At 46.5% G+C, this 57,074-nt stretch carries 61 protein-coding genes and 1 pseudogene (1 of these 62 running past the window's edge); 29 read left to right on the top strand and 33 right to left on the bottom strand.

All coding sequences use genetic code 11. The features are described from left to right. On the top strand, positions 1-543 hold the final stretch of the coding sequence (locus tag IQE94_RS06765; RefSeq protein WP_223342960.1) for an AZOBR_p60025 family cell surface glycopolymer formation protein. The gene continues 678 nt to the left of window position 1, outside the view; the window shows 543 of its 1,221 coding nt (coding positions 679-1,221); its start codon lies beyond the left edge, outside the window; it ends in the stop codon at positions 541-543. Positions 544-573: 30 nt separating this feature from the next. Here IQE94_RS06765 and rsfS read toward each other — a convergent pair whose 3' ends face one another. From rsfS to trpS, 4 genes are all read right to left on the bottom strand, one after another. Then, a complete protein-coding gene (gene rsfS, locus IQE94_RS06770; RefSeq protein ID WP_223342961.1) occupies positions 574-1,038 on the bottom strand; it encodes a ribosome silencing factor in 465 nt (154 codons plus the stop codon). An 84-nt stretch (positions 1,039-1,122) separates the two neighbouring features. Next, a complete protein-coding gene (gene yqeK / locus IQE94_RS06775; protein ID WP_212717005.1) occupies positions 1,123-1,701 on the bottom strand; it encodes a bis(5'-nucleosyl)-tetraphosphatase (symmetrical) YqeK in 579 nt (192 codons plus the stop codon). Between the two features lie 319 nt (positions 1,702-2,020). Further along, complete coding sequence (locus IQE94_RS06780; protein WP_190599368.1) at positions 2,021-2,188, bottom strand: hypothetical protein; 168 nt, start codon at positions 2,186-2,188, stop codon at positions 2,021-2,023. Positions 2,189-2,332: 144 nt separating this feature from the next. Next, entirely contained in the window at positions 2,333-3,352 is a 1,020-nt protein-coding gene (trpS, locus tag IQE94_RS06785) for a tryptophan--tRNA ligase (protein WP_212717006.1), read from the bottom strand. Positions 3,353-3,629: 277 nt separating this feature from the next. Between trpS and IQE94_RS06790 the strand changes: the two genes are divergently transcribed. Beyond that, positions 3,630-3,854 (top strand): Calvin cycle protein CP12, encoded by a 225-nt coding sequence (locus tag IQE94_RS06790; RefSeq protein ID WP_194013498.1) that lies wholly within the window; start codon positions 3,630-3,632, stop codon positions 3,852-3,854. Between the two features lie 161 nt (positions 3,855-4,015). Here IQE94_RS06790 and IQE94_RS06795 read toward each other — a convergent pair whose 3' ends face one another. Continuing rightward, complete coding sequence (locus tag IQE94_RS06795; protein ID WP_212717007.1) at positions 4,016-4,285, bottom strand: DUF3143 domain-containing protein; 270 nt, start codon at positions 4,283-4,285, stop codon at positions 4,016-4,018. Between the two features lie 196 nt (positions 4,286-4,481). On the opposite strand from IQE94_RS06795, the gene IQE94_RS06800 reads away from it, so the two are divergent. Further along, entirely contained in the window at positions 4,482-5,300 is an 819-nt protein-coding gene (locus IQE94_RS06800) for an HpsJ family protein (RefSeq protein WP_212717008.1), read from the top strand. A 10-nt stretch (positions 5,301-5,310) separates the two neighbouring features. Here the strand turns inward: IQE94_RS06800 and IQE94_RS06805 are convergent, their stop codons facing one another. The 3 genes from IQE94_RS06805 to IQE94_RS06815 all read right to left on the bottom strand — a co-directional run bounded on the left by IQE94_RS06805 (position 5,311) and on the right by IQE94_RS06815 (position 7,465). After that, complete coding sequence (locus IQE94_RS06805) at positions 5,311-6,252, bottom strand: bifunctional riboflavin kinase/FAD synthetase (protein ID WP_212717009.1); 942 nt, start codon at positions 6,250-6,252, stop codon at positions 5,311-5,313. Positions 6,253-6,408: 156 nt separating this feature from the next. Further along, a complete protein-coding gene (locus IQE94_RS06810) occupies positions 6,409-7,131 on the bottom strand; it encodes an ABC transporter ATP-binding protein (RefSeq protein ID WP_212717010.1) in 723 nt (240 codons plus the stop codon). Between the two features lie 106 nt (positions 7,132-7,237). Further along, the gene (locus IQE94_RS06815) at positions 7,238-7,465 is read right to left on the bottom strand and encodes a ferredoxin family protein (protein WP_194013490.1); all 228 of its coding nucleotides are present in this window, start codon (positions 7,463-7,465) and stop codon (positions 7,238-7,240) included. A gap of 167 nt (positions 7,466-7,632) precedes the next feature. Here IQE94_RS06815 and glmM point away from each other — a divergent pair, with 167 nt between their 5' ends. After that, on the top strand, positions 7,633-9,078 hold the full coding sequence (gene glmM / locus IQE94_RS06820) for a phosphoglucosamine mutase (RefSeq protein ID WP_212717011.1): 1,446 nt from the start codon (positions 7,633-7,635) through the stop codon (positions 9,076-9,078). A 115-nt stretch (positions 9,079-9,193) separates the two neighbouring features. Here glmM and IQE94_RS06825 read toward each other — a convergent pair whose 3' ends face one another. After that, entirely contained in the window at positions 9,194-10,327 is a 1,134-nt protein-coding gene (locus IQE94_RS06825; protein ID WP_212717012.1) for a phosphotransferase enzyme family protein, read from the bottom strand. Positions 10,328-10,593: 266 nt separating this feature from the next. Here IQE94_RS06825 and thrB point away from each other — a divergent pair, with 266 nt between their 5' ends. Both thrB and IQE94_RS06835 read left to right on the top strand, forming a co-directional pair. Beyond that, on the top strand, positions 10,594-11,514 hold the full coding sequence (thrB, locus tag IQE94_RS06830) for a homoserine kinase (protein WP_212717013.1): 921 nt from the start codon (positions 10,594-10,596) through the stop codon (positions 11,512-11,514). A gap of 66 nt (positions 11,515-11,580) precedes the next feature. Then, the gene (locus IQE94_RS06835) at positions 11,581-12,141 is read left to right on the top strand and encodes a DUF922 domain-containing Zn-dependent protease (RefSeq protein ID WP_223342962.1); all 561 of its coding nucleotides are present in this window, start codon (positions 11,581-11,583) and stop codon (positions 12,139-12,141) included. Here the strand turns inward: IQE94_RS06835 and IQE94_RS06840 are convergent. Then, complete coding sequence (locus IQE94_RS06840; protein WP_212717016.1) at positions 12,138-12,866, bottom strand: precorrin-2 C(20)-methyltransferase; 729 nt, start codon at positions 12,864-12,866, stop codon at positions 12,138-12,140. The two genes, IQE94_RS06835 and IQE94_RS06840, sit on opposite strands and share 4 nt — an antisense overlap. Before the next feature lie 120 nt (positions 12,867-12,986). On the opposite strand from IQE94_RS06840, the gene grrP reads away from it, so the two are divergent. From grrP to grrM, 6 genes are all read left to right on the top strand, one after another. Then, complete coding sequence (grrP, locus tag IQE94_RS06845) at positions 12,987-13,886, top strand: extracellular substrate binding-like orphan protein GrrP (RefSeq protein ID WP_212717017.1); 900 nt, start codon at positions 12,987-12,989, stop codon at positions 13,884-13,886. Positions 13,887-14,001: 115 nt separating this feature from the next. After that, on the top strand, positions 14,002-14,268 hold the full coding sequence (locus IQE94_RS06850; protein WP_223342963.1) for a hypothetical protein: 267 nt from the start codon (positions 14,002-14,004) through the stop codon (positions 14,266-14,268). Beyond that, the gene (locus IQE94_RS06855; RefSeq protein WP_223342964.1) at positions 14,217-14,405 is read left to right on the top strand and encodes a hypothetical protein; all 189 of its coding nucleotides are present in this window, start codon (positions 14,217-14,219) and stop codon (positions 14,403-14,405) included. Before IQE94_RS06850 ends, IQE94_RS06855 begins: the two co-directional genes overlap by 52 nt. A 65-nt stretch (positions 14,406-14,470) precedes the next feature. Further along, positions 14,471-14,908 carry a GrrA/OscA1 family cyclophane-containing rSAM-modified RiPP gene (gene grrA, locus IQE94_RS06860; RefSeq protein WP_212717019.1) on the top strand — a complete coding sequence of 146 codons (438 nt, stop codon included), beginning with the start codon at positions 14,471-14,473 and terminating at the stop codon, positions 14,906-14,908. A 74-nt stretch (positions 14,909-14,982) separates the two neighbouring features. After that, positions 14,983-15,468, top strand: coding sequence for a hypothetical protein (locus tag IQE94_RS06865; protein ID WP_223342965.1), 486 nt, complete (start codon positions 14,983-14,985; stop codon positions 15,466-15,468). 39 nt (positions 15,469-15,507) lie between these two features. Beyond that, positions 15,508-16,695 (top strand): cyclophane-forming radical SAM/SPASM peptide maturase GrrM/OscB, encoded by a 1,188-nt coding sequence (grrM, locus tag IQE94_RS06870; protein ID WP_212717020.1) that lies wholly within the window; start codon positions 15,508-15,510, stop codon positions 16,693-16,695. Positions 16,696-16,718: 23 nt separating this feature from the next. On the opposite strand, the gene IQE94_RS06875 is transcribed toward grrM, so the two are convergent. Further along, positions 16,719-17,537, bottom strand: coding sequence for a HEAT repeat domain-containing protein (locus tag IQE94_RS06875; RefSeq protein WP_212722308.1), 819 nt, complete (start codon positions 17,535-17,537; stop codon positions 16,719-16,721). 53 nt (positions 17,538-17,590) lie between these two features. Continuing rightward, positions 17,591-18,415, bottom strand: a complete 825-nt coding sequence (locus IQE94_RS06880; protein WP_212717021.1) for a fumarylacetoacetate hydrolase family protein — start codon at positions 18,413-18,415, stop codon at positions 17,591-17,593. 305 nt (positions 18,416-18,720) lie between these two features. Here IQE94_RS06880 and rpsF point away from each other — a divergent pair, with 305 nt between their 5' ends. Next, a complete protein-coding gene (gene rpsF / locus IQE94_RS06885) occupies positions 18,721-19,062 on the top strand; it encodes a 30S ribosomal protein S6 (RefSeq protein ID WP_212717022.1) in 342 nt (113 codons plus the stop codon). A 33-nt stretch (positions 19,063-19,095) separates the two neighbouring features. Here the strand turns inward: rpsF and IQE94_RS06890 are convergent, their stop codons facing one another. Next, positions 19,096-19,563, bottom strand: a complete 468-nt coding sequence (locus IQE94_RS06890) for a hydrogenase maturation protease (protein WP_212717023.1) — start codon at positions 19,561-19,563, stop codon at positions 19,096-19,098. 220 nt (positions 19,564-19,783) lie between these two features. Here IQE94_RS06890 and clpS point away from each other — a divergent pair, with 220 nt between their 5' ends. Continuing rightward, complete coding sequence (gene clpS, locus IQE94_RS06895; protein WP_190599762.1) at positions 19,784-20,080, top strand: ATP-dependent Clp protease adapter ClpS; 297 nt, start codon at positions 19,784-19,786, stop codon at positions 20,078-20,080. 298 nt (positions 20,081-20,378) lie between these two features. Here clpS and IQE94_RS06900 read toward each other — a convergent pair whose 3' ends face one another. Next, a complete protein-coding gene (locus IQE94_RS06900; RefSeq protein WP_212717024.1) occupies positions 20,379-21,017 on the bottom strand; it encodes an exopolysaccharide biosynthesis protein in 639 nt (212 codons plus the stop codon). Between the two features lie 41 nt (positions 21,018-21,058). Then, positions 21,059-22,120: a D-alanine--D-alanine ligase family protein gene (locus IQE94_RS06905; RefSeq protein WP_212717025.1), complete on the bottom strand. Its 1,062-nt coding sequence runs from the start codon at positions 22,118-22,120 to the stop codon at positions 21,059-21,061. 136 nt (positions 22,121-22,256) lie between these two features. Here IQE94_RS06905 and IQE94_RS06910 point away from each other — a divergent pair, with 136 nt between their 5' ends. The 9 genes from IQE94_RS06910 (at position 22,257) to IQE94_RS06950 (ending at position 29,912) form a co-directional block, all read left to right on the top strand. Then, positions 22,257-23,231: an ABC transporter permease gene (locus IQE94_RS06910; protein WP_249213897.1), complete on the top strand. Its 975-nt coding sequence runs from the start codon at positions 22,257-22,259 to the stop codon at positions 23,229-23,231. Between the two features lie 78 nt (positions 23,232-23,309). After that, positions 23,310-23,486, top strand: a complete 177-nt coding sequence (locus tag IQE94_RS06915) for a hypothetical protein (RefSeq protein WP_194013460.1) — start codon at positions 23,310-23,312, stop codon at positions 23,484-23,486. 42 nt (positions 23,487-23,528) lie between these two features. Then, positions 23,529-23,801, top strand: a complete 273-nt coding sequence (locus tag IQE94_RS06920) for a hypothetical protein (RefSeq protein WP_212717029.1) — start codon at positions 23,529-23,531, stop codon at positions 23,799-23,801. Between the two features lie 9 nt (positions 23,802-23,810). Beyond that, positions 23,811-24,128, top strand: a complete 318-nt coding sequence (locus IQE94_RS06925; RefSeq protein ID WP_194013456.1) for a DUF6825 family protein — start codon at positions 23,811-23,813, stop codon at positions 24,126-24,128. Positions 24,129-24,296: 168 nt separating this feature from the next. After that, positions 24,297-24,599 carry a hypothetical protein gene (locus tag IQE94_RS06930; protein ID WP_370630527.1) on the top strand — a complete coding sequence of 101 codons (303 nt, stop codon included), beginning with the start codon at positions 24,297-24,299 and terminating at the stop codon, positions 24,597-24,599. Positions 24,600-24,601: 2 nt separating this feature from the next. Further along, positions 24,602-24,790 carry a hypothetical protein gene (locus IQE94_RS06935; RefSeq protein ID WP_212717030.1) on the top strand — a complete coding sequence of 63 codons (189 nt, stop codon included), beginning with the start codon at positions 24,602-24,604 and terminating at the stop codon, positions 24,788-24,790. Positions 24,791-24,838: 48 nt separating this feature from the next. Next, positions 24,839-26,596, top strand: coding sequence for an AarF/ABC1/UbiB kinase family protein (locus IQE94_RS06940; protein ID WP_223342966.1), 1,758 nt, complete (start codon positions 24,839-24,841; stop codon positions 26,594-26,596). A gap of 54 nt (positions 26,597-26,650) precedes the next feature. Further along, positions 26,651-27,415, top strand: coding sequence for a PP2C family serine/threonine-protein phosphatase (locus IQE94_RS06945; RefSeq protein ID WP_212717034.1), 765 nt, complete (start codon positions 26,651-26,653; stop codon positions 27,413-27,415). A gap of 28 nt (positions 27,416-27,443) precedes the next feature. Further along, positions 27,444-29,912, top strand: a complete 2,469-nt coding sequence (locus IQE94_RS06950; RefSeq protein WP_212717036.1) for an endonuclease MutS2 — start codon at positions 27,444-27,446, stop codon at positions 29,910-29,912. Here the strand turns inward: IQE94_RS06950 and IQE94_RS06955 are convergent. Further along, the gene (locus tag IQE94_RS06955; RefSeq protein ID WP_212717038.1) at positions 29,900-30,784 is read right to left on the bottom strand and encodes a LysR family transcriptional regulator; all 885 of its coding nucleotides are present in this window, start codon (positions 30,782-30,784) and stop codon (positions 29,900-29,902) included. The two genes, IQE94_RS06950 and IQE94_RS06955, sit on opposite strands and share 13 nt — an antisense overlap. A 129-nt stretch (positions 30,785-30,913) precedes the next feature. On the opposite strand from IQE94_RS06955, the gene IQE94_RS06960 reads away from it, so the two are divergent. Both IQE94_RS06960 and IQE94_RS06965 read left to right on the top strand, forming a co-directional pair. Then, complete coding sequence (locus tag IQE94_RS06960; protein ID WP_212717040.1) at positions 30,914-31,612, top strand: pirin family protein; 699 nt, start codon at positions 30,914-30,916, stop codon at positions 31,610-31,612. A 49-nt stretch (positions 31,613-31,661) separates the two neighbouring features. Then, positions 31,662-31,898 (top strand): CDGSH iron-sulfur domain-containing protein, encoded by a 237-nt coding sequence (locus IQE94_RS06965; protein WP_212717042.1) that lies wholly within the window; start codon positions 31,662-31,664, stop codon positions 31,896-31,898. A 221-nt stretch (positions 31,899-32,119) separates the two neighbouring features. Here the strand turns inward: IQE94_RS06965 and IQE94_RS06970 are convergent, their stop codons facing one another. Together IQE94_RS06970 and IQE94_RS06975 are read right to left on the bottom strand one after the other, a co-directional pair. Beyond that, a complete protein-coding gene (locus IQE94_RS06970) occupies positions 32,120-32,869 on the bottom strand; it encodes an NYN domain-containing protein (protein ID WP_010872297.1) in 750 nt (249 codons plus the stop codon). A 324-nt stretch (positions 32,870-33,193) separates the two neighbouring features. Further along, positions 33,194-37,138: an AAA domain-containing protein gene (locus IQE94_RS06975; RefSeq protein ID WP_212717044.1), complete on the bottom strand. Its 3,945-nt coding sequence runs from the start codon at positions 37,136-37,138 to the stop codon at positions 33,194-33,196. A gap of 102 nt (positions 37,139-37,240) precedes the next feature. On the opposite strand from IQE94_RS06975, the pseudogene IQE94_RS06980 reads away from it, so the two are divergent. Next, positions 37,241-37,774: pseudogene (locus IQE94_RS06980) on the top strand (Rpn family recombination-promoting nuclease/putative transposase); the annotation flags it as partial. 106 nt (positions 37,775-37,880) lie between these two features. Here IQE94_RS06980 and IQE94_RS18595 read toward each other — a convergent pair. Beyond that, complete coding sequence (locus IQE94_RS18595; RefSeq protein ID WP_249213900.1) at positions 37,881-37,994, bottom strand: UPF0175 family protein; 114 nt, start codon at positions 37,992-37,994, stop codon at positions 37,881-37,883. Further along, positions 37,987-38,127: a UPF0175 family protein gene (locus IQE94_RS18600; protein WP_249213901.1), complete on the bottom strand. Its 141-nt coding sequence runs from the start codon at positions 38,125-38,127 to the stop codon at positions 37,987-37,989. The genes IQE94_RS18595 and IQE94_RS18600 overlap by 8 nt, the downstream gene beginning before the upstream one ends. Positions 38,128-38,318: 191 nt before the next feature. Here IQE94_RS18600 and IQE94_RS06990 point away from each other — a divergent pair, with 191 nt between their 5' ends. Together IQE94_RS06990 and deoC are read left to right on the top strand one after the other, a co-directional pair. Continuing rightward, positions 38,319-40,772 (top strand): GH116 family glycosyl hydrolase, encoded by a 2,454-nt coding sequence (locus IQE94_RS06990; protein ID WP_223342967.1) that lies wholly within the window; start codon positions 38,319-38,321, stop codon positions 40,770-40,772. A gap of 51 nt (positions 40,773-40,823) precedes the next feature. Continuing rightward, the gene (gene deoC / locus IQE94_RS06995; protein WP_212717048.1) at positions 40,824-41,501 is read left to right on the top strand and encodes a deoxyribose-phosphate aldolase; all 678 of its coding nucleotides are present in this window, start codon (positions 40,824-40,826) and stop codon (positions 41,499-41,501) included. A 6-nt stretch (positions 41,502-41,507) separates the two neighbouring features. On the opposite strand, the gene trpD is transcribed toward deoC, so the two are convergent. Continuing rightward, complete coding sequence (gene trpD, locus IQE94_RS07000; protein WP_223342968.1) at positions 41,508-42,554, bottom strand: anthranilate phosphoribosyltransferase; 1,047 nt, start codon at positions 42,552-42,554, stop codon at positions 41,508-41,510. 243 nt (positions 42,555-42,797) lie between these two features. On the opposite strand from trpD, the gene IQE94_RS07005 reads away from it, so the two are divergent. Next, complete coding sequence (locus IQE94_RS07005; RefSeq protein ID WP_212717052.1) at positions 42,798-43,214, top strand: DUF6717 family protein; 417 nt, start codon at positions 42,798-42,800, stop codon at positions 43,212-43,214. A gap of 168 nt (positions 43,215-43,382) precedes the next feature. On the opposite strand, the gene IQE94_RS07010 is transcribed toward IQE94_RS07005, so the two are convergent. The 12 genes from IQE94_RS07010 to IQE94_RS07065 form a co-directional block, all read right to left on the bottom strand. Next, a complete protein-coding gene (locus IQE94_RS07010; RefSeq protein WP_212717054.1) occupies positions 43,383-44,393 on the bottom strand; it encodes a cache domain-containing protein in 1,011 nt (336 codons plus the stop codon). Between the two features lie 7 nt (positions 44,394-44,400). Then, positions 44,401-45,726, bottom strand: a complete 1,326-nt coding sequence (locus tag IQE94_RS07015) for an ABC transporter substrate-binding protein (protein WP_223342969.1) — start codon at positions 45,724-45,726, stop codon at positions 44,401-44,403. 114 nt (positions 45,727-45,840) lie between these two features. Continuing rightward, positions 45,841-46,911: an AEC family transporter gene (locus IQE94_RS07020; RefSeq protein ID WP_223342970.1), complete on the bottom strand. Its 1,071-nt coding sequence runs from the start codon at positions 46,909-46,911 to the stop codon at positions 45,841-45,843. A gap of 13 nt (positions 46,912-46,924) precedes the next feature. Next, positions 46,925-49,060 (bottom strand): lactate racemase domain-containing protein, encoded by a 2,136-nt coding sequence (locus IQE94_RS07025; protein WP_223342971.1) that lies wholly within the window; start codon positions 49,058-49,060, stop codon positions 46,925-46,927. Between the two features lie 104 nt (positions 49,061-49,164). Then, positions 49,165-49,596, bottom strand: coding sequence for an anti-sigma regulatory factor (locus IQE94_RS07030; RefSeq protein ID WP_212717062.1), 432 nt, complete (start codon positions 49,594-49,596; stop codon positions 49,165-49,167). A 5-nt stretch (positions 49,597-49,601) separates the two neighbouring features. Further along, positions 49,602-51,491, bottom strand: a complete 1,890-nt coding sequence (locus tag IQE94_RS07035) for a PP2C family protein-serine/threonine phosphatase (RefSeq protein ID WP_212717063.1) — start codon at positions 51,489-51,491, stop codon at positions 49,602-49,604. A 112-nt stretch (positions 51,492-51,603) separates the two neighbouring features. After that, the gene (locus IQE94_RS07040; protein WP_212717064.1) at positions 51,604-51,930 is read right to left on the bottom strand and encodes an anti-sigma factor antagonist; all 327 of its coding nucleotides are present in this window, start codon (positions 51,928-51,930) and stop codon (positions 51,604-51,606) included. A gap of 47 nt (positions 51,931-51,977) precedes the next feature. Then, positions 51,978-54,101 carry a glycogen debranching protein GlgX gene (gene glgX, locus IQE94_RS07045; protein ID WP_223342972.1) on the bottom strand — a complete coding sequence of 708 codons (2,124 nt, stop codon included), beginning with the start codon at positions 54,099-54,101 and terminating at the stop codon, positions 51,978-51,980. A gap of 6 nt (positions 54,102-54,107) precedes the next feature. Further along, positions 54,108-54,440, bottom strand: a complete 333-nt coding sequence (locus tag IQE94_RS07050) for an anti-sigma factor antagonist (protein WP_212717066.1) — start codon at positions 54,438-54,440, stop codon at positions 54,108-54,110. Positions 54,441-54,449: 9 nt separating this feature from the next. Beyond that, a complete protein-coding gene (locus IQE94_RS07055) occupies positions 54,450-54,944 on the bottom strand; it encodes a hypothetical protein (RefSeq protein WP_223342973.1) in 495 nt (164 codons plus the stop codon). After that, positions 54,893-56,272 carry an N-acyl-D-glucosamine 2-epimerase gene (locus IQE94_RS07060; RefSeq protein ID WP_223342974.1) on the bottom strand — a complete coding sequence of 460 codons (1,380 nt, stop codon included), beginning with the start codon at positions 56,270-56,272 and terminating at the stop codon, positions 54,893-54,895. Before IQE94_RS07060 ends, IQE94_RS07055 begins: the two co-directional genes overlap by 52 nt. A gap of 24 nt (positions 56,273-56,296) precedes the next feature. Then, the gene (locus IQE94_RS07065) at positions 56,297-56,893 is read right to left on the bottom strand and encodes a DJ-1/PfpI family protein (RefSeq protein ID WP_223342975.1); all 597 of its coding nucleotides are present in this window, start codon (positions 56,891-56,893) and stop codon (positions 56,297-56,299) included. Positions 56,894-57,074: the final 181 nt, after the last annotated feature.

The following is a 57,074-nucleotide window of genomic DNA, read 5'->3' on the forward strand; positions in this document are numbered from 1 at the left end:
GGATTATTAACGAGGGAAACGACCCTAATTATCTGGCTGGCCATTGCTTTGACCCTGGTGAAAAAACGGCAATGGCGATCAATTGGGGCCTTATTTCTCAGCTTAGTGCCGATGATCCTCTGGTTGGGCTATATCCAGGGGCGACAGTTACCCGGCGGCAGTGGTACCGGCAACTTTGGCTGGCCGTTGGTGGGCATTTGTGAAAAATTTCATAGTTTAATGCAAGGGGGACTCAACGGTAACAACGTCTACGAAGGCTATTTATGGTGTCTGCTTTGGTTAACTTTTGCTCTATTAGTATGGTTTACCCGGCCACCCAGACAGTCCCCTAAGACCCTCACCTACGCCGGTGGTCTCTATGGGGGATTGTTACTGGTGGCCAGCTTTTACATTTTGAATTATTACCTCAACTACAGCCGGGTGTTTCTGGACGTGTTCCTACTCACCATCCTGGCGATGGCTCCCACATCAAGGTTGATCCGCTGGACTTATCTGGCGATCGCCGGTTTGGGAAGCATCACTTTTTTACTGCTGAAATCCTAACCAGGACATCAATCACAGCCCAGGCAACTGTTAGGGGGAAGGGGGCGGATTGTAGGCAACACCGATCGCAGTGGCAATATCCGCCAAAGTCTGTTCCTGGGCATGGCCCCAAAAAGCTTCCAATTTATAAAATTCCCGTTCCTCCGGCATGAAGGTATGGACGAGAACATCACCAAAATCCTGTAACACCCAAATGCTTTCATTATTCCCCTCCGTGTGGGTGGGGAGTTGACCATGGATAAGTTCCACTTGCTTTTCAATATTGTCGGCGATCGCCCGGACTTGGGTGCGGGAAAATCCAGTGGAGATGACAAAATAATCCGCCAGATAGGACACATCCGTAACCTTGAGAATGACCAAATCCCCGGCTTTGCGTTCTTCGGCGGCTTGGGCAATGGTCCACACCAAATGTTCGGTGGCGGGGGCATCAGCGGGAACGGTGGGATTAACGGTCAAAGTGGGGGGAGATGCATCAAAGCGGGAAATTTCAGTCATGTAGAATTTTGTCAACTCCAAAAAACGATGGATAGGTTAGGAGGTATTTTTCTAGTGTAGCCAGAACCCCCGGCAATATTGTGCCTACTTTGTCATTTGTAACGACCAATTGCGGGTCAAAATCACCTGGGGATGGATAACTTTGTGATGTTTGATTAAATAGGTCAAGGTTTGCTCACAGGTAAGACGCACTGCTTGGTGGAGATTGTGTTGAGCCACTTGACGTAGTTTTTCTAGCTCCAAGCTATTGCCCCTAGTGGGCTCCAGGGCATCAGCCACAAAAATCAGGCAGGCCAAAGGATCCATGGGCACCGCCCCCAAAGTATGACAACGAATTGCAGTCAAAACATCTGGGTCACCAACCCCAAATTCCTCTGCGGCGACAATTGCACTGACATCAGCATGGATGAGATGGGGACTGGCCTGCAAAATTGGATCGAGAGGTAAATTATGCTCCTCGGCGATCGCCAATAGTTTGGCCGGCGGGAAAAACTTAGCTAAATCGTGCAGTAGTCCTGCTTGTCCAGCCTTGATCCGGTCTACCCCATGGAGGGGAGCCCATTGCACTGCAGTCTGTTCAACCCCCAAAATATGGTCTAACCGTTGGGGGGAAACATTGCGCTTTAGCCATTGAATTACCCCACCCCGGTCTAACTCAGCCATGGCCAAAAAATAAATGTTCTCCGAAATAAAAAGTAATGGTTTAGGACGAAAACTTCGTCTTAGGGCTCGTTTGTAAAGTCTTATTTTGCCCCCTAAATCTCTTCACTAAAGCTCTGGCAATACTAGGGGACTTTGACTGTGTTTCCCCCCAAGCTTGGGGGGCAGGAGGGCTTTTCAAACACGTTCTTAGGGAAAACAAGTCGCTCCCCAATTAGAGTTGATTCGCCAAATTTACAGACAACAAACGGCGGGCCGAAACCCACCGATCGCCGTTATTTTATGGAGAGTTTCAGCCACCATTAGGGGCGCTAAAAATAGGTTAAACGTCGCTGGCGGCACCGTTATTGCTGGAGCCATTGGAGTCACTTTGTTGCCTTTGACCACCGGAATAGCGGCGGTTTTGGGTGCGACTGGCGGAGCGAAACTGACGGGCATAAGCACGATTACGTTCAGCTTTTTCCTTCTTTAAATTACGACGTTTTGCCATTGTTTGTTCCTCATGAAATATAGTTTACAGACCACTTCTGAGTCCGATTGCGGTCGTCGTGCTACGGGAAGTTTGCACAGAAAATGTTCGGCCGTGAAGGCGCATCCCAAACCCGATCTTAACACGGCCCCCGGTGCCCCGATGCTAAGCACTAGTGGGGGGCGCTAAAAACCCCAGGGCATCCCGCACCCTAGTCAAGGTTTGGTGGGCTGTGTGACTAGCTTTAGTGTTACCAGCTTGGATGATGCGGTCTAATTCCCCCCGATCAGCCAAAATTTCCGCATATTTTGCTTGGATTGGTTCCAGGGCGGCGATCGCCGTTTCGGTCAGTAGGGGCTTGAATTGACCCCAACCCATCTCGGCACATTCCTTAGCCACCGCTGCCTTGGTTTGATTACTCAACAGAGTGTACAAAGTCAGCAAGTTGTGACATTCGGGGCGTTCCGGATCGTCAAACCATAAACCCCGCTGGGGATCGGTCTTACATTTTTTAATTTTCTTTTGAATTACCTCCGGCGGATCCAACAGATTAATGCGACTCAGTTCCGACTCATCGGATTTAGACATTTTTTTGGTGCCATCGGCCAAGCTCATCACTCTAGCACCTTCTTTACGAATCAGGGGTTCCGGTAATTTCAACACCGGTGCATCTTCCCGGCCAAATTTGTCGTTAATGCGAATGACAATATCCCGAGTCAGTTCCAAATGTTGCTTTTGGTCTTCCCCCACTGGCACCTTATCGGCGTCATAAAGCAAAATATCCGCAGCCATAAGCACGGGATAGTCCAGTAGACCCACGCTAACGTTTTCCCCCTGTTTAACCGCCTTTTCTTTAAATTGAATCATGCGTTCTAGCCAATTGAGGGGAGTGATGCAGTTGAGCAACCAGGCTAATTCACTGTGGGCCGCCACATGGGACTGGACAAAAATGGTGGAATGCTGCAAATCAATGCCACAGGCGAGGTATAGGGCCGCAATGATGAGGGTATCCTGGGCTAAGGTTTGGTGGTTATGGGGCACCGTGATGGCATGGAGGTCCACCACACAAAAAAAGTTATCGTAATGTTGCTGTTGCTCGACCCAGCTACGGATAGCTCCTAGATAGTTACCCAGGTGCAGATTTCCTGTGGGCTGAACTCCAGAAAGGATACGTGGCTTGTCCATGGTGGTGGTTGACCTATGAGCGAAAGTAAACTTAATTAAACTTGGGGATTGGTTTAGTTGACCCAATGCTTTCCCCTAGGAAACTGTTGTGATTATTTTCACAATTCTTAATACTATCCCCGGCGGTGGCCCCCCAGGCCCCCATGGGATAAGTTGGGGTTGGCAAAGTGAGGAAAACCGCATATTCCCGTTGTGGTTTCTTCTACCCAAAGCCAACCAAATTCGCTAACATGAATGAGCCTTACTCTCTGTAGATAATCGTAGGCGGTTAAACTTTATGAGCAATATTCAAGAAAAAATCGAACAGGAGCTAGCCAACGCTAGACAAGTTTGCGGTGCCGATGAAGCTTCTCCGGCGGAGTGTGCTGCAGCCTGGGATGCGGTGGAAGAGCTAGAAGCGGAAGCCTCCCACCAACGTCAACAACATCCGGCCCAAACCCCTCTAGAAAAATTCTGTGACGAAAACCCCGACGCTGCCGAGTGCCGTATTTATGACGACTAGGGGAAAGTAGCCCCAACCCACTAGCCATAACTGGCGATCGCCAGGATTCCCGAAACGATGTTTTTGGTTGAAGCAGTGACAATTTCCTGGGGGTTGTTACTGCTTTTTGATGTTTGTGCTGAAGGGATGGGGGAAAACCATATCTCCCTGCGGTAAAATACCTAAGGCCCTTCCAGTACCGCGGCCTCTACATCTTGGCGACTGAGGGAGTATTTAAAGCTTCGTACCACTTTGCGCTGGGGTTGCTGGGGGAAGTAGCAGATGACTATTTCCTCCGTGTCCAAACTCAGTTCCGCATCCCAATCCCCCTGCTTAAGCATCCAACAATGGCGATCGCCCCGATCTTGCTGACAACCCAGGGCCATGAGCCAGCGTTCTAGTTGCGGTAGGGGATGGTTGTAAAGGGGGGTTTCCGGTGCGGGGAGACTCATGGGCAATGGCAAAATGGAAAATAATTTGGTGGACGTTGGCTTAATTCGCCTAATCTAATCTAGACCATCTGACTTTGATCTTGGATCTTGTTTGAACCTCCAATGGGAGGCGGCTCCAACGCTAAAATTGCCCCCCATGCTAGGAAAGTGCTTAGCTAAGATGGCGTATAGTATATTGCGTTACTCTCTGGAATCTATGAACATCCCTGCCTTTACCGCCCTGACGTTGAAGTTGTTTGGCGTTATTTTTGTCCTCATTGCCCTACTGGATTTTATTAGCCTCATTTTCCCTCTGCAAATGGCTGATCCCCAGTGGCAGTTGACGACGATAACGGGCATTGTCGACCGGGGCATAGTGCCCATGTTGGGTGTGGGGTTGATTTCCCTTGGTTACTTGGTGGATACCATGGCGCAAACCGCTGGTGTGGCCCCCAAAGGTGGTTTTGATTTGCGGATGCCTGTTTATATTTTGGCGATCGCCCTGGGATTGGTCTTTTTATTGTTGATCCCCATACATTTGACCAATGTGAACCAAATTAAGACAGCGGAGTTGGCCCAACTAGAAACCCAGATTGGCCAGGGTCAACAGCAGGTTGAAGGGGCCCTCAGACAATTTGATGCCCTTTCCCAAAATCCAGAGGCATTGGAACAACAAATCAAAGAAGGGGAACAACTGTTAGCCGCCGGTCAGGTGAATGGCAACCCCCTCAACCAAGAGCAGTTAGCTAATATTGAGCGCCAGGTCAACGAACTCAAAGGTCTCCAGGAAATGTCCAAAGACCCGGCCGCCCTGAAGGCAAAAATGGAAGAAATCAAAACTAATTTAGAAACCCAGGTGGCGGAGCAACGACAAAAAGTGGAAAGCCAAGCCTCTAACCAAGCTCTCAAACAAGGTTTACGGGTGGGACTGAGCAGTTTAATGCTCTCCATCGGTTTTGCCGCCTTTGGCGCTTTGGGTCTGAGGAATTTACTTTCCGCTCCCCCGAATCCCCCCAGTGCCGATCCCCTTGCCTAGATTAGGGCCGTTAGGGCATAGCCCCATCCAGATTAAGTAACTTTTCTGCCTGACGACAATCCCGACCGATCTGATTTTTTAATTGGTCCAGGCCGGAGAATTTTGTTTGGGCTCGGAGATAGTGCGTCAAACCCACCTCCAAGCCTTGGCCATATAAATCCCCCGACCATTGCAGTAGATGCACTTCCGCTGAAGCTTCCTGGCCGTTGACCGTGGGGCGATCGCCAAGGTTAATCACCGCTGGTATGGGCACTTCCAAGGCATCTAGACGAACCCAACCCGCATAAACTCCATACTTGGGCCAGAGCTTATCCTCCGGCAAACAAAGATTAGCGGTGGGAAAGCCCAATTTACGACCCAATTGTTGTCCCTGCACCACCGTCCCCCGCAGGGCATAGGGCCTTCCCAACAAATGATTAGCCATGGCCAACTTGCCTTCTTTTAGGGCCCGGCGAATGCGAGAACTACTAACTCTTTCCGTATCTGTTTGCTCCAACTGGGCGATCGCCACTGTGATGCCAAATTCTTGACCGAGGTTTTGTAAATCCTGGACATTGCCCTGCCGTTGGTGGCCAAAGCAAAAATCCTGGCCGACGCTGATAAATTGGGCTTGCAACTGCTCCACTAAGATAGATTGGACGAATTGTCTGGGGCTAAGGTTGGCTAGGTTTTCCGTAAAGGGTAACAACACCAATTGTTCAATGCCGATCGCCGTCAATTGTTCCAATTTCTCTGGCAAAGGAGTCAATAAAGGTTGGGTGCGCCCACTGAAAAAACTGCGGGGATGGGGATTAAAACTAACCACCGCTGAATGTAAGGCATATTCCAGTCCTTGGGCAAAATCCATCACTTGGCGCAACACCGCCCCATGCCCCCGATGGACCCCATCAAAGTTTCCCAAGGCGATCGCCGTGGGGGTTTGTAAAACATTGGTGGTGGAAAGAATACGCAAAGTAATTGGCAGTTAATTAATGGCAACTAATCGTTCAGGGCAAAAAAAGTCATTATTCCCAGAATGAGGAAGTTTTGTTGAGAGATTTTAGGGATTTTGCGAATACTGAGCAATCATTCAAAAAATTTGGTCTAAACTCCGCCGCTCCCGAAAACTTTACTTGTGATACGCTGCCCCCAAATAAAGTTCTCCCACCAAAGGATCATGGAGTAGACTTTGCCCCGACCCTTCCAACTTATCCTGCCCATTTTCCAGCACATAACCCCGATCAGCCATCATCAAGGCTTGTTTCGCATTTTGCTCTACTAAAATAATCGCCTTACCAGTGGAATTAATCGCCTTAATTTGGGCAAACACGTCCTTGACCAAAATGGGCGATAGGGCCGCCGACGGTTCATCCAGAAGCAACAAATCCGGGTCTAACATTAAAGCTCGACCCATGGCCAACATTTGTCGTTCCCCCCCCGATAAAGTTCCAGCCCTCTGGTTACGGCGTTGGGCCAATTTGGGAAACATGGTGTAAATGCGGTCCTTGAGGGTTTGGGTGGGGCCCTGGTGTAAAAAAGCCCCCATATCCAAGTTTTCCGCCACCGTCAGAGTGCCAAACACGTTACAAACCTGGGGCACATAGCACATACCCCGGCGCACAATTTGGTCAGAACCAAGGCCAGCAATGTTTTTACCCTTAAAAATAATCTCCCCCTGGCTGGGGGTCAGTAAACCAAAAATGGTTTTGGCTAGGGTGGATTTTCCCGCTCCATTGGGGCCAATAACTGTGACCAACTCCCCCGGCGCAATGGAAAAATTAATGCCCTGCAAAATGGGCACATCAGCCACATAGCCAGCAAATACATCCTTAACAACGAGGAGGTCAGACATAGGTAAAGGGTAGAAAAGTTTGATCAACCCAGGCCGGTGAACTCAGTGAATATCAGTCAACTAGTCTTATTTAAGCTAGCCCAGGGCAGTTGGATTTCTCCCAACCCTAGGCAGAATTTTTTTGCAAATCGGGCCGTTCCTCCGGCAGAATAGCCCCCTCCACTGGACAGACCTGGAGACAAATGCCGCAATCAATGCAGGTGGCAAAGTCAATCCAGTACCAATCAGTGCCAATGGTATTTTTCCCGTCTCCGGGGTGAATGCAGGCTACGGGGCAGGCTTCTACACAATCGGCCACGCCTTCGCAGGTTTCCGTAACAATGGTGTGGGGCATATTTCGCCGGAATCAGAATTTCAAAATTTAACGGATTTTCACAAATCGTCACAGTTCTAAGGGTAGCGGACGTTCAACCTCTGAGGCAATCCACTAGAGCGCGATTTACCTGAAATTTCCCGAAGCAGTTATCCTGAGAGGAAGAATTGTGTGAGGAAAATTTTCAGATGGTTGCGTCCCCCATCCACAGCCGTGGTTTAGATTTGCCTTTGCCTTCAACGATGGGAGAATTCGGCCTCACCTTGCCCCAATCGCCATTGTTTGGTACGGACGGTATCCGGGGTAAGACGGGGGAATTGTTAACGGCGCCTTTGGCTTTATCCTTGGGCTTTTGGGCGGGACAGGTGTTGCAGCACCACGCCGATGGGGCCGGGCCGGTGATTATTGGCCAAGATTCTCGCCTTTCCAGTGACATGCTTGCCAACGCCATGGCCGCGGGTTTGAACAGTGCTGGGGTGGAGGTGTGGCAACTGGGGCTTTGTCCCACTCCCTGTGTGGCCTATCTGACCAGAAAGACAGCGGCGATTGGGGGCATTATGATTTCCGCTAGCCATAACCCACCGGAAGATAATGGCATCAAATTTTTTGATCACCAGGGACTGAAATTGACCAAATCCCTGGCCATGGCGATCGAAGCGGGACTGCGGGGCCAAAGCCAAACCTCTGCCCTAAATACCAGCCAGTGGGGCCGGAGCTACGGTCAACCCCAGCGTGTTCAGCATTACCAAGATTTTTTGCTAGGTAGTTTGCCCCAAACCTTAGATTTTCAAGGGCTAAAAGTGGTGCTGGATCTGGCCTGGGGGGCTTCAGTGAATTTAGCACCACATATTTTTCGCAGTTTAGGGACAGAGGTGGTGGCCCTGCATGATTTGGCCGATGGCAGTCAAATTAACGTCGATTGTGGCTCCACCCATTTACACCGTTTGCAAAGGGCGGTGCGAGAAACTGGAGCAGATTTAGGTTTTGCTTTTGACGGCGATGCGGACCGGGTGATGGCAGTGGATGCCCAAGGCCGCCCAGTGGACGGGGATTACATTCTCTTTTTGTGGGGTAAAACCCTCCAGCAAAGCAATCATTTGCCTGGTAACTTAATTGTCGGCACTGTCATGGCCAACTTGGCCTTCGAGCGGGCCTGGGAGCAGTTGGGGGGTAAATTAATTCGCACTGCGGTGGGAGACCAAAACGTCCAAGCCCAAATGTGGGAAACCGGGTCCATGCTGGGGGGAGAACAGTCGGGCCATATTATTTGTCACCACCATAGCTATTCCGGGGATGGCCTGCAGGCAGCCCTGCACCTAACGGCTCTAGTGCAACAGTCTGGTTTATCTTTGAGCGAACTGCTGTCGGAAAGTTTCCAACCCTATCCCCAAATTCTCCGCAATGTCAGGGTACTAGACCGGGAGCGTCGTTTACATTGGCAAGAATGCGCCCCTCTGCAACAGGCGATCGCCACGGCGGAAGAGTCTATGGGCATCACGGGAAGAATTTTAGTGCGGGCTTCGGGCACAGAACCCCTGATTCGGGTCATGGTGGAGGCAGCCTGTGCGGAGACGGCAGCCCATTGGTCGGAACAACTCACCAGGACGGTGCAAAGTTATTTGGGCGAGGGTTAACGATTACCAGTCAACAGTCAGCAAAAAGAGCGTTCAAAATCACGGTTCACTAGGTAGTTTAGAACCATGGCTAGCTGGGAGTTAGGTAGGAAACCCTGTTATCTGAGAGAATAGTTTATGCCCTAATGTCATTGATCATCCGACTGATGGCATCCTCTTGGTTTTGAATATCGGTAGCTAACTGAAATTGCACCAGAGCTCTGATCAGATTGTGCTCAGGATATTTAACTTTAAAATAGCGATCGCCGTTGAGGTAATCGGTAAAGAACCGCAGTCCCAACTCAAAGCTAATAAGGGCAATGGCGGAAAATAAATAATCGTAATCAGCGGCGGTGAGAAAATGCCGACATTGGGGTAAATAACCCGCCAAAATTGCGCGACAGAGCTCTAGATCAAATTCCACCGCTGACCAATTTTCCGTTTCTTCTCCCAATAGATTACAACCGGAACGCAAACAATCTCCCAAATCGTAATGGATTAAGCCTGGTTTGGTGGTATCCAAATCAATCACGCTGACCGCTTTACCCGATTGGCGATCGAACAAAATATTATTAACTTTAGGATCGCCGTGCATTAAGCGCAGGGGTAATTCCCCTTTGGCTTTGGCTTGTTCCAATACGCCGCAGCGGTCAATCCAGGTTTCAATTACCCTTTGGCAATAGTGAATTTCTGGGCTTAATGATCCCGTTAGCCTTGGGCTCTGGGCCAACGCCTGTTGATACTGCTCCAGATAAGCCGGCGTGTGGTGGAATCCGGGTAGGGTATCGACTAATTTGCTGGGGGAAAGATCGCTTAAAAGTTGATGGAAAATGCCGAGAGCCGTGCCCACTTCCCTGGCCTGGGTGGGGTTGGTCAGGGTGTCAAAGGACTCCGAACCGGCAATGAAACTAATGGCCCGCCAAAATTCGCCAGTGCCCGAATCCCAATGATCCTGATTATTTTTAGTTAAAATCACTTCTGGCATTAACCAAGAACGTTCCAGGGGGGATCGTTGTAGTTTTTGCTTAATATGGGTAGTCACCCAAACCATATTGCCCATCACCGCCGCAGGATTTTTAAATACCTGATGGTTGATCCTTTGCAAAACAAAACTAGTCTGGGTTTCGCCATCTAACTCCACTAAAAAAGTGTCATTAATATTGCCGTTGCCAAAGGATTTGATCTGGATAATTTTTCCCTGATGATCAAATTGATCCGCAATGGCAAAAACTTTTTCTTCTATGCTCAGTGTTTCCCCAGTGGATGCCATTGGTTAAGCTTTGCTCCCCAAATGAATATTAAGTGAGTATTAATAAATCGTCATCGGTTGAATAGATGGATATTTTAATCCCATTAATCCCATTACTGCATAGCCATCCGACCAGTTAGCCATGGCCTCGGGGGACTATTTTCGGGATAGTAGGAATTAATCATAGCCGCTAGGCGATCGCCTTTGGGTTAGCCCACTATTGCCTCTGGCCCAGACCAAGCCCGATAATGCCAGAGCATCAATCCCCATTTTTTCTGCTATTTGCCATGGTCAGCTTCACCGTTTCTGTGCCCGCCACCACCGCCAATATTGGCCCCGGCTTTGATTGTTTAGGGGCGGCCCTGGGATTATATAACCATGTCACGGTGACCAGCCCGACGGATCCGGAAGTTGATTTATTGATCGAAGCCCGGGGCAGGGACGGGGAAAAAATCAGCACCGACAAGGACAATTTACTCTACCAAGCCATTGCCTATTTTTATCAACAAACTGGGCAGTCTGTACCACCTCTCAAGCTAGAGATTGACTTGGAAATTCCTTTGGCGCGGGGTTTGGGTAGTTCGGCCACCGCTATTGTAGGGGGTTTATTGGCGGCCAATCAGACAGCGGGTAATCCCTGCACAACCTCAGAAATTTTGCAGATGGCGATCGCCATGGAAGGTCATCCCGATAATGTGGCCCCGGCTCTATTGGGGGGTTGCCAGTTAGCGGTCAAAGATAATGACCATTGGCAATTAATTGCCCTAGATTGGCCGAGCCAATTTGTGCCGGTGTTGGCCATTCCTAATTTTGAGCTATCCACTGAAGCCGCCCGGGCCGTTCTGCCCCATCAGTATGACCGTAGTGCCGCTATTTTTAATGCTTCCCACCTGGCGTTGTTAGTACAGGCCTTTAAGCAAAGTCGGGGGGACTGGTTAGCCCTAGCCCTCCAGGATCAAATCCATCAACCCTATCGCCAGAGTTTAATCCCCGCCTACGACCAGCTCCACCAAGCCGCCCTGGCCGCCGGAGCCTATAACCTAGTGATTAGCGGTGCCGGCCCCACCCTATTGGCGATCGCCGACGCAGTCCGGGCCCCCCAAGTCGCTTCTGCCCTAGTGGAAACTTGGCATAATGCGGGCATTGAGGCCGAAAGTCATTGTTTACCCATTGATACCAAAGGCGCAATCATTACTAAATTGAGGTAATCACTACCAACGGTGAACAGGCTGAGGAAAATGTATGTTAGAGCAATATTGCTTGGCCCATTAATAATGGTTTTGGGACTATTTTGGGTTGCCAGGGTAGGGGCGGAACCAATTATCAAAGTCGAATATAAATACTATTCTATTTATCCAAATACCAAATGGGATTTAAACGATGAATTAAATCGACGTAGCCCGATTATTTTTCAGGGTAAACGGTATCGTGGTTACACTCAATGGTTTGTGCGCTGGCAGTATCAATGGTGGTTCACGGCCCAACAATGTCAAATCACCACCGTTACCACCAACCTCGATGTTACCTATACCCTGCCCCGCATTCCCCCTAACCATGGCGCTGATCCAGAAGCCCGACGGGTTTTTAATCGCTACTTAGTGGCCCTGTTTAAACATGAGGAAAACCACAAAAATTCTGGCCTTTATGCAGCTAGGGCCATTGAAAAGGCTCTACTGAACCTGGGTCCATTTCCCCACTGTAAGGGTTTACAAACCAAAGCTGAAAGCACTGCTCAACAGATTGTCCAGCGTTACCGCCAAAGGGATCTGGATTACGATCGCCAAACAGATCACGGCCGCAAAGAAGGCATTATGATCGAAAATTTTCTCCGTTAATTTTTGCCAATCTTGTTTTGGTTTTGTTTAATTAATATCAGAGAAAAATAGGATAGGGGCAACTGGGGATAGTTCCGGAGGGGATGATAAATTTTTTCCTCGGTGGTAGAAACTTTTTCCAGCACCCAAGCCCGGTCTAATAGTTCCCTTTTGGCTAAAATTTCCCACACTTGTCCATACACCAGTCGCACTTTCATTAACACCACTACCTCCGCCCAATCCAACGCTTTTTCCAATTCTTCGGGGCAATATAATGCCGGCAAAATTGCTAATTTTTCTTCCTGGCAAGTGAGGGGTAAACCCAGGGCTGAAGCTCCGGCAAAGGGGGAACTCACCCCGGCGATGTAGTTGATCACCAACTGAGGATGGTTACTTTTTAGGGTCTGGGCAAGATAGGTGAAGGTGCTGTAAAAACTGATGTCTCCTTCGCAGGCAAAGGCCACGTCCAGCCCTTTTTCTAAGTATGGCCAAACTTCTGCCGCCGCTTCCTGCCAAGCCTGGGCCAAAATTGCCGCTGTTTGTACATAGGGAAATGTTAAGGGCAAGGAAATTTGTTCTGGGCTGAGGTGGGGAGCAATAATGCCCTCCGCAACCCCCGATCGCCCTTGGAGTCCGGCGGGAAAGGCCACCACAGGACAAGCTTGCAAAGTTTTCAACCCCTTGAGGGTAATTAACTCTGGATCACCGGGGCCAACGCTAACGCCGTGGAGAGTGCCAAGTGTCATGAACAAAGATGGAAATGGGGATAAAAATTATGATTTTTTGTTTGTAATAGTTCTTTACTTTACCCGGACAAAAGCCGGTCTATATTAGACTGGACGCAAACTTTTGGGTTAATTAATGCCATGTTCAAGCAGTTGTCAGCCACCTTCATTGGACTGTTACTCGCTACGGTGGGCGCCCAGGCGGCGATCGCCGAAACCGTAATGGAGAAAATTATTCGCACGGGTAATCTAACCATTGGGGCAAACCTGGACACTGTGCCCTTCTCCTATATCAACGAAAACAATGAGGTGGTGGGCTACTCCATTGACATTGCTGATCGTATCCGGGAGGAAGTGGGTAAGGAATTGGGGCGGGAAGTGGTTCTGCAAATTGTGGAAGTACAAGATATGAAAGATGCCCTGCCCAAGGTCAAAAACGGTGAGCTAGACATTGTCTGTAATACCGCCTTTACCTGGGAGCGGGACCGCTACGTTGACTTTACCGCTAGCTATGCAGTGGCTGGTGTCCAACTACTGGTGCCCAATGACACCCCGATCAATTCTCCCGAAACGTTAATGGGACGCCGGGTAGCCTTGGTGCCCAACACCATTGTGGAGGATGCAGTGAAAATTGCCCAAACTGACATCGAAGTGGTGCCCGTTACCAGTGTGCGGGCCGGTATGGAAGCCCTTAAAAAGGGCACAGTGGATGCAGTGGCGGCGGACGGCATTCAATTAGCAGGCCTAAGGCAGGTATTGGACATGCCTGACACCAAAATTATTCCCCAACCGGCGCAAATTAGGTATGGGGTCGGTTGTATGGTGCGGGAGGGCAATCCCAGCTTTTTGCGCTTGGCTAATCGGGCTCTGGTGCGGCTAGCGGAGGGCTATGTCCAGGGCGATCCGGAAGACGTGGCCATCGTTGACAAATGGATCGGTACCGAGGGAATTGTGCCAGTGGACAATGACAATCTGCGTCAATTCTTTAATTATCTGGTGATTACCCACGAGCAGGTGATGGAACCCAAAAATGGCCAGTAAATGAGGTTGATTTTGATGGATGGTAATTTGGTTGGCACGTTTTGGGGACTGTTCCGACCTTGGCTAAGCCTCACTCCCTAGCCCCATTGTTTTTGTCGATTTTTAGGTATTTGTCATGAACTCTAACCAACTTGGCTGGACTGCTTTCCTTGTGGCGATCGCCAGTGTGGCATCCTCCCCTGCTGAAGCCGCTGTGGTCAACAATGATGTCCCCAGTCAAAGTGGCACCATTGAATCCCGTATTGCCCGTATTCACTCCACCATTAACAATAAGACTGATGCCACCAATGCCCTCGGCAGTGTTGCCCCTTCTCCGGAAGTCCCCCCCAAGTGGCGATCGGTTGGGGTAATGGCCGGGGCGGCGGTACTTTTGTCAACTTAGGCCGGGGCGGCTGGGGCAATGGGGGCGGCGGTGGTGGCTGGGGCAATGTTAATCCCTGGCGTAATGGCTGGGGCGATCGGGGCGGTTTCTATAACCGTCGTTGGCCCAACGGAGGAGGCTTTATCAACCGTTGGTAGAGCTTATCATTGAAGTCTGACTTGTCTTTTTCTGCTATCACCTCATCAATCTGGGAGAAATATCCATGTCCATCAATAACTGCTCTAGCTGGATGGCATTTGTTCTTGCCCTCACGGCGATCGGGACAGTGGCAGAACCCGGCTCCGCTTTAGAAGCTAACCCCCATAATCCCCTCGCCAACCGCTTAAATAATCTGAGTGCGGCTCTGCAACAACGGGCCAGTCAACTTCCCCCCCAGGAAACTCCCAGCAATCGAGCTGACCTGCAGGCCGGTTTTGCTAACCGGGGTGGGGGCGGCGGTGGTTTTGGTAATGCCCGGCGGGGAGGATGGGGCAATGGGTCCGGTGGTGGTGGCTTTGCCAATGTGGGGCGGGGCGGCTGGGCCGATGGCGGTGGTGGTGGCGGCTTTGTCAATATTAATAATCCCTGGGGTAACGGCTGGGGGGATGGAGGCGGCTTTGCTAACCGCAGTGGTGGCGGCGGTTTTGTGAACCGTTGGTAAGCTATGGGCCAATCAGAAAAGATTATGAACCTTGAGACCAAGGGAAAACAAATTTGTTTTTTTCTTCCTTTGCCATGTTTGATTGTCCGGCGGCCATGATTGCTCTAGTAATTGGTGGTTATCAATTGCTGGCGATCGCCCCCTTGATGGCCGGCCCGTCGGATGCCATTGACAATAGGTTTCAAGATATGATGCAGGGCTTTTTTGAGTGTCGGCTGGAGGGAACATACATTGCTCTTTGGGAAGGGATTGATCGTCCTAGTCAGGAATTTTTTGATGATCTTTTCCCTGAAAAAATTGAAGATGACTTTGCTTACTATCAAATTCAAACTAACTATTACGGTCTCCCGGTTACGGAAATCATGATCCCGGCTGGTACCTGGGGGGTCTATGCTGTCACGTTTGATGTTCCTATAGAAATTTCCCGGGACCGACTGCAAAAAGTATTCGGTTCTAGTTTTGGGGCAACTGAAGCGTCGGAATCAGGATTAGCGCCACAATTAATTATTGATCCGGACGATAAGCAAAAGTCAATTTGGCTATGCACCCCGCTTTTTTGATGGTAATAACTGACTATTTATTTTAATTGGTAACTGCTTATGCAAGGCTTAGTCAAGGAAACTGTAACGTTTGATTCCAGCCTAGATATAACTAAATTTGGCCCCACTACTTTAGTTATTGTTCAACCTACTTCCTACTGCAACTTGGATTGCGATTATTGTTACTTACCCGATCGCCATTTAAAAAACCATCTGCCCTTGGAACTGCTGGAGCCAATTATGCAGGCAATTTTTGCCAGTCCATTCACTACTAGCAACTTTAGTCTTTGTTGGCATGCAGGGGAACCATTGGCTGCTGGACTAGAATTTTACCGCCAAGCCTTTGCCCAGATTGAAGCCTACGGCGAAAAATATAATCACCGCCAGTTGTGGTTCGACCACTCTTTTCAAAGTAATGGCATTTTAATCAACCAAGCTTGGTGTGACCTATTTAAACAATATCCTGTCCATGTGGGCATTAGCCTCGACGGTCCCGCTTTCCTCCACGATAAACACCGTAAAACCAGAACGGGGCGGGGTAGTCATGCCGCCACCATGCGGGGAATTGAATGGTTACAGAAAAATGATATTTGCCATAGCGTTATTGCCGTTTTAACAGAGGAATCCTTAGATTATCCTGATGAAATTTTCCATTTTTTCCGGGATCATAATCTACTGGATGTGGGCTTTAATATGGAAGAAACGGAAGGCATTAATACGGAATCTTCCCTTAATAAACAGGGGACTTTGCAAAGATATAGACAATTTTTGGAAAGATTTTGGCAATTGACCAGCTCCAGCGAGCCAGAGTTTCTGGTGCGGGAATTTGAATGTTTATGTAACCTAATTTACACTGAAGACCGCCTCGATCATACAGATATGAATCGTCCCTTTGCCATTGTCAGCATTGACCACCGGGGCAACTTTTCTACCTTTGATCCAGAATTGTTAGCCATTAAAACACCCCAGTATGGGGATTTCATTTTTGGTAATGTGTTGACCGATTCCTTTGCTTCCGTTTGTCAAACGGAAAAATTTCAGCGCATTTATCAAGATATGATCCAGGGGGTGGAAAAATGTCGCCAAACCTGTGACTATTTCGGTCTATGTGGCGGCGGTGCTGGCAGTAATAAGTTTTGGGAAAATGGTAGTTTCAACTCCACTGAGACTCTGGCCTGTCGTTTTCGCATTCAACAGGTGGCGGAGGTGGTAATTGGTGCTCTGGAAGAGTCCCTTGGGTTAACCTAAAAATTGGCGAAAACCCGATATTCTTAAAGCAAACTATCCATTAAATCTAGAATTTCTCTGCTGGCTGGGCTAAGGGTTGTTGACTCGGAATTTTCTTGCTTTTGCCGATGGGCGGCCCATAGGTCTCGCAAGGCAATTAACTTGAGGCTATTTTCTGCAAAGGTTTTGGCGATCCCCTGGGCACCGGGTAAATAGCCAGTGGCGCCTAAATCCATCATGGCGGAACGCCGTAGTTGTAGGTCTGCCCCTCCTAGGGCGGTAATGAGAAGATCCCCATAGTGGTTATCCCCGGTTAACTGGAATAGGGCCCGGGCGGCGGCGTATTGGACTTTCGGTGAAAAATGCTCCAGAAATGGCTCAATTAAACCAATGGACTCAATGGCACAGAGAGCCCCTAGGGCTTCAATAATTGCCTCATAGGGTTGAACTAAATGGGGTTTACCCTCCACAAGCTGGGCCGCTTCTAGCCCTCCGGTTAATTTGGCCATCAGAGGCTCTATGGCCCTGGTATCTTCCAAACCTTCCAAAGCCTGGGCCGCGGACTCCCGCACGTAATAATCTTCACAATCCAATGCTTTGATCAAGGCCGGTACCACCTGGCGATCGCCTAATTTTCCCAACGCTTTGGCCGCATTACGTCGCAGGGGATAGCCGCTATCGGGGGAACGGTCACTTTCATCTTCCAAGGCCACCAACAGAGCAGCAATGGTTTCCGGTTGAGCCGCCCGAAAACGGCCAATCCACCAGGCCGCATAGTAACGGGCACTGGCATCTTCGGTTTGTTGCAAATTGGCGATCGCCTGGTCGAGGGTATAGGCGGGGTTAACAGCGGCTTCACTCATGGGCAGGGAAAAATCTCGGTCAAAAGGGGACATCAGGGGTGAGGAGTTAATAGTTAATTATCGGCTTCCAACTCCACCGTTGCCGGTAACTCTGGAGCCGGTAAAGGGGGCGCAATGATGGTGTTGGTTAAATTGCCAATGCCCTCAATTTCCACCTCTACTTTGTCCCCCACTTGTAGGGAACTAATGCCTTCCGGGGTGCCGGTCAAAATCACGTCGCCGGGGTAGAGGGTCATTACCTGGGAAATGTAACTCACCAACATGGGGGGAGCGAATACCATATCGCTGATGGCCGTGGCTTGCCGGGGAGTTTCTTCATCATTGACAATGGTTTCCAGATGGGCTTCCGGGTCGATGTGGCGCACCACCCAAGGCCCCAGGGGACAAAAACCGTCAAAGCCTTTTGCTCTCGTCCATTGGGAGTCCTGCCGTTGTAAATCCCTGGCTGTAATATCGTTGGCAATGGTGTAGCCCCAAATGGCACTAGCCGCCTCTTCTTCGCTAATATTTTTCACCTGTTTGCCAATAATGACTGCCAATTCCCCTTCGTAGTCCACCCGTTGGGATTGGGGAGGGTACACAATTTCCTCTTGGTCAGCGACGATCGCCGAAGGAGGCTTGAAAAACAAGAGGGGTTCCGTCGGCACATCGTTACCTAATTCCGCCGCATGGGCCCGGTAATTGCGCCCCACTGCCACAATTTTAGAGGGCTCACAGGGGGCCAGTAAGCGATAATCCCCTTCACTGACGGCAATGCTTAGGGCTTGACCCCCCAACCAAGGTGCTGCACTTAACAAAATCACACTGTGATCCAATTGGAACAAACCATAATGGACGGTGCCAGAGTCGGCCTGGATACGAACGTAGCGTTGGACCATAGTGGTGCTAAAGAAAGTAATCAGGGGGACAGTCAATGCTCAACTTTTGTCTGAAGTCAAAGCTGGAGCAGGATGTAAGTCCATGGATAGGCTAGTGGTCAGGGTTTAACTGTGGCATTGACCCCTAGCTCCCCGGCCACCCTAACGAGTATGATAAAAGATCCTTGCTTTTACTCAAACTTTGGTGTCAGCTAGCCATGGGTTTAGTGGTGGTGACAGTTCCTCCAGTGGGGACTGGCCAGCCCAGACCGTGGTGGTCGCTGCCCCACGCCTGAGTTTAAGCCCTAAAGTCCATAAGGAGTCATGTGCTTGTGAATAGTTACGAACTGATGGTAATTCTCCGTCCCGACCTCAATGAAGAACGGGTCAGCCAAGAAGTTACCAAATACCAAGAATTTTTGACCAACAATGCCGCTGAAGAAGTTTCGGTGAAAGTCTGGGGCAAACGCCGCCTCGCCTACCAAATCCGTCGCTTTAACGATGGCATTTATGTTTTGTTTAACTTCAACGGTGACGGCCAGCAGATTGCTTTAATTGAGCGGGATATGCGCCTTAACGATAATGTGATGCGCTTTTTGAGCATTAAGCTCACTCCGGAAAAACTAGAAAAAGAGAAAAAAGCTAAAGCTGTGCCCGTAGAAGCCTAACTCTTCAGTTCTGGGTTCCCCCTGGCTTTATATTTACCCCATTACCAAGGGGCGGATCTTGGCTAGGGCTTCTGCTTGGGCCATGGCGGTCAGGGGGGACAACCTTTCCCCATAGTCAAAGGTAAAGGCCGGAATCAATATCCACCAAGCCTGCACCTCAACGCCGTAGAGAATTTTAGCCAGGGCAATCAACTCCAACGGACTGCCCCGGTGTCCCAATTCCCCAGATAGTTGCTCCGGCGGCGGTAAATATAACGGTTGGCATTGCACCGATGGGGAACTTTGGTCTTGGCACCATTGGGCGTCGATGAAAATTACCCGATCCACAGTGGCGATTGCCTCGGCCAATTCCGGCGTGAGTTGGTGGGTGGAAATAACCTGACAATGAGGCCAGTTTTGCTGATCAATTTCTTCGGCTAGATAGCGCCCCACGCCATCGTCCCCCCGCAGGGTGTTACCGTAACCGATCACCAAAGTGGACCTGGGGGATGTAGCTGTCATACCGTTGCCATCAATGTCCTGGGAAGGGCGGGGAAGACTAGAAAAGACCTAGGGTAGGTTTGCGAAGCTTGCTCAGTCCTCAGGTTTGGAGGGAAAATAGCTCAAAATTTCCCATTATATTGAGAAAATAGGTTTAAACTCCACTAACAAACTCCTAGCATAGGGAGCAATGGGGTCAGGATAGAATTTGATTATCAGTCTCAGCAACCGGATTACTGTCGTGATTAGCAACGCCGCCACCAGCACCCCCGATCGCCTAACTAGCACAGTCCGCAAAACCTATCCCAACTTTAAGGTAATTGTCCTCAACGACGATTTCAACACTTTCCAGCACGTGTCTGATTGTTTGATCAAATATATTCCCGGCATGACTGGCGATCGGGCTTGGGAATTGACCAATCAAGTACACTTCGATGGTTTAGCTGTGGTGTGGGTGGGACCCCAGGAACAGGCGGAACTGTACCATCAACAATTACGACGGGAAGGTTTGACCATGGCTCCCCTAGAAAAAGCCTGAAGGCCTACCGGGAAACTAGGTTTGGACAGGTAGATCTACAAAAGTTCCTTCCAGTCCATCAAAGGTTGGGCGAGAAGTTTTTAACCACGACTATGCAAACAACTTCTCAACTCGACTTTGTCCAAATTCCCTAAAGCTCAAACGAGAGAGTGAGGTTTCTAGATGCATTGCTTTAGGACTTTCTCAACATTGCTGTCAAACAGCGACGTTTTAAAAGTCATAAACATTACCCTGAGAGGCTTTTGGGATAATCGCTAAAGTTTTTTTAAATGGATAAAGTAGAGCTCAAATCAAGGGTTTATGCCCCACCAAACTGCACTTTGAGCCAATCTTTGAGAATGTCAATGATGGTGATGCCGCCATTGAAGAAAACATAAATCACGGATACCATTAATACCCCAATCAGAACAGAAAAGATCATTCCGGCTCCAGTGATTAAACCGTCGTCCTCCTGCAGGCCAAAACCAGTAATAAAAATGCTCATAGCTGGCAGGGTATTGGTACCCGGAATGGGAATCATCATGGAAATGGCCATGGAGCCAATGGTAATGCCCATGAGCACTCGACCCACTCGACTTTGGCAAACAAAGGGTAAACGGGGATGGGCGATCGCCTCTAATCTTTTTAACCAGGGCACACCGGCTTTGACGATCCCTTGGGCTTTGCTGGTTTTAATGGTTTTACTTTGCCAGGACAGGGGTAACCATAACTGCTGACGGCCGGCTATGAGTTGGATTGCCACCAGAAAAATTAGTACCCCAAAGGGGGTGGAATAACCGGGAGCGGGAATTGGTAAAGCGGAAGGTAGGGAAAGAATAACCAAGACAATGCCAAAAATTTTCTCCTTGGCGATCGCCAAAACCTGGGCCAGGTTAACCGTTGGGCCACGGTCTTCCTTAAAAAAGTAATCCTGCAATTCCTGGGACAAACGGGCCATATTGATTGTTAATAAAGCTTGGGAGTTAAAAATTCCGTTTTTTACTGACTAGGCTGGCCATGGTATGCCACCGCCAACTGCAATAATCGATCCACTAAGCTAGGAAATTCTACCCCAGAAGCTCGCCATAGTTCGGGATACATACTAAAAGCGGTAAAACCGGGCAGGGTATTAATTTCGTTGATTACAATGTGCCCTGTGGCCGGTTGATAAAAAAAGTCCAACCTTCCCAAACCGGCGGCGTCAATGGCTTTAAAGGCCTGGATGGCCATGGTCTGAATTTTACTCACTACCTCTGCGGGCAAATCGGCGGGAATATGCATTTGGGAGCGGCCATCGGTATATTTGGTTTCGTAGTCGTAAAAGTCGCTGTCATAGGTGATTTCCCCCACCACGGAAGCTTGGGGATTGTCATTACCCAACACCGCACATTCCACTTCCCGGATATCCATTAAACCTGCTTCCACAATGATGCGGCGATCGTAACTGGCGGCGTTATCCAAGGCCACCTCCAATTCGCTCCGATTGCGTACTTTGGCAATGCCGACGGAGGAACCCAAATTAGCTGGCTTAACAAAACAGGGATAGCCCACCTGGGCTTCGATTTTGTCGCATAGGGCCGGAAAGACACAGGGATTAGACCAAATTTCTCCCCGCTCTACTCCCATGTAATTAACCTGGGGCAACCCCGCCTGCTCAAAGACCATTTTCATAGCTAGCTTATCCATGCCCACACAGGAACCCAACACCCCACTACCCACATAGGGCACTTGCATCAAACTAAATAGACCCTGCACAGTGCCATCTTCGCCGTTGGGGCCGTGCAAAATTGGGAACCACACTTCCATTTGGGCCGCTTCGGGGGGAAACTGCCACCGTTGTTCGGATGTAACGGGCTGTCCCCCTGAGGAGATTCCTTGGTCCAAGACCTGTTGAGAGACTTCTGGCTCCAGCCAAACACCATTTTTTTGAATGTAAAAAAGGGTTACTTGGTATTTTGTTTGGTTATCACCGCTGGCCAGGGCTTTGGCGATCGCCTGGGCGGATTTGATCGAGACTTCATGCTCCCCAGAACACCCACCAAATAACAGCCCCACACGCATGGCAATCCCCTGAAAACTTAAGCTTAGATTGGTTTATTCCGCATAGCCTATCACAAAAGTCTAAGCTGTCAGTGACGGAAAAAATTCCCCCTTTTGTGCTTAATTAAACTGGCGCTCTCCTTTGTGGTCCATGCCTATGCCCCCTTTGCCCCCCGCCGTTGGCCTCATCTGCAAACGTTTGGCGATCGCCGTTATCACTCTGCTGGGCATTAGTTTAGTAATTTTCAGTTTGCTAGCCCTTGCTCCGGGCAATCCGTTAGGGGAATTAGCCACCAATCCTTCTATTTCCCAGGAGGTGCGGGACAACTTACGCCGTAGTTTGGGTTTAGACCAACCGTTGCCCATCCGTTATTTAAAATGGCTCTGGAGTCTTTTGCAGGGGGATTTGGGCTATTCCTTCACCAGCCGTAGTCCCGTCATGGAGTTAATTGGCCAACGACTCCCCACTACCCTCTGGTTAATGGGCACTGCCTACCTGATCAGCTTGGCGATCGCCATTCCTTTGGGAGTAACGGCGGCAATTTATCGGGGGCGCTGGTGGGAACCCCTGATCAGCGGTATTAGTTTGATGGGCTTTTCCCTACCCACTTTTTTGACGGGGCTATTATTTATCCTCATTTTTAGTGTGCAACTGGGGTGGCTTCCCTTCATCTACGACAGTACCCTGGCAGTGAATAGCATGGCCAGCTTGGGGGAACAAATCCGTCAGTTGTTGATGCCGGTGGCAGTGTTAGTTTTTTATCAGTCGGCGGTAATTCTCCGGTTTGTGCGCTCCGCCGTGTTGGAAGAATTACCCCAAAACTACATTCGCACCGCCTACGCCAAGGGGTTAGGTACCTGGGGAATGCTCAAAAATCACCTTTTGAAAAACGCGTCTTTACCCCTGATCACCCTCATTGCCTTGGATGTTCCCACCATTTTTACCGGAGCCCTAGTAACGGAGCAGGTTTTCCGAGTACCCGGCATTGGGGCGTTGCTCATCGAATCCATTTACCGCAGTGACACCCCAGTGGTGATGGCAGTAACCTTTCTGTATGCGGTTTTGATTGTCTTTTTCAGTAGCCTGGCGGATTTAATTTACCAATTGGTGGATCCCCGCATTCGTTGGTGATGGGGGAATGTCACCATTGTTAGCCCGACGGAAAAGGGCTATAAATCAAAGGTGAACCCTTAAATTTCCTTAACCACCATGCTGGATAAAACCACGTTGCAAGAAAGCATCCTGACCATCAAACAGAAGCGCAAATTCCTCGAAGACCTGGCGGAACAACCTAACTTGGGCATTCTTTCCCTGGACGTGTCCCAAGCTCTGGCGGAATTAGACGACTTGATCGAAGAGTTTGAAAACACCTTTCCCGACGCCTAGGCTGACCTTTTTTCACAGTTATCAAACAGTTAACCTCATAGTATGCGTATTTTTGCTCCCCATCCCCTGTGGCAAACCCTTGTGTTCACGGCGGGCATTATGTTGGCGGCAGGCATGGGCTTTGGCATGGCTCTACGGTCGGCGGCCCCCGGGGTAGTGGCAGATCCTACGGTGCCGACAGAACCCCAGGACAGCGGTGGAATTTTCCGGTCTGAGCAAAGTTTCCCTCCCCAACCGGACTGGAATTTAGATTCCCAGGGGGAGGATGAGAATCATGGTGGGGCACGTTATAATTCTTTACAAATGCAACCATAGAAAAAGTCCATGCAAAACCAAGTCCTCCAGGCCTTTTTTCTCGGCCGTGCCTTTGCCGAAGTCCTCAGCGAAAAGGTAGAAGACGGCGTCACCAATGCCCTGAGCGAGTTGGGCAAGTTCGATGCGGAACAACGGGAAAACCTCCGACAGTTCATTGCCGAAGTACAATCCCGCGCGGCCAATGATGTCACCCAGGAAGGGGCGGCGATCGCCACGGTGGATGGACCCGTAACCGCCGACGAGTTGCAAGAAACATTGGATAAACTGCGGGCGGAAATTGCCAGCTTGAAATCTGAGTTGAAAACCTACCGGGATAACCAAGGTTAACCGCACTTTCATGGCTGAAACTGTTTACCTAGAAACCAATATTTTTGGCTATCTCACCGCTAGATCCAGTCAGAATTTGATTTTGGTGGCCAACGTAGAGGTGGCAGTTACAAAAAAATAATTTTCAACTCTATGTATCTCAAGTTGTTCTAGATGAGGTTTCCCAGGGTGAATCTAATTATCGCTTCCCAACGTGTGCAATTGGTGCAAAGTATTTCTGCCTTGTCCGTTACGAGGAACTCTATTAGTTTGGGAAAGCAATTTTTGGCCAAGACTAATCTGCCCCAAAAAGCTGAGTTAGATACTCTTCACATTGCTATTGCAACCGTCCATGGCTTGGATTACCTATTAACATGGAATTGTAAGCATATTGCCAATGCTCAAATTCAAAAAAAGTTGGCACAAGTAGCTAATGACTTTGGATTCAAATTACCGATACTGTGCACACCCTATGAACTTTCAGGAGATTAGTCATGTTCAGAGATGAAATCGTTGAAGAAATTCATAAGCTCCGGCAGGAATATGCTCGTTCATTTAATTATGATTTAGATGCAATTTATGAGGATATAAAACGGAAGGAAGCCACTAGTGGTCGTACTTATGTAATTCCTAATTCTTCTCCTGAGTTTAAAGAGAAGGAATCCCCAGTTTCCAAAGCTTGATTTTTGTCCGCTTACCCGTCTTCCCCTTAGCCCTTTCTTAATATCAGTGTGTCTGCCCTATCCACTAAGCTTGAGCCCACAGCATCCTATTCTGAATCCCTGCCCCCCAAACGGCGATCGTCCCTAGAAGCGGAGGGTCGGTATCGTTGGAATCGGGGTAACTATTCCATCACCCGGCGGCGCATTGACATTTGGGGCTTTGTACTGACTTTGCTGTACCAATTTTGGTTAAATGGCAAAAAATGGAGCTATGCTGGGGGCTACACAGAAGAAAAACTCCAGCAACGGCGGCGGCGTCAGGCCAAATGGATTCGGGAAAATCTCCTCAGCCTTGGCCCCACCTTCATCAAAGTAGGCCAGCTATTTTCCACCCGTTCCGACCTATTTCCAGCGGAATATGTAGAGGAATTGTCCAAACTACAGGATGAAGTGCCTGCCTTTAGCTACGAACAGGCCGCCAGCATTATCGAAGGGGAATTAGGTAAACCGATCGCCAAACTGTATCGGAGTTTTGACCCGGTGCCCCTGGCGGCGGCCAGTTTAGGACAGGTGCATAAAGCCCAGTTGCATACGGGCGAAGATGTGGTGGTGAAAGTGCAACGGCCAGGGTTGAAAAAACTATTTACCATTGACCTGGCTATCCTGAAAAAAATTGCCCAATATTTCCAAAATCATCCCAAATGGGGCCGGGGGCGAGATTGGAACGGCATTTACGAAGAATGTTGCAAAATTCTCTGGCAGGAAACGGATTATCTCCGGGAAGGGCGCAGTGCGGATACCTTTCGGCGTAATTTCCGGGGGGAAGATTGGGTTAAGGTGCCCAGGGTCTATTGGCGCTACACTTCTACCCAAATTTTGACGTTGGAATATTTGCCCGGTATTAAAATTAGTCATTACGATGCCCTGGAAGCGGCGGGCTTAGAACGAAAAGAGTTGGCCCAACTGGGGGCTCGGGCTTACCTCTTCCAATTGTTAAACCATGGCTTTTTCCACGCCGATCCCCACCCTGGCAATTTGGCTGTTAGCCCAGAAGCGGGAGCCTTAATTTTCTATGACTTTGGCATGATGGGGGAAATCACCCCGGATACGAAAAATAAACTCATGGATACCTTGTTTGGGGTGGCAGAAAAAAATGCTGAGCGCATTGTCAATTCCCTCGTCGCCCTGGGGGCCCTGAAGGAAACAGAAGACATGGGACCCATCCGGCGATCAGTGCAATTTTTGTTGGACAACTTCATGGATAAACCCTTTGAAGAACAGTCCATTACTAAAATTAGTGACGATCTTTACGAAATCGCCTACGATCAACCTTTCCGTTTTCCGGCAACTTTCACCTTTGTGATGCGGGCTTTTTCGACCCTGGAGGGGGTGGGAAAAGGGTTAGATCCGGATTTCAATTTCATGGCCGTGGCCCAACCCTTCGCTTTACAAATTATGAACAATTCCAATGGTTTTAACCCCGCCGGTAACATCATGGATGAACTGGGTCGCCAGGCTGTTCAAGTGGGTAATAGTGCCCTGGGGTTACCCCGCCGCATTGAAGACAGCCTTGATCGCCTAGACCGGGGAGATATCCGAGTCCGGGTTAGATCAACGGAAACTGATCGTCTCCTGCGACGAATGGGTACTATGCAAATGGGCACCAACTATGTTTTATTTACCTGTGCTTTGGTGCTGTCGGCCACGCTATTGTTTGTAAATGATTATTTTGTGGCGGCGGGGGTTGTGTTATTAATATCATTGGTGCCAGCCTTTGCCCTCTGGCGATTATTAAAACGCCTGGAAAGACAAGACCGGATGTTTTAAAAGACGAGCCACTCTCTCTCTGCCAACCAAAACTAACCCAATTTTCTAAGGCCTGTGACAGAAGTGAATTTATCAGTTGTTAGTCGTAGTTCCACGGGGCAAACGGATCCCGGTCTAGTTCGCCAGTACAATCAAGATAGTTTTTACCTTGATCCCGAGGGACGGTTCTACATTGTGGCCGATGGTATGGGGGGACATGCGGGCGGAGAAGAGGCCAGTCGCATTGCGGTGGAAAGGGTGCGGGATTACTTAGACACCTATTGGCGCTCGGAGATTACCTCGGAACAGTTGCTCAGAGATGCCCTGATGGATGCTAACGAGGGTATTCTCGAAGACCAAAAAATTAATCTAGAACGACGGGATATGGGTACCACCGCAGTATTAATTGCCTTTCGGGACGATGGCGCCTGGCGGGCCCATGTAGGGGATTCTCGCCTGTATCGTTTGCGGAATCAGCAATTAGAGCGGGTTACGGAGGACCATACCTGGGTGGCCAGGGCCTTGAAAATGGGGGATATTGACCCGGCCCAGGCTAAAGTCCATCCTTGGCGTCATGTGCTGTTTCAATGTTTGGGGCGGCAGGATTTGAATTTTATCGAGGTGGAAGCTCTAGATGCCCAACCGGGAGACACTTTTATGATGTGTAGCGACGGCTTGACGGAGGAGGTGCCCGATAATCTAATTGAAAAAATCCTCACTGGTCAGGGGAATTGTGATGACCAGGCCGCCCAATTAATTGAAGAAGCCAAAAATGCCGGTGGCTCAGACAATATCACCATAGTGCTAGTGGATTTGGCTGAGGATACCCCGGCAAGTTAATAGATTAGTATGTCTTAAGAAATAAAGAGTGAGTGATTCCATCAATTTAACCATTGCGGAGGAGACCTTAGCCCTGTTGGAATGGCCGAGACTCTGTCAGCATTTGTCCACCTTTACCCAAACTCCCCTAGGGGCGATCGCCGCCCGCTATTTGTTGCCTCCCGACCAATGGGAGGAAAGTCAGGCCTTGCTGGCCCAGACCCAGGCGGTAGAGCTAATTGAAAATTCGCCGGAAAATAATTGGCATTTCAAAGGTATTGCCGACATTACCGAACCGTTGGCTCGGGTGGAACGGGGAGGCTTGACCACAGGGCTGGAACTGTTGGCGATCGCCGGCACCTTGGCCGGGGTGAGAAGATTGCGGCGGGTCATTGAAGAACGGGATGACCTGGCAATTCTGCAAACCTTGGTGGCGGAAGTAAGAACCCTGCCGGAGTTGGAACAGGCCATCCACCATTGCCTGGGGGAAGATGGCAAAGTGGCGGAGCGGGCCAGCCCTACATTAGGGGAAATTCGCCAAAAATTAAAGGCTCTACGGGAGCAAATTCAGCAAAAACTGCAAAAAATTATCCAGCGCCAAGGCAATGCCCTGCAAGAAGCGGTAATTACCCAACGGGGGGACAGGTTTGTTTTGCCCATCAAAGCGGGTTACAAAGAACAAATGCCCGGCATTGTCCACGACAGTTCCGCCAGCGGTAACACCCTGTATGTGGAACCCCAAGCCATTGTGGAATTGGGCAATAAACTCCGCCAGACCCGTCGCCAGGAGCAAACGGAAGAAGAACGGATTCTGCGGCAACTCAGTGATCAAGTGCTAGAAGTGTTGCCGGATTTGGAACATCTGTTGGCGATCGCCACCCGCTTAGATTTAGCCACAGCCCGAGTTCGTTATAGCTTCTGGTTGGGGGCCCATCCTCCCCAATGGTTGACCCCAGGGGATGAAAAGCCGATTACGTTGCGCCAGTTGCGCCATCCCCTCCTCCATTGGCAAGCAGAAAAAGAAGGGGGAGCCGCTGTGGTCCCCATCACGTTAACCATTGATTCCCGAATTCGGGTCATTGCCATTACCGGACCCAATACGGGGGGCAAAACCGTTACCCTCAAGACTCTGGGTTTGGTGGCCTTGATGGCCAAAGTGGGGTTATATATTCCCGCTAAGGAACCGGTGGAAATGCCCTGGTTTACCCAGATATTGGCAGACATTGGCGATGAACAGTCTTTACAACAAAATCTTTCCACCTTTTCAGGGCATATTTGCCGCATTATCCGCATTTTGCAGGCTTTGCCCTCCGGAGTTCAGGATGGATTGGATCCGGAAATTGACATTCCCAACCATCCAATCTTTCCATCTTTGGTATTGCTGGACGAAGTGGGGGCCGGCACCGATCCCACCGAAGGTAGTGCCCTGGCGATCGCCCTGTTGCGTCACCTGGCGGACCAGCCCTGTTTAACGGTGGCCACCACCCATTACGGGGAACTGAAAGCGCTGAAATATCAAGACGCCCGGTTTGAAAATGCGTCGGTGGAATTTGACGACCAAAGTCTCAGCCCGACCTACCGTTTGCTTTGGGGCATTCCCGGCCGTTCCAACGCCCTGGCGATCGCCCAACGTTTAGGCCTGCCTCTGGCCGTAGTTGAACAGGCCAAGGAAAGACTAGGGGGCTTTTCCGAAGACATTAACCAGGTCATTGCGGGGTTGGAAAATCAGCGACGGGAACAGGAGCAAAAGGCGGCCAATGCTCAAAAATTACTTCAAGAAACGGAAATTTTTTATGAACAGGTTTCCCAAAAAGCGGCTAATTTGCAGGCGAGGGAAAGGGAATTAAAATCCCACCAAGACCAGGAAGTGCAACAGGCGATCGCCGCCGCCAAAGAAGAAATTGCTAAAGTTATTCGCCAACTGCAACGGGGTAAACCCAGTGCCCAGAAAGCCCAACGAGCTACGGAAGCCCTGGGCGAAATCCAAGCTGAGCAAAAGGCCATGGTGGCCATTAAACCACTGGGTTATCAGCCCACGGTGGGGGAAAGAATTCGTATTCCCAGCTTTGGCCAAACCGCCGAAGTGATCCAGGTCAATGGCACGGCCCAAACCGTTAACGTCACCCTGGGTTTGATGAAAATGACTGTGCCCATGGCAGACATTGAATCCCTCGACGGCAAAAAGGTGGAGCCCCCCCCAAAACCGGAATCGACACCGAAAAAAGTGAAAGCTGAGCCCCAAGCAACGGAATCCAAATCCCCCCCTGTGGTGGTGCGTACAGAAAAAAATACCCTGGATTGCCGTGGCGATCGCCTGGAACGGGCCGAATCCCGAGTGGAAAAGGCCCTAAACCAAGCCTTGGATTCGGGAGTGTTGTGGATTATCCATGGCAAAGGCACCGGCAAATTACGCCAAGGGGTGCAGGAATACTTGTCCCACCATCCCCTGGTGAAAAGTTACGCCCTAGCGCCCCAAAATGACGGGGGAGCCGGGGTAACCATTGCTTATTTGCGGTAATGGTCTTGGAGAAACTCAGTCAAGAGTTTAACTTTGGTGGCCAGGTGGCGGTTAACCGGATAAACCAGGGAAACAGTTAATTCCCGTAGGCAATAGTCCGGCAAGATGACCTGCATTTTTCCTGCCGCCAAATAGGGTTGGACAATAAACTGGGGCAACAGCGCAATGCCCAAACCCTGGGCCACGGCGATCGCCAAAGCCTCCCCATTATTTGAGCAAAAACTACCGGAGACCGATATAGTTTCTTCCCCGCCTTGACTGAGCAACTGCCAATGACTGCCCCTGAAATAGCCATAGAGCAGGCAATTATGCTGCTGTAAATCCCCTGGAGTTTTAGGGGTGCCCCAGTGAGCCAAATATTCCGGCGAAGCACATAGCAGTAACTTAGTCTGGAACAAGGGCTGGGAAATTAAGCTGGCGGATGCCACCGGTTGGGCAATGCGAATTAAGAGGTCGTACCCCTCGGCGATCGCATCCACAAATCGATCCTCCAGAGTTAACTGCACTTCCACTTGTGAATGCAAAGCCATAAACTTCGCCACCAGCGGTGCCACGTACATGGTGCCAAAGGTCATGGGCGCATTAATTCGCAACAGACCCTTCGGTTCCCCATGAAGTTGGGACACGGACAACTCCGCTTCCTCCAAATCTGCCAAAATTTGCACCGATTTTTCATAAAAGGCGACCCCGGTCGGCGTGGGAGTAACCTTGCGAGTACTGCGGTGGAGAAGCTGTACTTTAAGCTCATTTTCTAGGGCAATTACCATCTTATTCACCGCCGATCGCCCCAAATTCATTTTCCTCGCCGCCGCCGCAAAACTGCCCTGCCGCACCACCTGGGTAAAAGCATAAATACTTTCAAGTTTGTCCATCGATATCCCTATTGTCCCTATTTTGGATGCAATCTGTATTTAAATTAGCATATTGTCTTTCCTGGAGATACAAACTAGAATGGGAACCAAGGTCACTAACCTCGACCAACAAAAATAACGGAGGTCACCATGATCACACTCCGCCCCTCCGAAGCCCGGGGCCGTGGCAAGCTCGACTGGCTAGATAGTTATTTCAGCTTTTCCTTTTCCCATTACTATGACCCTGCCCACATAAATTTCTCCAACCTGCGGGTCATTAACGAAGACTACATTGCCCCTGGCAAGGGTTTTGCCACCCATGGCCATCAAGACATGGAAATTATCACCTATGTCTTGGAAGGGGAACTAAAACACCAGGACAGCATTGGCAATGGTTCAATTATCCGTCCTGGGGATGTGCAGCGCATGAGTGCCGGCACCGGCATCCTCCATAGCGAATTTAATCCCTCCCCCGACCAGCCTGTTCACCTGTTGCAAATTTGGATCACTCCCAACCGATTGGGGGTGGAACCCAGTTATGAGCAAAAGTTTTTCTCCACTGAGGACAAACAGGGCAAATTACGGCTAGTGGCATCCCCCGATGGTCGAGATGGTTCCGTTACCATCCACCAAGATGCTCACATTTATGCCTCCGTCCTGGAACAGGGAAAAACGGTTAGTTACAGCCTATCTAACCGTCGAGCTTGGCTACAGATTATCCGAGGCAATCTGACATTGAATGGAAAAACCCTGAAAACCGGAGACGGAGCAGGCATTAACGAAGAGCAAGCCATCACCTGTACCGGCCAGGGGGAAGCAACGGAATTTCTACTATTTGACCTACCTTAGTGTTGTCGATTTTACCCAATTTTTACCAATATCCTGAGAGGAGAAAATAATGACTGAACCAACAGTTGCCGAGACAAAACCCATGGTTATGGAGCTTGAAGCCGGAGACTATTATTGGTGTGCCTGCGGCAATTCCACCAACCAACCTTTCTGTGATGGCAAGCATAAAGGTACAGGTTTTACTCCGAAAAAGTTTACCCTGGAGGAATCCCAAAAAGTTGCCCTCTGCCTTTGTAAACACACAGACAATCCCCCCTACTGTGATGGTGCCCACGCCAAACTTTAACCATTTATCAATCGATGATCAAATGTCATAGCTACTAAATTCTATGGTGCATCTTCTGCTCTTATAATAAACTTTTTCAGTGGAAGATGTACTATGTTAAGCTATTGTATATACTCAAATACCGGCTCTACTAATTAGTTTTTATACGCCTACATTGGGAACTACAGCTAGTTTCGTTCCAGTAGAGTATTCAAGTCCTTCGCCTATGGTGCAGTCCATAACTAGGACTTAGATGTGGCGGACTTTTTTTGTCTATTCCTAACGTAAATTGCCCTGTTTTTACGCTCAATTTCAAACAAATCAATCGCCTCAAATAAACTACTTAGCTTGGCATAGCCGTAGTTGCGGGAATCAAAGGATGCTTGGTTTTTGATGTGGCCGCCAATTTCAGCTAAGCTTGACCAGCCATCGTCGTCAATGGTGCTGGAAATGGCACTCCTAAGTAAACTAATTAATTTTGCGTCTTGTTTCAATTCCTTCCCAGTTTTCTTAACACTAGTGGAACTTTGGGTCGCCCCTTCAGAGTTTTCAATTTGATCAATACTTTCCAAGTATAAAAATGTCGAACAAGCATAGACAAAAGGCAAGGGAGTTTTTTTCTCCCCAAAGCCATAAACTTTTAGTCCATTGGTCAAAATCCGCATTACTAAAGGGGTAAAGTCACAATCACTTGACACAATGGCAAAGGCGTCCAACCGTTGGGTGTAGAGCAAATCCATGGCATCAATAATCATGGCGGCATCGGTGGCATTTTTACCCTTGGTGTAATCAAACTGTTGCACGGGACGAATGGCATACTCATGTAAACATTCTTCCCAGGCTTTTAGGTTAGGGCTTTTCCAATTGCCATAGGCTTTACGAATATTGGCTACTCCATACTTGGCAATTTCCGATACGATCGCCTCAATTTTGGACGCAGGGGCATTATCCGCATCAATTAGCAGGGCAATGTTTGATTCCGATTGCGGCATACTTCTCCGACAAGGGACGATTATTTAAGAATTTTAACTCTAATAATAGTCAAGCAATTAATGGAATTATCTTGAAATTGCTCTAATCTCTTCTAGAATCTCTTGCTTTTCGCTGAAGCTTGCATTACCGCCCTGGAGGATGACGTTGGCGCAATGGATGTTGGGATTAGCAGAGTAATTTTCTTCACTAATCTTTATATTCGCTCTTGGTGGGCGAACCTATGATGGCGCACAAAAGTACGCAATTTGTGTAGTACTTAAAATTTCTCCCTCGGAGATTAATAAAAAAGAAATAAACAGCCTTTGAAGGACTTTACTTAATTGTCATTGACTATTTGCTCGGCTGTTTGCAATAGATTGACGATTACGAATTTTTTTAATCGCCAGTTGAATAACGTCATTTATTTTCCTTCCAGAACGCTTAAAGCCAAGTTCTTTACGTGATTGTTTCAATAATTCTTCATCAGTTATTAAACATCCATCAGATAAAATCCACTCAACAATTTGCATTACATCTTCAAGATGGTAACTTCTTAGAGGAATATCAGGTTTAGGATATTTTTCCTGAAGAATATTTACTTCTATTGAAGTTGGTAAAACTTTTGGTAACTTTATGTCAAAATCTTTGACAGCTTCATTAAAAGCTTGGACAGCCCTTTGTATTTCTTCTTCTCTATTATTGAACCAATCTAGAGACCAAATTCGATGAAATCGCCATCCTAAAGATTCGAGATGCTCTTGTCTCAATCGATCTCTATCACGCGCTGTTGGGCTGGAGTGATAGGTAGCACCGTCACATTCAATTGCAAGGACAAATTGCCCCCTCCTCTCAGGATGTTGTGCAACCATATCAATCCGATATTGAGAGACACCCCATTGGGGAATCAAAGGAATATTTTGCGCTTTTAATGCATCAAAAATATCTTGCTCGAAAGGATTAAGAGGAATCTCAGAACAACCTTTATCTCCTAGTATTTTCCCACCTGAACTAGCGTAGGCAAGATAGAGTTTTAATAGTTCAACACCTCTTGCTCTGCTACGATTTAGGTCAATATCATAGTGATCGAATGAAGACACCAAAGTCATTCGATGTCTTGCTCGGGAAATCGCTACGTTAAGGCGACGTTCACCTCCCTGATATAAAAGTGGGCCAAAACGATGGGGCAACTTTCCAGAGCGATCTTTGCCATAGCCAATAGACAAAATAATACTATCTCGTTCATCTCCCTGTACTCTTTCAATGTTTTTCACAAAAAAGCGCTCGTTTTTATCGTCGCTGAAAAACGCACTCAATTCTGGTCTTTGTTTAAGTTCTTGTTCTAGCACAAATTCTATTCTTTGGGCGTGCTTTATTCCCATAGTAATTACCCCTAGGGTATCAGAAGGTGATTCCTGTGCGTGTTTTAAGACCATCTCTACAACGGTCGTAACCTCATTACTTGAGCTTTCTTCTTGACCATCCTCTCCTAATTGATGAGGAATTAAGATATGAAAAATTGCACTTGTGTCTTTTACGCCAGGAAAAGTGATTAAATCATTATTGTAAATATGGTGATTAGAAAATGCGATTAGCTCCTCTGAGCGACTCCGATAATGCCATCTTAATTTCCAGGAATGTAAGAAAGATGATGATAAGTCTAACAGACTTTCAAATCCCTCCATTGAACTAATATCTTCATCACTGTCATCTCCATCAATATTAGTTATGAAAAAATTTGTTGGTGGCAACTGTTTGTTATCACCAGCAATAAGAACCTGTTTTGCTCTCATCAATGAACAAATTGCATCTTCTGGTAAAACTTGACTAGCTTCATCAAAAATGACAACATCAAAATATTGTTTCGCATCTATTAACTGACTTACAGATAGGGGACTAACCATCCAGCAGGGGCGTAAACTTGTTAAGACGTTAGGTGCTTGTCTAATAATTTTTCTTAAAGATAAATGACGCGATTTTTTATTGGCTTCACGTCGAACAATACTTTCTTCTTCTCCATACTTATTCATTGTTTGAACAGCTTTTTCTGCATGTTTTCTTATAACTCTTGATTTTGCCAACTCTAATCTTTTTATGTCTAGTTCACGAAACTCTGATACGATATGGTCATGGCTCTTTCCATCAAAAGTTCTTAAAATAGGTTCTTCGGCATAAATCACTTCTAAACATGAGGTCAACCAAACCCATCTAAATTGGTCTGTTAGTCTAAAACTATTTTCTCCAAATTCTATCTCTTCTTGATTATCTTTAATGTTTTTCAAGAACTTATCTAAACCAAAGTTGATAAGTTTTTGCTTATTAATATTTAATGTTAAGCAGCGCCAGGCAATCTCTTTTTCTGAAATTAACTTTTCCAGTAAGGAAAGCAATTCTTCTAGGGGATACTCTTCTAAATTCCTCTGTTTTACAATAGCATTAAGCCTTGCCAGTTTCTTTGCTAAATCAACTAAACCATCAATATATTCTTTTTTGGGAAAGGTGTTATCCGGAACTAGTGCATTGAATTGTCTCAACTGATCTGAAATTTCTCTCAAGTCTGATACCAGCTTTTCGTCTGAACAATCACCAGCTTTTCTAAGCATTTTTACTCTATCTCTAGACTGGTTTAATGCTGCATTAAATATGTTGAAAATAGTAAACAAACCAGTATCTCTTGAACGAAGATCAGCAATTAGTTTTGGCAAGTTTTCTTTGAAAATTTTATCGTTGTATGAATAAATAGTTTTATTTATTTTTTTTGACAGCACTAATAAACTTGGAAATGATACGATTTTTTCCTTTTTATAGTTTGACAATTTTTCATATAATTCTGCTGCCAAAGCGATCGCACTTTCGACTTCTTGCGTAGAAGTAAAATCTGCTTTTGCCCATCCTGACAAAGAGTTTTCTAGGAAGATATCCAATAGCTTAGAGTTACTAATTTCACTGAGAAGATTTTGAATCTCACCTTGGCTTTCACTGATTTCTTTTAATTTGTCCTTCTCAAATCTAATCTTGGAATGAAAAACTCTTTTCTCTAGTTCCAATAATTCTTCTTGAATCTCACGAATTGACAAATTGTATGGTAAACGCTCTACATGTAATGCTCGCACATAGTTATTTAAAGCATTTCTTCTTTTGATTAAGTCATCGTGAACTTCGCTGAATTGAATTTTACGAACATTAGAAATTAGAGTCAGACTTCCCAAAAATTGCTCCATAATGGATTTTTGCGAAATTTTAGGATTATACAAGTCTAGTGTTAGATGTTCCAATCCAACCTTTGCTAATCTATTTCTGACAACTTCCAATGCGGCTCTTTTTTCTGCTACAAAAAGAACCTTTTTTCCCTCAGCACAAAAGCTAGTAATTAAGTTTGCAATTGTCTGGCTTTTTCCTGTCCCCGGAGGACCTTGAATAATCCCATTTTTTCCTTGGAGTGATGAATGAATAACAATTTGTTGGCTAGAGTCTGCATCAAATATTAAAAACTCATTTTCAGGGTGAATTAAGTCTATCTGCCTGGCATCGCTGTAATCAACGCTTTTCTCATTCCCTTTTATGTTTTGTTGGGCAGATATATCTCCTGCAAGAGCAAGAATCAGACTATTAGAAGACAACAAATCAAAATTTTCTTTTAGATCTCTTACCATAGACATTTTTTGAAAAGAAAAATTACTCAACACCCCATGGTGTCTATCGATCTTAAAACCTGGTAATCCATAAACAATATCTGAAAGTTTTTGGGCTACCGTTTCTATTGGTGGTATTTCATTTTCTGGAATATCAAGCTGACCGTCTAATATTTCTTCTACATTTATCTTATAGCCATATTGATTTTCCAGTGCGTATAATAAAACCGGATTAATTTGTCCTTCTCCTTGGCGTCGTAAACTTATTGACCCCTTTTTTTCTATTGCAATAGGGATTAGTAATAACGGAGCCTGTGGGTTTCTTCCATTATCTTTAGACGTCCATGTAACCATTCCGTAAGATAAGAATAATGTCTTTAGTCCTCTTTCTTCTAAAATATCGATACTGCGTTTATAAATAAATTGAATCTTTTCAAGACTTTCTTTATATTTTTCTTCCTGTTGAAATAAATCTGCTAATTCTACTGACTGTCCTTGCAATAGGGCACTAGTGTTTTCCGTATTTACACCAAATAATTCAAGAGTACCTTTTTGTTTTTGGCGATAAAAGAGTAAGTTGTTGCGACGAGATAAATCCGTTAGCTTCTGAATCCATCGATCACGAGCTTTTTCGATGAGTTTTTGTTGCTGGTGATCCATATCGCTAAACAAGTGCAGAAAAACTAATGATTTTATCGTCTAGCCTTTACTGTAACTTTTCGTTGTGTGACACGTCAAAAGTGTTGATTATTAAGCGCAACAAAGCGTAGTAATAATGACTTGGTTTATCAGGACAGTTTTCAATTAGGGGATACTTTGCATCGTTACCAAGCGATTCGGCTCTGGGAGCAACCATCGGAAGCGTTTCTCCAAAGCCCAGGGCTATTACCCCTGGCAGTATTGACGCAGACCTCTGACCCGGCATTAAAATTGAGGGAAGTGGCGACTGTGCTAGATCAGATTGAGGATAATCGACTCAAGGCAAATCTCATGGCGGCAACCTCAGTTTTTGGAGGAATTCTGCTGGCCCCTGAGCTTATCAAGACAATTTTAAGGAGTGAAATCATGCAAGAATCCGCAGTCTATCAAGAAATCTTACGGGAAGGGGAACAACGAGGTTTACTCAAAGGCAAACTGGAGGGCAAATTAGAGGGGAAACTAGAAGGTCGGCTGGAAGCAAAACTGGAAACCATACCCTTGCTGAAGAAATTGGGCCTGACGATCGCCGAAATTGCCAAGGAGTTAGATATTGATGTTGAACTAGTTAATAAATTCGTTGCTAACCAAAATAATTAAGAGTTGAAATGGTCATTCACCGGAATATGGCTTGATTTATCTTTTGGCGATCGCCTTTTCGATGGGGAACCTAGAAAATTGATGGTGGAGGTGTCACTGACAACAATCACAATCTACCCATTTGTCGGAGGTTTTCAATATCTTGCTCAAAATCATCTATGCCGTAATGCACTGGAATATGACGACTGGCGAGTAGATGCTGGAATGGAACTCTATGCATCTCCGCAAAGCGGGCTGGCTTGGGCCAGGGTCAGTTTTTCTCTCTGAAAGAGCATAACGGCAATTTCCTGGCGCATTTCAGCTTCAGTCATGCGGATTGCCGTCAAAATATCTTCAGGGACAATAACGCTCACAATTTAATTCCTCGATAACAAGCTCATTTTAGGTCTGTGGTTTATTTGACTAGGGCTAATAAAAACAGGGATTGAACGACTATTCATGGCAATAACTGAGTCTATCCTAATCGCTATCCCTTCCCCCATATTCCCGGTTCGATTACCATGATGCAGACAGTTAACTAACCAATCCACCATCCCTGTCCCCAATGTCCTTGTTAGTCCAAAAACCTGAAATTCCAGCCTGCGCTTGGCAACGATCCATTGGTAAGGATTGGGAAAAGCCCTACACTGTACGCTACGCCAGTAACCTTGACGATGGCCCAGACCATGGCATGCCCCTAGGGGGATTTGGGGCCGGTTGCATTGGGCGATCGCCAACGGGGAAATTTAATCTGTGGCATTTGGACGGGGGCAACCATATCTTTAAAAATTTGCCTGCCTGTCAGTTTAGTGTGTACGAACAGGTAGCAGGGGAAGAAGCCCAAGCCTATGCCATGGCCACGGAAGCCCCTGAAGATGGTAGTCTGAGCCGCTGGCAATGGTACCCCAAGGAAAAAGGACAATACAGCGCTCTTTATCCCCGCAGTTGGAACGAATATCAGGGAGTTTTTCAGAGTGAATTAATTTGTGAACAGTTTTCCCCGGTATGGGGCGGCAACTACCAGGAAAGTAGCTATCCCCTAGCGGTTTTTGATTGGACTGTCCACAATCCCACCGATAAACCCATCACCCTAAGCATCATGCTCACCTGGCAGAACAGCGTCGGCTGGTTCACCAATGCCATTAAATCCCCCACTGTCAAACTCCGGGACGACGGTAGCCCAGAGTATGAATATCAACCCCGCTGGGGCGACAGTACGGGCAACTTTAACCAGTGGATCCAGGATGGTTTCCGGGTTGGTTGTTTATTTAATCGGGTACAACCCCACGACGCCCTCCGGGAAGGGGAAGGGCAAATGTGCATCGCCAGCGTTAGTAATCCCAGCGTAGAAGTGTTTTACCATAACCGTTGGAATCCCAGTGGGGATGGGGCCGATGTGTGGGATTGGTTTGCGGGTAATGGCTCCCTACCGGATATCCAGGATGAAACGGCGGCGGAACCAGGGGAACAAATTGCGGGAGCTATCTGTTTACGCTTCACTGTGCGACCAGGAAAAACCAAGAAAATTCCCTTCCTACTCGCTTGGGATTTGCCGATTACGGAATTTGCCGAGGGGGTAACCTATTACCGTCGTTATACAGATTTCTACGGCCGCAACGGCAAAAATGTTTGGTCTATGATCCGCACGGCATTGAAACATGGCGATACCTGGCGGCAAAAAATCGAGGCTTGGCAGGCTCCCATTCTGGACAATCCTCGGTTACCAGATTGGCTCAAAATGGCCCTCTTTAACGAGTTATACCTGTTAACCCAGGGAGGAACCCTGTGGACAGCGGCGACGGAAAATGACCCGGTGGGGCAGTTTGGCGTCTGTGAGTGCATGGACTACCGCTGGTATGAAAGCTTAGATGTGCGGCTTTACGGCTCCTTTGGACTATTGATGCATTGGCCTAAGTTGGAGCAAGCGGTGATGTTGGCGTTTGCCCGGGCCATTCCCACAGAAGATCCCAAGGAACGGGTAATTGGTTATAACCTTTCCCTCGCCCCCCGCAAAGTGAAAAATGCCACTCCCCACGATCTGGGGGCTCCCAACGAGCATCCTTGGGAAAGGAGTAATTACACTGCCTATCAGGACTGTAACCTCTGGAAGGATTTGGGCAGTGACTTTGTTTTACTGGTCTACCGAGACTTTTTACTTTTGCCCGATGCGGACGGGGAATTTTTAGGGGAATGTTGGCCCAGTGTCACAGCGGCGTTGGATTATTTGAAGGAATTTGATCTGGATAACGATGGCATCCCGGAAAATTCCGGTGCTCCGGATCAAACCTTTGACGATTGGCGTTTACAGGGTATTAGTGCCTACTGTGGTGGCTTATGGATTGCGGCCCTGGAGGCGGCGTTGGTGATGGGTAAATACCTGTTGGAAAACCCCCCCCAACAAACGGATCTAGATGCTACGGAAATCGCAACGGCGATCGCCAGGTATGAAACTTGGTTAGCCCAAGCCCGTGGTTTGTATCACGACATCCTTTGGAATGGCGAATACTACGACCTAGATAGTCAAAGCGGCTCCAAGGTGGTGATGGCAGACCAACTCTGTGGGCAATTTTATGCCCGGTTATTAAATCTGCCGGATGTGGTGGAAAATCAGTACGCTGAAAAGGCCTTGGCCAAAGTGTACGATACCTGTTTCCTTAAATTTGCCCATGGGGAACTAGGGGCGGCCAATGGTCTTTTGCCCGACGGTTCCCCCCAAAATCCTAACGATACCCATCCCCTGGAAGTATGGACGGGTATTAACTTCGGTTTAGCGGCCTTTTTGATCCAAATGGGCAAAAAAGAGGAAGCTTTGAAAATGACAGAAACAGTGGTTAACCAGATGTATAGCAATGGTTTGCAGTTCCGCACTCCGGAAGCGATCACTGCGGTGGGCACTTTCCGGGCTAGCCATTACCTACGGGCCATGGCGATCTGGGCTGTGTACGGTTTGTTGGAGGGTTTTGCCAATTTACCCATTGCTCCAGCCGATGACGAGGTGCCCACTAGCGATTTTTATTGAAATCTGCAGGAAAAAGTCCAGTAATTACCCCCGCCCTTGCCATTTGATTCCATGGAAAAATCCCGTCAGTTTGACCTAGCCCCCTACATTGACCACGCCGCCCTAGACCCTGCTACCACCAGTGAGGCGATCGCCGCCTGTTGTGCCCAAGCTCTGCACCATAAATTTGTTGCGGTGTGTCTTTACCCCAGTGCCCTACCCCAGGCAGTGGAATTGTTGCGGGGCAAAAAAGTGGAAATTTGTGCGGTGATTGGTTTTCCCTCCGGGGCTAGCACCAGCAGTAGTAAACTTTATGAGGCCCAGGAAGCAACGGAATTGGGAGCCACCGAATTGGATGTGGTAATTAATTTGGGGCTATTGAAAGACGGCAATATGGAAGCCGTTTACAACGACATTGCCCCCATTGTGGAATCCACAGGGCTAACGGTGAAAGCCATTTTAGAAATGGGTAGGCTAACGGAATCGGAAAAAAGAATAGCGGCGGAAATTTGTTTGGATGCGGGGGTGCAATATCTCAAAACCAGCACCGGCTGGGGTAAGGGGGCTACCGTTGCCGATGTGCGATTGTTACATCAAATCAGTCAAGGACGGGTCGGAATTAAAGCGTCCGGAGGAATTCGCACGGTGGAGCAAGCCATAGACTTAATCGAGGCCGGTGCCACCCGCTTGGGCACTTCCCGGGGAGTGGATTTGATTCAGCAGCAACGACAATTATGGGAACAAAGTTAACTAAACCTAGCCCTCCAGGAATGCTACCAACTGTTGTAGTTTGTCCCAGCCGGCCCCTTGCTTCAAAATATCTTTGGCCAAATCAATACCCTGGCCATGGTCGCCCCAGGGCACGGCATTGCCCACCTGAAAGGCTAACGAGGCATTGAGGGCCACCGCATCAATCTGGGACTGGGTTCCTTTGCCTTGCAAAACCTGGCTGAGGATGGCCTCATTTTCAGCCAATTCCCCTCCCTTTAAGGCGGTCAAAGGAGCCGGAGTTAAACCAAAATCCTGGGGATCCAGCACTTGGGTGGTTACCTCCCCCTGGTTGAAACTAGCTATGTCTGTGGGAGCCCCCAAGCCAGCTTCATCTAATTTCTCCCGACCATGGATCACCAAGGCCCTGGCAGTGCCCAAATTTTTTAAGGCGATCGCCATGACGGAGAGAAAATCCGGTGAATAAACCCCAATTACCTGGCCTGTGGGACGGAGAGGATTGACCAACGGGCCCAACAAATTGAATACAGTGCGGACTTTGAGGGTTTTACGAATGGGAGCCACACTTTTAAGGGCGGGATGCCAACCCGGCGCAAACAAAAAAGTAATACCCACCGCCGACATCGCCTCTGCCACCTGCTCGGGCCCAGCTTGGAGGTTGAGGCCCAACGCTTCTAAGACATCAGCAGAGCCAACTTTGCTAGAAGCCGAACGGTTACCGTGTTTGGCTACTTTCACTCCGCCAGCGGCCACTACAAACGCTACCGCCGTGGAAATATTAAAGGTCGAAGAACCATCCCCCCCGGTGCCACAGGTATCCACTAACGGAGTCACCATCTCCGGTCTTTGAACCCCCTGGGACTGTTCCTGGAGTACCTGGGCCATCCCCGTCAACTCTTCAGGATCTAACCCCTTAGCTTGGATCGCTGCCAGTATAGCTCCGGACAGGGCCGGGGGAATATCATCATCAAGCCAACCCTCCATTAACTGCACCGCCTGTTGACGGGTGAGGGACTGTCGATCCAACAACTGCTGGAGAAAGATGGGCCAATGGGGGGAAGCCGTGGTGTTCACAACAATGAAAAAAATACGAGAAAACTAATTGCCACCCATTTTACGGGTTTAGGCGGCCTTTCCCGTGGGAGTGGCAGAATTTCCAGGTGAATTCCAGGTAAATGACAGCCATTGTCCATACCTTGCTCAAAAGATTTTACCTATGCTGAAACCATCAACCAGTCAAAGGGACAGGATAGATCCCAACGTATCTGCTCGTTTCAGACCGTTTTCTTAGTTTTATTCATCAATTGGTAGAATCCCATGAACAACAGTTTATTTACCATCCAACCCTATTGGTTAGGTCATACTTGGGTTTTTGATGCACCGGAAGTTGGGCTTTGGGCAGAACCGTTTGTAGCTGGAGCTGATGCAGTTTTAACTCAGTTAGTCAAAGCTCGTCTTGGTCTTGAACCCAGGGATGGCTCAATGTTCCAGTTGATTTTTAGTGCCCAGGGTTTTCCTGGCTATCATCTGCAGTTTGAACGTCGAGAAGAAGAATATGGTGGCTATTGGTACACCAGCAAAGATAAGGACTGGGGCTGGCTTTGTCCGGCGACTCTACACTTTTTTCCCAATGGGCATCCGGAAAATTTATACATTAGGGTTTGTCCCATTTTTAATAGTTGCAAAATTGATGCTGTTTCTGTCAACAAAAAAAGCTTGATTTTCTGTGGCTAAAATACGTTCTGTAAATTTAAAGATGGCCATTCATGCTTCTGCATTTATACAGCAAATTCCGGATCGATTTGATATCAACAGAATCGTTGTAACGCTTGCTCGACAAAGGTTTTGCTGTGCTACTTAGATACGGTAACCGCTGTAACTTATGAGGGAAATGATTTAAAATCAAAGTTTAATCAGCAACAACCAGAGGGAGGCCATCACAGTAAACACCAGACCACCAATAAATAATTGCCCAGCACGGAATCTTGCCAAGTGAAACACTTCAGCCTGCTGAACTTCCACTAGTAAGGCAAAGCGATAGGCTGGCAACCAACGGTAAACTCCCAAAACAGGAATTTGTTCATAGTTTAAATACATACCTTGACCAGTTTCCAGCCCTAATGCCCTATTAATGCCATCGCTTTTCAAAGTAGGAATTGAGGTAGAATTTTCAGTATTATTAATAGTATTAATTTGATTTCCTTCTCGATGAATATTATGGCTGACGAAAGTGTTAGTATTTAAAGACAATTTTCCAACTAAGTAACTGTCTATTTTTCCTACTAATTTACTGACATTTTCTCTCGATTTTATAGGTTGGCTAATCCACTGGTCCAGATCAGATAAATTTAAATCTATGGTCAATACTCCAACCCTTGTTTCTGACTGGTCTAATAATGGACTTGCCAGGGTTATCATTGGCAGTTGATTGGTAGCAGACTGGTAAAAATTTGGTGTCAAATCATCAATATTTTCCAGCTTAAAATAGGTTGTGGTATTTTGCAGGGGACGATATTGTCCTTCTTGATCAGGGTCAGTGGAAAAAATAACCATGCCACTATTGGTAATTAACGAAGTGGCTAGGCGTTGCTGATATTTTTCACTAAAGCGTTTGTGTAAGTGGTGGTAGGCTTGTTGATAGTCTGGACTGATATTCACTCCTTCAGTCAGTAAAACAATGGCATTTTTTCTGACTTGAGTATCTGTTAAATCTGTTTTAAAGTCAGTTTTTAATTGATTAAACCAATGATTTGATTGCTCAATTTTTGCTTCTGCCACCTGTGCTAAAAATTCAAAAATGGGCTGAACTACAGCTTGGCGTAGACTAATGTAGGTAATGAAAGCAGTAAAACTAGTGCAGGATAAACAGGCTAGAAGCACATAACTTAGAAACCTGCGTCGCCAGCTTTGCATAGAGAAATTATTTCCATTGACTAAAAATATCAGTTATTTTTTCTATGGCTTGGTCAGCTCCTTTTTCAGGCGTTATTTGATTGGTAGCAATGGCATGAATAACTTCTCCCCAGACGTTTTGGGCTAAAACTTCACTGTAGGCCGGGTTAAGCACCACGTAAGAACTACGGGCGTTGTCGAATTGGGTGATGGCCACTGCAATATGGGGATCTTTGCCACTAGACCAAAATTCATTAGAGGCGATCGCCGGCATGATAGGTAAAAATCGTCCCTGGGCTCCCTGCAAATATGCTTCCAGATTTTCTGTCTTGACCAAAAATGCTACCAAACTTTTTGCTTCCTCTAGGCGATCGGTCTCGGCTAGGATGGCAATTTGTTTAATAGAAGTGACATAGCGCATGGGGGTGTTGTCCGGCTTATTCGGCCAAGGAATTGTCCGCATCCTTCGGAAGTAATTAATTGGATCTCCCTTTTGAGAGCCAGGAATTGAGAGGGAACCATTGGCAGTCATCAAAGTACCATTGCTCAAAAAATTAATATTATTGTCCGGGTCTCCCCATTCTATGGCATTGGGAGGAACAAAATTTTCCAAATAGGGATTAGTATAGTCTTGCAATGCTTTAATAATGCCTTGACGGACTTGGGGATCATGAAAGCGGAGCTTACCTTCATCATCTAAAAGTTGCACATTGTAGGCTTCTAAAAACTGCTCAAATACTGTAAAAGTATCTGTTGCCACCGCAGACATAGGCAAACCAATAGCGTAAATATTGTTAACATTCTGCTTAGTTAAATTTGTTTGAGCAACTTCCCAGAGACGCCAAAAACTATCCCATTCTTTAGGAAGCTTATCATTACTAACTCCTGCCTGAGCTAGTAAATCTTGCCAATAATGGATATAGGTTGTTTGTTGAGAAATGGGGACAGCGTAATAGGAACGCTTTTGAGTTTGATTATTGAAATAATTGACGTTTGTAAGCGCTTCTGGATCGTAGGACTCTTTAATCGGCCCAATGATGCTAGAAACGTCTGCCAATTTTCCCTCCCAAGCTAACCGGGGTAAGAGTACTAGATCAATACTGTAACTATAGATAATATCCGGTGCATTGTCTGCTTTTATGGCATTTTCTACCTGTTGTACCAAATCTTTCTCGCTGAAAAAAGTTATCTGAACATCAACATTATTTTCAGTTTGCCAGGCACTAATAGAAGATTGAATGGCTTCCGTTTCTTCTGGGTAATAACCTTCACTCCACCATACATTTAATACATTATCATCGACAGGAGTTAAAACCGTGTTAACTTGATTTGAATCACAGCTAAATAAGACCAAAGAGCTAAAGGTTACCAAACAAATGGTAATGGGGAAGGATAAAAATCTTGGTAAAATTTTATGCAAAATGTTGATACCAGTCAGTGATTAATGGTGAGTTTTAGGTAACCAAATTTACCAAGTGGTAAAACCCCATAGCCAGAAAGGCAGGGTGAAAAACAACATCAATGAACTTAGCCCCAAGCACGTTACCACTAAATCCCGGTCTAGATCGTAAGCTTCTGCTAGTATGAGGCTGGCAAAAGCAGAGGGCATGGCGGATTGCAGTACCAGGATTAGACGAGGCGGCCCACTGAGTCCAGCGGTGGTCAGGGCCATGGCCATAACTAAGGGAACTAAGAGCATTTTAATCGAGACGGCGCTGAAAGCGATCTTAATGTTGCTCCATGAGTCAAGTTGTTGTAGTCTCATACCCATTAATATTAGAGAAAGCATGATTATTGACCATGCAAACCATCCTAGGGAAAGATCTAACCAGGGAGGAAAGACGATAGAACGCAAGATTAAGCCGAAAATAAAAGCAATTAAAGTAGGATTTTTAACTAAAATGACTAAGTTATTTTGTAACCAACGTACAATTTGCAATAAAGATGATTTAATGGAATGGAACATAGTGGTTTGATCAATGGAAACTGTTGATGATTCAGAGCCAAAGTTTATTACTTTGTTTCGGTTAGTAAGCAAACTGCGACTTGCTAAAATTGTCCCCAAACCATAAGCTGCCAAGAAGGTTCCCAAAAGATCATATAAAATTGCCCAACCAAAATAATCTGGTCCCAGTTGAGGAAGCAATAAAATAATGGGAAAGCCGATGTAGCCAGTATTTCCCACTGTGCTAACGAGAGTAAAACTAGTTTGGGACGCAAGGGAAGGTTTTGGAAAAAAGGTTTGGAGCCAGAGCCAGCTTAAAAAAAGTCCCAGTAAAACTGCGCACCAGGCCACGATGGGGGAGAGCCAAATTCCTCCAGATAAGTTTGTTTTATGAATGAAATTGATTACCCCGAGGGGAACTCCAAACCAAAAGAGAAACTTGCCTAAGTAATTATGAATAATTAAAGAAAGATGATTGTTTTTTAAAAATCTGCCCTGTAATTTTTTAAGCAAAAAACTTAGTAAAATACCAATTAAAATTGCCAGACCTATGGGTAGATAGAGACGGAAAATAATAATCAAGAATGAATTCATTAGTTAACCATAACTAGTGGTAAACAATTAATGGCTCTTGCAAGAAAGCAATACGTAAATCTTGAGACTGGTGATTATAATATTGCCCATAGCTTACTGCTAATTCTAAGCATTGCTGGGGTGAATAAACCTTCAGATCAATGCCCCAAATACCTAGTAAATTTAGGCAAATTTTGTGTTCATTTAGTTTTTTTCTTAACGTTAAAGGAAGATAGTTGTTCAAATTTGGATCAAGCTTTGTTAAATAATTTAATACGGTTTGATTATCTGTGGCCAGCAAGAATATTTCAAATTTATGCAGTAGCTTTAAACACCGCAAAGCCCTTTGCCCCCCTTCTCCTAAACCCTCAGACAATTGATAATATTGTTGGAGTTGATCGATTTTAGCAATCACTGCCATTAAATTTTGTTGGTTAAGATAGATATCAAGTAATTCTTGAACAGATTTTCCTTCCTTGCTGTAGTCATTGGCATAATTTGCCAAGGTTGCTTGCAGAAATTCCCTAGCATTAATTTGATCTTTTGATAAGCTAGATAGCTCTTGGATAATCAACACTAAATTTTTGACCATTATAAGAAAATCATCAAATTCACTAATCAATTGTAAATGATGATGCCAAGCGATTAAAATTTGTCGACGGTAACTTTTTATAATACCGATAACATCATCTAAATCTTTACAAATTTGTAACTGTTCATCAAGCAAATTTATTTTGCTGCAAACTATTTTTTGTAAAATATCTAATTGTTTTTTTGTCCCTTGATTACCAATGCCACCATGGTTTTGCTGTTCTCGACAAGGGTTAAATAGTAAGGCAACTCTTTGACGGGGAGTATCCGCCAACAGACAATTTTCTTCGCTATCCCACTCGCAGAAATACTGTAGAGCCCTAGCTCCAGCTAAAATATCGGTACCTTTCTTTTTATCTGTATCTGCTACTAAAATATGAATTTTTTTTGGTAAGTGAACAGTGTGACTTTCTTTAGCGATCGCCGTGAGAGATTGCCGATTTTTATCCTTTTGACCGAACCAAAAACCGTTAATATGCTGATTTTGCAAGGAAACAACGGAAAAACCAAGGGGATAGGTACGGGCAAGACAGGGAGTATGGGTTAATAGCGATTGATTAAAACACTCTACTAAATGCTCCAAGGTATGAACAAAGGCATTTTCTGCTGTGCTCGGATTGATTGCCGAACTAAGCAAAACTTTAGTGCTGTGACTACGGCGAATGGCCTGAATATTGGCCAAACCCACCACCAACATTTTATTTAAACCACCACTTCCACCTCTTCTTTCGTAGGGATGTAGCTCTGTGTCTCCTGCCACAATAGTGAGATGGTGTTGCCATAATTCCTCAGGTAAGCAAAGACAATATTCTTGAGATGAATTTAAATTATCAAATACATTCGTGATAATTTCTTGAGATTCCTCATTTAATTTATTCACTTGATCAGTGAATTCAAATTGTTTTTTTATTAATAAATTTTCATCTAAATCCGATAAATTAACTGCATGTGAATAAGCGATCACCTGATGTAATTGTTGTTGAAATTGGGCAGTGTTCCAATTCAAACTGGTAAAGCTATAATCAGAAATTTCGTCCAACTTTAACTGGTCTTGAATTTTAATTTCAACTTGGGGTTTTACCGGAGCAATTGTGGTCTGTTGACGAATAATAACCCCTAGATCAATTAGTTTTCGATAACGCTCCTCTCCCAAATATTGGCTTACACTTTCGTCTGTCATAGGAGGATGAGTACCCAAACCAAAAAGTATGGTAAATTGTAAATGCTTATAGGTTTTTTTGAAGTAAAAAATAGCGTCTAGAAGTAGGTGGGTAGCAATGGCTGTACGGGTGTGATCAGGAAAAACTAGCAGTAATTTAGCTGAAAGATTGCTATTTAACAATCCTAATTTTTCCAAAGCTTTTGCCAGGTAATCAATACAAGCATTAAACACTTGACTATGGTTAAAGTGTTCATACAAATTTATTCTAGCCGTTAAATAATAGCCTCCTTCAGGCAAACTTACACTAAGCCCTGGAAAACTTTGCAACGTAATAGGCTGCTGGCTGTGACATACGTGCAACGGCTCTGGCCGGTGGGGGGCAATTCGGCAATAGTTTGGCAGAGGTAACATCGCCATGGGTGAGGACGCAATAACAAGGGAAGGGTTGCAGTGGCCAAATCAAATATTTAAATGTTAGGAATTTTTGTAATTATTCAATTAATTTACTTCCCATGGCAATATTAGCCATTGCCTGGGGAGTCTAGGTTCATCACCAAACAACTAATATTTTTATCATCCTTCACTTCATAGGTAAATTCATCTACACTTTGCAGAGCCAAAAAAATTCCTAGTCCACCGATGGGTCGATCCTCCGCCTCTAAGCTCAGAATTGATTGATCAAATTGGCGATCGCGGGGATCATAGGCTAGACCAGTGTCCACCATTGTGACCTTTAATTTACGCTTATCTGCTTCTACTTGGATGCTAATTTGATTGTGTCCCGGTGCATTAGCATAACCATAGTTAATAATATTAGTTGCTAATTCATCCACTGCTAATCTCAATTTATAAGCTCTTTTTTTTTGTAATCCTACTGCTTGAGCTTGATCTAAAATATGTTTTCCAATACTATTTAAAGCGTCTAAATCAGCGGGAAAATTTAAAATAGTCATGGCACCTAATTACGATAAACAGCAATCATAGTAATGTCATCGAACTGAATGGAATCATCAATATGACTGATTAGTTCTTGTTTGATTATGTCTAGGATTTTTGTTCCTGCCAAAAAATTTGTTGTTAATGTTTCCGCTAGTTTTTTACGTCCAAAAAATTCTTTAGTTGGCGATCGGGCATCGGTAACACCATCAGTATAGCCAATTAACATTTCTCCAGGATCGATTGTTAGACTATCAATTGTGAAAGTGGAATCGGGCATCATCCCTACGGCGGGACTAGTGGACTTTAATTTGTGCTTGATACCCTCAGAATTTAAAATAAAAACCGGTTCATGACCAGCATTGATATAACTTAGATTGCCATTACTAACATCAATTACACCAAAAAATAAGGTGGCAAACATGGCCATATCTCCGTGCTCAGTGGCGATGTAATCATTAGTGAGCCGCACTGCGTTTAAAAATTGAACAATAACTTTCTTTTTGCTGTCACCATCACTAGCACTACATTTATGATTCACATCACGGATACAGGTATCCCCCGGCATCGTTTCTCCGGAAAATACCCTTAATAAACTACGGAATAGACCCATAAACATAGCGGCTCCTACCCCTTTATCGCATACGTCACCAATGACAATCGCCAGGTAATCATCACCTAATAAAAAAGCATCATAAAAATCCCCAGAAACAGACCGAGCTGGCTCAAAAACAGCATTTATTTGCCACTGGGGCAAATTAGGTAAACTAATGGGTAAAAAGTTTTGTTGAATTTGTCGGCCTTTTTCTAATTCCAAACGATTGACCCCATCCTTAATTTCCTGGGCAATCAGGGTTTTAATTTGATTTTTCATGTGGATGAAACTATTGCCCAAAATACCAATTTCATCTTTACCCTGGACTGTGATGGGATAATCTAAATTCCCCTCGGCGATCGCCTGGGATGCCTTCGTTAATTCCAAAATAGGAATGGTACTGTGGTGGATGACACTCCAGGATGCGAGGGCAACAATAGTACCAATTACTACAACCAGTAAATAGCCAACTTTATTAATATCGTAAATAGCAGCTTCAATGCTAGCCTCTGAATCTTCTAAAATTATTCCCCAAGTTTTAGACCCCCTCAGTTGAATGGGAGAAAGATAGGCAAATTTACCGTTGCTATAAATAATACCATTATGGTTTTTAAGTAGCTTGTCAACTAAGGGAGAATTTTGTCTATTTTCAAGCTGAGTATATTGATTAATATCAGTATCTGCATAAATATAACCTTGGTAATTAACCAGTAAAATTCTGTTAACATCAGCATCTTTTGCTATATTTTCAATCAATTTTGCAATACTGGTTAATGGTAAACATTCAATCACGACACCGGTCTGGACTTCAGAATTGGGAGCAGTGATAGGCATAATCAAACAATCTTTACTGTCATTATAATCCTTGCCAGGAAACAGACGATTTAAATGTCTATTTGCTTTTTTTACTTCGTCAAACCATTCTTTGGAAGGTAAGTTTTTCCCTGGACGATAATTATCGCTACTGGCAACTATTTTCCCCTGTGGATTAACAATAAGAAAAAAACCATTCCATTGATGAAACCTGATAAATTCATTTAAAAAAAAGCGAGCCTCTTCGGCTCGAAAGTTAACTACCTCTGGTTGAGAAGCAACAAAGGCTGTATTTTCACGCCGCTCCCGATCTAATCTAGTCACCATCTGAGCTGTTAGCTTTGCATGGCCTTCTAAGTCTTTTTGAGCAATTTTTTTTAGTTGTTTTTCTGTATATAAATCCAGCAGAAAAATTCCTCCCAGTGTAGAGGGAATTAGGCAAAGCAGGAGGAGGCCAACAATGCGAAACCGAATTGATTGCATGAACGGTTGAATCAGTTTCATGGGTTGCTGCACCAAGGATAATTTAGTCTTCTACCAATGCGATTTCTGCTTTATTGTTAGGCAATTCCTTTCCCCCCCGGGTTAATGAAAGGATCATGAATGTTTATCGGCCTTAGATAGCAAAATCGTAACTATCTACCATGTGAAAGCTTTGATGCAGTCCTGTTTGTTCAATGGTATCGTTAACCATTTCTTGAGTCCCTACCAAAAAAATCTCTACCCCCGTTCCCATTTTTTGTTTGGCGAATACCAAAACCCTTAAACCAGCGCTAGACATATATTCTAACTGATCCATCATCAAAACTAATTTGGTGATATTGGCTTGGGCCGCTGTTTCGATTTGTTCTTTAAACAAGGGAGCAGTACCCCCATCTAATTCGCCGATGAGGGTTAATTTTGCCTGACCATTAATGGTTTCCAATTCAATGCTAAAAGCCATGGTTATAAAAAAGAATAATTGAATAAAATTAGGTTTGCTTTGGTAGTTTACTTCGCCAATAAAATTACTACACTCCGATCGCCAATGAGCAACGATGATTGGGGCTCTAGGGGCGGCTCTTCACCGGGGAGATGTATATCTTCCGGGGGGTGGGCTCCCGTGTTGGCAAAAATGTGCCAGATCGTGCCCACCGGGGGCGCCGGCAGTTCAAACCAAAGACTTTCGTAGTGCATATTCATAGCTACATAAATTTGATTGTCCTTAACTTTGCCTCCTTTAGCATGTTGACCACAGAGCATAAAAGCTAGAACCCGGCTATCGGCGGACCAATCAGCATGCCAGGCCCTTACTCCATGCCAACTGATATCTGGGAAACCCGCCCCCAGGTAATCGCAGTTCTGGAAATGTTCACTGTTGCGTAATACAGGATGGGCCAAACGGAAGGCAATACAGTGTTTAACAAACCTAAACCAGTCTTGATTTTGTTTGGGTAAATCCCAATTGAGCCAATTTAAGGGGGAATCGTGGCAATAGGTATTATTATTGCCCCCCTGGGTTTTGCCCATTTCGTCTCCCATCAACAACATGGGTACTCCCTGGCTCACCAATAAAATGGCGATCGCGTTACGCATTTGGCGTGCCCGCAGTAGGAGAATTGCCTCATCATCCGTAGGACCCTCTACGCCGCAGTTCCAACTGTAATTATCGTTGGCTCCGTCATTGTTATTCTCCCCGTTGGCATAGTTATGTTTGTAGTTATAGGCCACCAAATCCGCTAGGGTAAAACCGTCGTGGGCCGTAACGAAATTGATAGAAGTGGAGGGAGGTCTTCCTGCCCCTTGGTAAAGATCGGGAGAACCCTGTAGCCGTTGGGCCATTTCTCCAATTACCCCCGCATCCCCTTTGATAAATTTCCGCACCGTATCTCGGTATTTGCCGTTCCATTCTGCCCAGCGGCCATAGCTAGGAAAACAACCCACTTGGTACAGCCCCCCTGCGTCCCAAGCTTCGGCAATTAATTTAGACCGGGCCAAAATGGGATCAAAAGCTAGGGTTTCCAATAGGGGCGGATTAGCCAAAGGGTAACCCCAGGGATCCCGGCCCAAAATAGAAGCCAAATCGAAGCGAAAACCATCAATGTGAAATTCCGCTGTCCAGTAGCGCAGGCAGTCCAACACCATGCCCCGCACAATGGGATTGTTGCAATTGAGAGTATTGCCAGTACCGCTGAAGTTGAAATAGTAACCCTCGGGGGTGAGCATGTAATAGGTTTTGTTATCCAATCCCCGAAAGGAAATGGTGGGGCCCCGTTCATTGCCTTCTGCCGTGTGGTTAAATACCACATCTAAAATAACGGAAATGCCTACTTTATGCAGTTCTTTGACTAGGTTTTTCAGCTCGTCAATCTGCATACCAAATTTGCCGGTGGCCGCGTAGCCCGCTTTGGGGGCAAAAAAGTTAACGGTGCTATAGCCCCAGTAGTTAACCAAAAACTCCCCTGTTTCTGGGTGGTAACGGCTATGTTCAAACTCGTCAAACTCGAACACAGGCATTAGTTCAATGGTATTGACGCCCAATTCCTGCAGGTAGGGAATTTTGCCCAAAATACCGGCAAAGGTGCCTCGGTGATTTTCTTTTACTCCAGAAGAAGGATCTTTGGTGAAGCCCCGCACATGCATTTCATAGATGACCATGTCTTCCAGGGGAACCTCCAGGGGGGAGTCATTTTCCCAATCAAAATCGTCAAAGCTTAGGCGTCCCCGGTGTTGGTAAATGTCATCCCAATTGGGTTGGGCTCCCCAAACGTCCCGGCCGCTGACTACTTTGGCATAGGGATCAAGCAAAATTTTACTGGTATCGAACCAATGCCCTTGCTGGAAGTTGTTGGGGCCATCCATGCGGTAGCCGTATTCCAAATTTTCGAAATCCAGATCAAACACCACCATGCAATAGACATTGCCAATGCGAAAAGATTCGGGAAAGGGAATTTCCACAAAGGGTTGGGCCCCCTGCTTCTCGAATAGCACGAGGGTACAGCCGTTACTATGGCTGGAATAGACGGAAAAGTTAACTCCCCCCGGTACAATGGTGGCTCCAAAGGGGAAAGGCTGGCCACAGCGGAGCTGATAACCGTTAATGGTGTGGGTCGGATGGACATCAATGCGTTCCATGGTGGCCTAAGAAAATGCGTTCTTGCCTTCAGCAAGGGTGGGACAAATCGAGAAAAAGTCGAGAAAACCAGTTACGGCCATGGTGTCCAGTAGTTCCTCTGAAAGGCCGACTAGAACCAGTCGGGCGGAGTTACCTTTAGTTTGGCGATAGAGGTAGAGCAAAAGTCTTAACCCGGCGCTGGACATGTAGGGCACCCCGGTCATATCCAAGAGAATCTTTGCCCCCGGCTGGGCATGGGGAAGAATAGCTTGGTGGACTTGGGGAGCGGTGTTGGCGTCTACTTCCCCTCCTAAGGTGACAAGGATAATGTCTTCCTGTTGGTCAATCTGAATATCCATGGATTTGGGTTAGTGGGTGGGAATTAAACGAACTTTTACTTTGACCCTTTCCTGGGTGTCGGGAAGCTGGACTGTCAGCTGTTGGGCATCAAAATTTTCGTATGGTTGTCCGTCAATTTCCACACTGGCGATCGCCACACTGCCGGGGGGAAGAATATCGGGGGCGACTCTTAAAATCCCGTCGGGGAAACTATTCGGCAGAGGCTTAAAGTAAAAGTCCATGGGGTGCTTGGTGATCAAGAAATTGGTATATACCGCCGCCAGATAGCACAATTCAAAGGAATGGTAACCACTCATGGAATGACTCCCCTTGGCCCGTTCGTTACCACCGGCTAAGTAGGGGATGCCATTGGCGAGAACGTTAAAATAAATACCCCCATCCTCCAAATCCAGGAACCAAGCATTGTAAAAAGCGGCCGCTTCCCGAGCATGGCGATGGTATTCGTCGCTATCTAAAGCCCCCCCATGATCAGGTAGGCCAAAATGGCCTGTTCCTGCTGCCACCAGGCTTTGCGGTCATGCCAAACAAATTGATGGTAACCACTGTTGTTGTCCAGTAGGCGCTCCACTACGTCGTACCAGCCGCCCCGCTGTTGGTCACTGCCCACCGCCGGCATGAGGTCAGAAATCTTCTTGGCCAACTCCACATATTTTTCCTTGGGTTTGAGGCTATTCATGCGCATCAAGTTCCAGGCAATTTTGAGGTTATGGCCCACCACCGCTCGATTTTGTTGCCAACCCCAGGTGGTGTCGTGGCTCCAATCTTCGTAAAATCTTTCCTGCACAAAGGGGCTGTTGTCGTAATCGGGAAAGTACTTCTCAATGGTGTCGAAGGTATATTCCAACATGTCTGCATATTTTTGTTCCCCGGTGGCGAGCAAAAGGTTAATTAAATAGGCTGGCGCATGGTCTCCGACAGAATTCCAATTCTTCCTAGCTTGGTTGCGCCCCAAGGATTCACTGCGGGGATCGAGCATTAACGGGTCGAGGTGGGAGAAATAGCCGCCGTACTCGCTTTTATCTAAGAAAAATTTGTCAAATAGCTTGATGGTCTGCTCGGCGTCGTGGAGAATACGGCGATCGCCAGTGCAACGGTAGGTTTGGATTGGCCCGGCTAAGGCATAGATTTGTTCGTAGGCAGGAATAGCATCGTAGTCATCGCCAAATTCCGAAGCAAATATTTTTTGCTCCTTTTCCCCCTGCACATCAATGGCATGGTACCAATAAATAATATCTTCGTCCTTATCTACAAAGCGCATGTGCTCCCGCAAATATTCCGTCCCTTTCTCCGCCGCTTCCAAGAATTGGTCTTCCCCGGTCATCATAAAGGCCGTGGCAAAACCATAAACAAGCCGGGAAATCGTATCCGTTTCTTGGCGAAAATTTACCGTTGAACGCTCGCCGCTCACGGATAAATCGGTGCGATAGTTACGGTAATCAATTTCTTCTGTGCCAAATTGAGCCTTAACATAAAACTTACCCAGGGCATAAACCTGCTTAATCCACCAATCCTGCTTTTCAAAGACATATTCCTCGGCTTTTTTACCAGCAAAAACCACCTGTTTCCCGTCAAAAATATCGCTGTCTGGATAAAAAACACCATAGACAAACAGAAATCTGCCGGGAGTCAACCAAGCCCCCATGGTTCCCGTTGCATCGATGTAGGCTTCATCAAAATTTTGGATTACCTTGGCATAGGCCATGGGACTAAGCTTAACTTTGAATTCCCGGTGATCGGAAGTGCTGAGGACAAAAATGCCATCCTCGGCGTTATAGCTCACCACATAACCAGCAATCAAATCAGAAACGGGGAAATTAATTCGAGCATTCATGGGGATTCAGTAACGATTTAAAATCTAAGCTTCGATTTGCTCAACAAAAACTTTAACAAATTGCTCAATCATGCCAGGGTGTTTGCCGGTAATTAGATCGCCGTCAATCACTAACTCAGAAGTTTGATCTCCTTCGTAAACAACATCAGCTCCAGCATTTTCCACGTCACAAATAATGTTGTGGGCGCAAGTAACTTTTTTTCCCTTAAGTAAATCGGGATCAGCGCAAAACAGCCACAAACTATGGCAAATAGTGCCTAATTTCAATCCTTTAGTAGCCACCGCCTTGCGCAGAAAAACCACCCCCGGAGCTTGATTTTTTTCTCCTTTTTTCACTGTAGCTTGGTACCGTAGACGATCCATGGCGTAGGCCCCAATGGCAATGATGCCTTTGTAATTTTTGGGGTCAATATCATTAACCTCCGTTGTGACGGTGACATGGTATTCTACCTGATCATTTTCTGGGTTAGAACCAAATTTAAGTTCTGGCTGCCCCCAAAGGTGGCTGATGTATTCAACTTCATAACCATGGGCAGGAAAATATTCGTTGAACCAGCGGTATTCCGTGCCGTCAAAGTGTTCTTCAATAAGAACACCAATTTTGCCTTTGATTGTTGTCATGGTTACTATTTAGATGAATTATTTCAGGTTAATTAAGATTAACAAAAAGAACTAGTTAAATTAGCAGTGGGTAGTGAAAGCTATCTCCAATCTGTGCCCATAAAATTACGGTCGTATTGAAGCAGATTTTGTCTTAGTTAACTTTAGGATTTTCAATCGTGCAGAAAAGGCTATCACACCT

Source organism: Synechocystis sp. PCC 7339 (genome assembly GCF_019924095.1).
Classification (GTDB): Bacteria; Cyanobacteriota; Cyanobacteriia; order Cyanobacteriales; family Microcystaceae; genus Synechocystis.

Bases quoted from the DNA above. Each gene is read 5' to 3' on its own strand.
- IQE94_RS06905 (WP_212717025.1), bottom strand. From the start codon at position 22,120: ATGCGTGTGGGGCTGTTATTTGGTGGGTGTTCTGGGGAGCATGAAGTC.
- IQE94_RS07020 (WP_223342970.1), bottom strand. From the start codon at position 46,911: ATGAATTCATTCTTGATTATTATTTTCCGTCTCTATCTACCCATAGGT.
- IQE94_RS07010 (WP_212717054.1), bottom strand. From the start codon at position 44,393: ATGCAAAGCTGGCGACGCAGGTTTCTAAGTTATGTGCTTCTAGCCTGT.
- thrB (WP_212717013.1), top strand. From the start codon at position 10,594: ATGGTCAGCTTCACCGTTTCTGTGCCCGCCACCACCGCCAATATTGGC.
- IQE94_RS06880 (WP_212717021.1), bottom strand. From the start codon at position 18,415: ATGGTCCAACGCTACGTTCGTATCCAGGCCGACTCTGGCACCGTCCAT.
- IQE94_RS07065 (WP_223342975.1), bottom strand. From the start codon at position 56,893: ATGACAACAATCAAAGGCAAAATTGGTGTTCTTATTGAAGAACACTTT.
- IQE94_RS06965 (WP_212717042.1), top strand. From the start codon at position 31,662: ATGACTGAACCAACAGTTGCCGAGACAAAACCCATGGTTATGGAGCTT.
- IQE94_RS06920 (WP_212717029.1), top strand. From the start codon at position 23,529: ATGCGTATTTTTGCTCCCCATCCCCTGTGGCAAACCCTTGTGTTCACG.
- IQE94_RS06900 (WP_212717024.1), bottom strand. From the start codon at position 21,017: ATGGCCCGTTTGTCCCAGGAATTGCAGGATTACTTTTTTAAGGAAGAC.
- IQE94_RS06970 (WP_010872297.1), bottom strand. From the start codon at position 32,869: ATGCCGCAATCGGAATCAAACATTGCCCTGCTAATTGATGCGGATAAT.
- grrP (WP_212717017.1), top strand. From the start codon at position 12,987: ATGTTCAAGCAGTTGTCAGCCACCTTCATTGGACTGTTACTCGCTACG.
- IQE94_RS06840 (WP_212717016.1), bottom strand. From the start codon at position 12,866: ATGACACTTGGCACTCTCCACGGCGTTAGCGTTGGCCCCGGTGATCCA.
- IQE94_RS07050 (WP_212717066.1), bottom strand. From the start codon at position 54,440: ATGGATATTCAGATTGACCAACAGGAAGACATTATCCTTGTCACCTTA.
- IQE94_RS06960 (WP_212717040.1), top strand. From the start codon at position 30,914: ATGATCACACTCCGCCCCTCCGAAGCCCGGGGCCGTGGCAAGCTCGAC.
- IQE94_RS06915 (WP_194013460.1), top strand. From the start codon at position 23,310: ATGCTGGATAAAACCACGTTGCAAGAAAGCATCCTGACCATCAAACAG.
- grrA (WP_212717019.1), top strand. From the start codon at position 14,471: ATGTCCATCAATAACTGCTCTAGCTGGATGGCATTTGTTCTTGCCCTC.
- IQE94_RS06865 (WP_223342965.1), top strand. From the start codon at position 14,983: ATGTTTGATTGTCCGGCGGCCATGATTGCTCTAGTAATTGGTGGTTAT.
- rsfS (WP_223342961.1), bottom strand. From the start codon at position 1,038: ATGACTGAAATTTCCCGCTTTGATGCATCTCCCCCCACTTTGACCGTT.
- IQE94_RS06975 (WP_212717044.1), bottom strand. From the start codon at position 37,138: ATGGATCACCAGCAACAAAAACTCATCGAAAAAGCTCGTGATCGATGG.
- IQE94_RS07005 (WP_212717052.1), top strand. From the start codon at position 42,798: ATGAACAACAGTTTATTTACCATCCAACCCTATTGGTTAGGTCATACT.
- yqeK (WP_212717005.1), bottom strand. From the start codon at position 1,701: ATGGCTGAGTTAGACCGGGGTGGGGTAATTCAATGGCTAAAGCGCAAT.
- glmM (WP_212717011.1), top strand. From the start codon at position 7,633: ATGGTTGCGTCCCCCATCCACAGCCGTGGTTTAGATTTGCCTTTGCCT.
- IQE94_RS06825 (WP_212717012.1), bottom strand. From the start codon at position 10,327: ATGGCATCCACTGGGGAAACACTGAGCATAGAAGAAAAAGTTTTTGCC.
- IQE94_RS07060 (WP_223342974.1), bottom strand. From the start codon at position 56,272: ATGAATGCTCGAATTAATTTCCCCGTTTCTGATTTGATTGCTGGTTAT.
- IQE94_RS06795 (WP_212717007.1), bottom strand. From the start codon at position 4,285: ATGAGTCTCCCCGCACCGGAAACCCCCCTTTACAACCATCCCCTACCG.
- IQE94_RS07035 (WP_212717063.1), bottom strand. From the start codon at position 51,491: ATGAAACTGATTCAACCGTTCATGCAATCAATTCGGTTTCGCATTGTT.
- IQE94_RS07025 (WP_223342971.1), bottom strand. From the start codon at position 49,060: ATGGCGATGTTACCTCTGCCAAACTATTGCCGAATTGCCCCCCACCGG.
- IQE94_RS06925 (WP_194013456.1), top strand. From the start codon at position 23,811: ATGCAAAACCAAGTCCTCCAGGCCTTTTTTCTCGGCCGTGCCTTTGCC.
- IQE94_RS06850 (WP_223342963.1), top strand. From the start codon at position 14,002: ATGAACTCTAACCAACTTGGCTGGACTGCTTTCCTTGTGGCGATCGCC.
- IQE94_RS07030 (WP_212717062.1), bottom strand. From the start codon at position 49,596: ATGACTATTTTAAATTTTCCCGCTGATTTAGACGCTTTAAATAGTATT.
- IQE94_RS07040 (WP_212717064.1), bottom strand. From the start codon at position 51,930: ATGGCTTTTAGCATTGAATTGGAAACCATTAATGGTCAGGCAAAATTA.
- IQE94_RS06935 (WP_212717030.1), top strand. From the start codon at position 24,602: ATGTTCAGAGATGAAATCGTTGAAGAAATTCATAAGCTCCGGCAGGAA.
- IQE94_RS06780 (WP_190599368.1), bottom strand. From the start codon at position 2,188: ATGGCAAAACGTCGTAATTTAAAGAAGGAAAAAGCTGAACGTAATCGT.
- IQE94_RS06875 (WP_212722308.1), bottom strand. From the start codon at position 17,537: ATGAGTGAAGCCGCTGTTAACCCCGCCTATACCCTCGACCAGGCGATC.
- IQE94_RS06835 (WP_223342962.1), top strand. From the start codon at position 11,581: ATGGTTTTGGGACTATTTTGGGTTGCCAGGGTAGGGGCGGAACCAATT.
- IQE94_RS06890 (WP_212717023.1), bottom strand. From the start codon at position 19,563: ATGACAGCTACATCCCCCAGGTCCACTTTGGTGATCGGTTACGGTAAC.
- IQE94_RS06810 (WP_212717010.1), bottom strand. From the start codon at position 7,131: ATGTCTGACCTCCTCGTTGTTAAGGATGTATTTGCTGGCTATGTGGCT.
- IQE94_RS06800 (WP_212717008.1), top strand. From the start codon at position 4,482: ATGAACATCCCTGCCTTTACCGCCCTGACGTTGAAGTTGTTTGGCGTT.
- glgX (WP_223342972.1), bottom strand. From the start codon at position 54,101: ATGGAACGCATTGATGTCCATCCGACCCACACCATTAACGGTTATCAG.
- IQE94_RS06815 (WP_194013490.1), bottom strand. From the start codon at position 7,465: ATGCCCCACACCATTGTTACGGAAACCTGCGAAGGCGTGGCCGATTGT.
- IQE94_RS06790 (WP_194013498.1), top strand. From the start codon at position 3,630: ATGAGCAATATTCAAGAAAAAATCGAACAGGAGCTAGCCAACGCTAGA.
- IQE94_RS06955 (WP_212717038.1), bottom strand. From the start codon at position 30,784: ATGGACAAACTTGAAAGTATTTATGCTTTTACCCAGGTGGTGCGGCAG.
- trpS (WP_212717006.1), bottom strand. From the start codon at position 3,352: ATGGACAAGCCACGTATCCTTTCTGGAGTTCAGCCCACAGGAAATCTG.
- IQE94_RS06990 (WP_223342967.1), top strand. From the start codon at position 38,319: ATGTCCTTGTTAGTCCAAAAACCTGAAATTCCAGCCTGCGCTTGGCAA.
- deoC (WP_212717048.1), top strand. From the start codon at position 40,824: ATGGAAAAATCCCGTCAGTTTGACCTAGCCCCCTACATTGACCACGCC.
- IQE94_RS06910 (WP_249213897.1), top strand. From the start codon at position 22,257: ATGCCCCCTTTGCCCCCCGCCGTTGGCCTCATCTGCAAACGTTTGGCG.
- grrM (WP_212717020.1), top strand. From the start codon at position 15,508: ATGCAAGGCTTAGTCAAGGAAACTGTAACGTTTGATTCCAGCCTAGAT.
- IQE94_RS18595 (WP_249213900.1), bottom strand. From the start codon at position 37,994: ATGCATAGAGTTCCATTCCAGCATCTACTCGCCAGTCGTCATATTCCA.